The following is a 57,671-nucleotide window of genomic DNA, read 5'->3' on the forward strand; positions in this document are numbered from 1 at the left end:
TGCGCCAACCGGATTCCGGCATCGTCGGTGATCACCACGAACAGTGCGCCCGTGCGCTGCGTCGTATCGATGGCTATCCGCTCCAGCGGTCCCGCGGTGAGCTCCGCCCGCAGCTCGGGTGTCACCGTGCCGGGCGCATACCGTGTGACCTCCTCGCGCACCACTGGTTCGGCCGCGATGCTGCGCGCTATAGCCAGTGCGCGCTGCCCGTACTGGTCGTTGAGTCGTTGGCCGCTGACGTAGCCGAATACCGCGAAGGCGGCGCCGAGGGTCACCGAGACGATCACGATCTGCAGCAGCAGCACCTGGGTACGCAACCGGAAGTGTCCGGTCGCGCGCCGTTGTGCTCTGCCGTCGTTGGCCATTTCCGCAGCATAAACCACGCAGACGGGCGTGAGCAGAATGCGCACAACCTTCGAATCGGTCGTTTGCGCCGGTTGTGCGCACAAGCCTCGAAGTGTGACCGGGCCCACGTAGGTTCGCTCTACCTGATCCGCTAGGAGCAAGAAAAATGACCGAACCACTCATCGAGCTGCGGAGCGCGACGAAGCGCTTCCCCGGCACCGGCGGCGGAATCCACACTGCCGTCCGCAATCTCGACCTCGCGGTGCGACCCGGCGAATTCGTCGCCGTGGTCGGCCCGACGGGCTGCGGAAAGTCGACGACGTTGTCGTTGGTCTCCGGGCTGGAGCCGGCCTCGGCCGGGCGGACGCTGGTGCGCGGCAAGGATGTCCACGGCATCCCCGACGGCATCGGCTACATGTTCCAGCAGGACGCGGTGCTGCCGTGGAAGAGCGTCATCGATAACGTCGCGCTCGGCCCGCGCCTGCGCGGCAAGTCCAAGGCCGAAGCACGCGAACAGGCCCGCGGCTGGGTGCACAAGGTCGGTCTCGCCGGATTCGAGAGCTACTATCCGCATCAGCTCTCCGGCGGTATGCGCAAGCGCGTCGCACTGGCGCAAACTCTGGTCAATGATCCCGAGATTCTGCTGATGGACGAGCCGTTCAGCGCGCTGGACGTGCAGACCAGGCAGCTGATGCAGGACGAGTTGCTGCGCGTGTGGGCGGGCACCGGCGCGGCCGTTATCTTCGTGACCCACGATCTGGAAGAGGCCATCGTGCTCGCCGACCGGGTCGTCGTCATGACCGCCAGCCCGGCCACGGTTTGCGGCAACTTCCCGGTCTCGCTCGAGCGTCCGCGCGATGTCGAGGAGGTCCGGCTCACCAACGAATTCCGGGATATCTACAAGGAAATATGGGAAACGCTGCGCGATCAGGTCGAGGCAGCCCGAGGCAAGGGAGCCTCCCGTGTCGCATAACGTGCTCGAAGATGCGGCGAAGTCCGCGCCCGAGGTCGAAATCGAAACCGAGGAGCAGATTCTCGCACGCGTGCGGACCAACCTGCGCCGCAACCGGCTGCGCACCTGGGGTCTGCGGATAGCGCTGATCGCGGTGTGGCTGGGCGCGTGGGAGCTCACCGCCACGCTGTGGATCGACCCCTTCTTCTACTCCAAGCCCTCGCTGATCTGGGACCGGCTGGTCGAATGGTTCACCGAGGGAACGCAGTTCGGATCAATCTGGCTGCAGATGTACACCACCGTGCAGGAAGCGGTGCTCGGCTTCGTGATCGGCGCGGTGGCCGGTGTCGTTCTCGGCACGCTGCTCGGCCGCAGCCGGTACTGGGCCGAGGTGCTCGCGCCGTTCATCAAGGCGCTCAACGCCGTTCCGCGAATCGTGCTGGCATCGCTGTTCATCATCTGGTTCGGTCTCGGGCTCAGCTCGAAGGTCGCGACGGTCGTGGTGCTGGTGTTCTTCGCCGTATTCTTCAATGCCTTCACCGGTGCGCGTGAGGTCGACGGCAATGTCATCAATAACGCTCGCATCCTCGGTGCGAGCAAGCGTCAGGTGCTGAGCTCGATCGTGCTGCCGAGCGCGACCACCTGGATCCTGTCCAGCCTGCACACCGCCTTCGGTTTCGCGCTGATCGGCGCGGTCGTCGGTGAATATGCCGGTGCCAGTAAGGGCTTGGGTCTGCTGATCAGCAATGCCCAGGGCACCTTCGATTCGGCCGGTATCTACGCGGGCATGATCATCATCACCGTCATCGCTCTGCTTGCCGAATGGGCGATCAGTGTGGCGGAGGGCCGATTGCTGAAATGGCGTCCGTCGCAGGCCACTTCGAGCCACGGGATCTGATCATGCGGTACGTCAAACATCTGACGATCATTCTCGGAGTCATCGCGGCACTGCTGCTGGCGACCGGTTGTCGGGACTCCCGAACCATTCCGATGGCAAACGGGCGGCCCCAGATCACCATTATGGTCGGCGGTTTGGAGAAGGTGATCTACCTGCCCGCCATGCTCACCGAGAAACTCGGCTTCTTCGAGAAGAACGATATCGATGTCAAACTGCTCGGCGAACAGTCCGGCGCGAGTGCCGAAACCGCGTTGCTGACCGGTGATGTGCAGGCCGTGGTCGGCTTCTACGACCACACCATCGATCTGCAGGCCAAGGACCAGTGCCTGACCTCGGTGGTCCAATTCGCCGATGTGCCGGGCGAAGTGGAACTCGTCTCCAAGGCGGATGCGGCCGGTATCAAATCGCTGGCTGATCTGCGCGGCAAAAACCTCGGTGTGACCTCGCTCGGCTCCTCGACCGACTTCCTCACCCAGGCGCTGACCGGGCAGGTCGGGATGACCACCGCCGACTACACGCGCGTGAAAGTCGGTGCGGGACAGACCTTTATCGCGGGTATGAACCACAACGGCATCGATGCGGGCATGACCACCGACCCGACGGTCGCCACCATGGTGAACTCCGGTGAGGCGAAGATTCTGGTGGATATGCGGACCGAGGAGGGCACCCGGGCGGCATTGGGCGGGCTGTATCCGGCATCGTCGCTGTACATGCGCTGCGATACCGTCGACGCGCATCCGGATATCGTGCAGAAGATCACGACCGCCTTCGTGCAGACGCTGCAGTGGATCAAGACGCACACCGCTGAGGAGATCGCCGACAAGATGCCCTCGCAATACGCGAGTGCGGGCCGGGATCTCTATGTCCAGTCCATCCGCGACTCGATCGGCATGTTCAACGGCACCGGCCTGATGAAATCCGAAGGCGCCGAGAATGTGCTGAACGTGCTCGGCAAGTATTCGAAGAATGTGGCGCCCGTCAAGGACCGCATCGATTTGTCGAAGACCTACACGACGCAGTTCGTGCAGGAGGCGCTGCGCGCGAATCAGCAGTAGCGACACCACGAAATCCCATGGCGACCGGCGAACATCCGCTCGCCATGGGATTTCGGCCGTTCACCTGGTCGGCGCATCCTCGGTGTCCTGGGCCTTGAATTCGGCCTTCCACTCGCGGAAGCCCTCCTCGGTGCGGCCGCGCCGCCAATAGCCGGAGATCGAGGCCGCCCAGTCCGCGGAGATGCCACGCTCGCGGCGGACATAGCGGCGTAGATCCTGCATGACGGCGCGCGCCTCGCCGTGGATGAAGACCTGCACCTGGCCATCGCGCCACGTTGCCGCACGCACGGCTTCGGCCAGCACATCGCCCGGCTCGCGTGCACCGCGATGCAGCCAGGTCAGCTCGATGCCGGCCGGCTTGTCCAGCTTCAGTTCGTCATCTTGTCCGGCGACCTCGACGAACGCGTACCCGACCGCATCGGCGGGCATCCCTTCCAGCGCGGTCGCGATCGCGGGCAGTGCCGCCTCGTCACCGGCCAGCAGGTGCCAGTCGGCGTCGGCGCGCGGCGCATAGGCTCCGCCCGGTCCGAAGCAGTCGATGGTGTCGCCTGGCCGGACCGAGGCGGCCCAGGGGCCGGCAATGCCCTCGTCGCCGTGGTAGACGAAGTCCACGGCCAGTTCACCGGCATCCGGATCGACCGAGCGCACGGTGTAGGTGCGCAGCACATCGATCCCGTCGCGCGGGTAAATGAACTTCACGTACGAGTCGGTGAACTCGCTCGGCCGGAACGTGGCGAATCCGGGTCCGCCGAAATGCACCCGGATCAGATGCGGGGTCAGCCGCTCGGTGCGCTGCACCGTCAGAGTGGTGCGGGGTCGTGCCAAGGTAACCTCCACTATTTCTAATTAGGCTTGCCTTACCAACCGTACCCGGTTCGGTTCATGCTGAGGGTTACCGCAGACGGGCGCACCGTACATGTCACAGGATGATCGGCATGACGCAGACCGTGCCGAGCCCCGCCATCGCCGTCCAGCAGCGCTATCGGGATCCGAATCCGACCGAGCCCGCCGAGTGGAATCCGGTGCTGCAGGTGCTGCACGAACACCGCTCGGTGCGCCGCTACCTGGCCGACCCGGTCTCCGACGACACCCTGCGCCTGCTCATCTCCGCGGCCCAGTCCGCGCCGACCTCCTCCAATCTGCAGGTATGGAGCGTCATCGCGGTCCGCGATCCGGCGCGCAAGGCCCGCCTCGCCGCGCTCGCCGGCGGGCAGGCGCATATCGAACAGGCCCCGGTGCTGCTTGTATTCACCGCCGATTTCGCCCGGCTGCGCCAACTCGCCGACGATCGCGAAGCGCCGCTGGTCGGAGCCGACTACCTCGAATCGAGCTATGTCGGTTTCATCGACGCTGCCCTCGCCGCGCAGAATGCCGTCGTCGCCGCGGAATCCCTCGGCCTCGGGACCGTCTATATCGGTGCGATCCGCAACAATCCGGAACAGGTTGCGGCGGAACTGAAACTGCCCGAGCAGGTGTTCGCTGTCTTCGGGCTCGTTGTCGGACACCCGGATCCGAGTGAGGACGCCCGCGTCAAACCGCGCCTCCCACAACCGGCCGTACTCCACCATGAAACCTACGACCTCCCCACTCAACGCACCCACGTCGCGGCCTACGAAGACCGCATCGCCGAGTTCTATGCCGAACAGCAACTCGCGCACTCCTGGACCGAACGCGTCCTGGCCCGCCTGGCCTCCGCCGCCAGCCTCAACGGCCGCCAGCGGCTCCGCGAGTCCCTGGCGAATCACGGCTTCCGCCTGCACTGATCGCGGTGTGGTTCGGGTCGTGCGGCAGTCCGGTGGTGCGGCCGGTAGCGTGACGGGCTGATCGATCTCGAGCTCCAGGCGAAGGACCGCACCATGACAGCCTCTGACCGTCAGCTACAAGCTGAATCGGCGCCCACCGACCCGGCTGTATCCGGTGAAGAGGGCTACTCCCGGGGGCTGAGCCCGCGGACCATTCAGATGATCGCGATCGGTGGTGCGATCGGCACGGGCCTTTTCTATGGTGCGGGCGGCGCGATCGAGCAGGCGGGGCCGGGGCTGATCCTGGCCTATCTCGTGGCGGGTCTGGCGATCTTCGTGATCATGCGAGCGCTGGGGGAGTTGCTGACCTACCGGCCGATCTCGGGCAGTTTCGCCGAGTACGCGCACGAATTCCTCGGGCGCTTCGCGGGATTCGTCACCGGGTGGTCGTACTGGGCGGTGTGGGTGGCGACCTGTATGGCCGAGATCACCGTCGCAGGGAAGTATGTGCAGTACTGGTTCGATATCGCGCCGTGGCTGACCGCGCTGGTGGTGTTGGCGGTCATGTTCTGCGCCAACCTGATCTCGGTGCGGCTGTTCGGTGAGGGCGAATTCTGGTTCTCCGCCATCAAGGTCACCGCGATCGTCGCGATGATCCTCATCGGCATCGGGGTGTTGACGATCGGCTTCGGTCATGCCGCCAACCCGACGGTCACCAACTTGTGGGCCGATGGCGGTGTGTTCCCGAACGGATTCGGACAGTCGCTGTTGGTGCTGCAGATCGTGCTCTTCGCCTACGTCGGCGTCGAACTGGTCGGCGTGACCGCGGGCGAGGCACGGGATCCGCGCCAGACGTTGCGCAAGGCGATCAATACCCTGCCGTTCCGGATCGGCCTGTTCTACGTCGGCGCGCTCGTGGTGATCATGTCGGTGGCCAGCTGGCGCAACTTCCACGCGGGTAAGAGCCCGTTCGTCGAGGTTTTCCAGCAGATCGGTATTCCGGGTGCCGCGGGGATCATCAATTTCGTGCTGCTCACCGCGGCGCTGTCGTCGTGCAATTCCGGCATCTACTCCACCGGTCGCATGCTGCGGACGCTGTCGCTGCACGGGGAGGCGCCTGCGGGGCTGAACAAGCTGAGTTCGCGCGCGGTGCCGTATGTCGGCATCACCGCTTCGGCGGCCGCGATGGTCATCGGTGTGATCGTCAATGTGATCTCGCCGGATAAGGCGTTCAACTACATCACCTCGGTCAGCACCATCGGCATCATCTTCGTCTGGGGCGTAATCCTGGTGTGCCACTTGATCTATCGCGCCAAGGTCGGCCGCGGCGAACTGCCCGCCAGCGATTACCGGCTGCCCGGTGCTCCGATCACTACCTGGTTGGCGCTGGCTTTCCTGGGTTTGGTTGTCGTCCTGTTGTTCTGGACCGAGAGCGGGCGTACCGCGATTATCGTCGGAGTGGTCTGGGGTGTGCTGGTTTGCGGCGGCTATCTGGCGATGACCAAGCTCGGCAAGGGCGGCGCGGTAGCCGAACCGGTGGCCTAGCAGTCCGCACCGGCCTGAGGAGGCACATGGTCACGATCATCGGCGGCGGCATCGCGGACGCGATACTCGCCGGAGCCGTGTGCCGCTTACGCATCCGCGCCCACCCCGAGATGACGTAATCCTTGTGGCGATGCCGATCACGCCATCAGCCCCGCTGCGGGCGTAGGCGCTCGCGATGCTATCGAAGACGCCGTCGCCCTCTACCGTGCCCTCGTCGCGAAGGCCTCGATAGCGGAGACCATGGTGAACCGCCGCCGCCAGATCCTCAGCGAGCGAGCGGAGGTCGCCGAGGCCTTCCGGCGCGGCTGCAGCTGATGTCGGCCGGTTGCCCGACGCCGAGTCGATCGCTATCTGGCGAGAGTTGACCAGGAACGGCAGTTGCTCGTCGTCGAAGTGTGGCAGCGCGTCCGGGTCATCAAGCGGTCGTGAGCGCTCTGGCCCTCGTGCGAGACTGGCTGGATGGCTGTGAATCGAGATGCCGATGCCAGCAGGTTGGCCGCGGAGTCGATTGCGAAGGACGATCCGACCGGGTGGTTCGAGCGGCTGTATGCCGAGGCGGCCGCCGGGGACGCGGTCGTGCCGTGGGATCGCGATCAGCCCAATCCAATGCTGGTCGAGTGGGCCGAGCGGCGCGCTGCGGACGGTGTCGGGCGTCGGGCACTGGTGATCGGATGCGGGTACGGGCAGGACGCGGAGTACATCGCGCGGCTCGGCTTCGTGAGCACCGCCTTCGATATTTCACCGACCGCGATTGCCGAAGTGCGACAACGATTTCCGGAGTCATCCGTGGAGTATGTGGCGGCCGATTTGCTGGATCCTCCCGCCGCGTGGCGGAATGCGTTCGATCTGGTCGTCGAGTCGATTACGGTGCAGTCGATGCCGGTGTCGGTGCGCGACACCGCGATCGCCAATATCCGGCGGTCCGTGGCATTGGGCGGTCAGTTGATCGTGATCGCCGGAATCCGAGCGGAGGGAGAGCAGGTCAGTGGACCGCCGTGGCCGCTGACCTGGTCGGAGGTCAATTCGTTTGCGGCTGAGGGACTTCGGGCAGTGGAGATCGAAGCGAATCACGAGACGCAACGGTGGCGCGCCGAATTCATCCGCTCGACTGCGAGATGAGGTCAGCCCACCGCTGTGGGCTTTCGGTCCCCAGTGACCAACGCGGTGATCTCGGCGGCGGCTCGCTCACCCGAGCGGATCGCTCCATCCATATAGCCCATCCATATGGTCGCGGTTTCGGCTCCAGCCCAATGGATTCGGCCGATCGGTGCGCGCAGGGCCGGCCCGTATTCGGTCCAGGTGTTGGGTGGCATGAAGGCTCCGTAGCATCCGCGGGTCCACTCGTCGGCGGACCAGTCCTTCTCGATGTAGTCGATGGGTGTGGCCGCCGTCGGGCCGAAAAACCTTGTGAGACTGGAGATCACGATGTCGCGGCGTTCTTCGCGCGGGTAGCGGCCCAGTCGTCGGGCATCGCCGCCTTCCAGGAAGGCGAGCAGCACACCGGGATTCCCATCCGGCGGGGAGTTGTCGAAGGTGACCTTCACCGGTCCGGTGGCGGCGGTGACCTGCCCGGACAAGCCATCGGCACGCCAGAAGGGTACGTCGTACACGGCCATGGTCTTGATGACCGAGCCGTTCGGCATGCGCTGGGTCAACTGGTCGCGATCGGCTGGCAGCGCGGGGGAGTACAGCAGCCGGCCAGCCAGCGCTGGACTCATTGCCACGATCACTCGGCGGGCAAGGATTCGAATCTCATCGCCGTGTACGACAACGGCCCCCTCGGACTGCTCGATCTTGCGCACCGGCGTATTCAACAGCACATGCTCGCCCAACTGCTCCGCCAGCGCCAGCGCGATCCGCTGCGAACCGCCCACGATCCGGGTTTGCTGTGCGCCACCGTCGGTTTCGATCATCGAATCCACACCGCCACCGGCATTGAGATAGGCGAGCAGATGCAGCAGTGACACGTCGGCAGGGTCCGCGGCCCACACCGCTTTGCAGACCATCGTGATAGCCCGGCGCGCGATCTCCGAATGTAGATTGCGCCGCATCCACGACTCGACGGTCTCGGCATCCCACTGCCGTGCCCGGGCCGCCGACCATGGTGCCGCCGCTGGCACCGCGCGCGACATTCGATCCAACCGCTGCAGACCGATATAGGCATCCAGCAGTGCGGCGGAGGCGATCAACGGAATCCGACCGCGATAGCGCCGCAGTTTCCCGCGATGTTCGAACAGGTGCCGACCGGCGGTGTAGGTGGGAAACGTCTCCAGTCCCAATTCCTCGATCAGCGCCAGCACCCGATCCTGACCGGGACCGACCCACTGCCCACCCACCTCGACGATCTTGCCGTCCCCGATCGGATGGTTCAGCGTTCGACCACCCACCCGATCCCGCGCCTCGACGACCACCGCATCGAATCCGTCGCGACGCAACTGCCGAGCCGCCGTCAATCCGGCCAGTCCGCCGCCGATCACCGCGATATCCACTGTGTGCTCGATACCCATGGCGACCACCGATCCACCCGTGACCGATCGATCGACGACTCGGTCGTATGCTCCGACGTTAGGGCATACGACCCCGGCAATGCCCCGAACAGCACCGTTTCCTTGCATCGAGCCGTAAATCGCCCCACTGTGATCATGAACCCGATGTGCCCGACGGAGGCAACCATGACAGAGCACACGCTGGCGGAACTGATATCCGAGGATCTACCCCCTGGCATTGCCGCGCTGAGCCCGGAGCACCAAGCCGAACTCGCCCAGGCGGTCGTCGATGCCCGATGGCGGCAGGCCGACGAGCTCAAGGCCGCGGCCCTCGGAATGCTCGACTTTCTGCCGCGTTTCCTGCGTGGCCCGGTCAAGAAGGCGGCCGGACTGTGACGGCGCAATTGCTGAAACTCGCCCGGACACTGGGTGTTCCGGTCGAACAGCTGGCCTATCTGGCCGACGTACCCGATGCGGATCTGCGTGAGTTCCGCCGTCAGGTCACGGATCTGTTCGTGGCCGGACAGGAGGCTGGACTGCATCGGGTTGCCCAGGCGTCCAAGGTGATTCCGACGCCGATCACCGCGAAAATGGTCGCGCGCAGCCGCGGTGCGCTGCTCGCGGCCCGGATGTCGGGCGTGCTCGACCCGTCACACGCGGTAGAGGTTGCCAAGCGTCTGCCGGTCGACTTTCTCGCCGATATCGCCGCCCGACTCGATCCACGCCATTCCGCGGCCATAATCGGTGCTCTGCCCGAGGCGACTATTGTCGCGGTCGGCAAAGAGCTCGCGGCACGCGAAGATTGGATCACCCTCGGCGATCTGGTTGCCTCGATCTCCGATACCGCGGCCCGCGCCACCGAATCCGCACTCGATGGCGTCGCACTCGTCCGCTCGGCCCACCTCGTCGACGATGCCGCACAGCTGGAACGCTTCGTCAACCTGGCTTCTCGAGATAAGATCATCGAAATGCTGTGGGCCACAGCTGAATACGATCTGTGGTCGGAATATCGCGGCGCGCTGGACGTGCTCTCCGAATCCGCGATAGACGCGGTCCGCGCCGCCGCCGAAGAGTTGCCGGTCGAGCAGCGCGATCGCGCGCTGACCGAAATCGCCGATCGGCGTTCTGCTTGGTAACGACGGATCCGACCGGTCACTCGGTGATCGTCGGGCGAGGCAGCCGCGCCTGCGCATCGCGCGGATCGAGTTCCTGATGGCATCGGCACAGACCACGACCGCCTAGGTGTCGTGGTCGCAGGGCTGTGGTGGAGGCGGACACGTTCGCCGAAGGCGGGGCGCTGGATGTCGGCCAGGGCTTCGAGGCGTGTCGGCGGGCATCGCCACCGCGGTCAATGGCAATTGGCGTGCCGCGGAAGCGGATCAGCAGCGATGGGCTGCGCGAATTCGCCGCCAACAGGCTCTGGCAGCTGCGCCGCGGCTTGGTCCGCGACTTCTGGGTGGACGCACAGCCGCCGAAAGCACTAGGCGGCGTTCGTGCCCAGGCGCGGCATCATCGCGGATGCGGTCACCATGACCAAGGCCATCGCGGCGACCGCGAGAAAGACCAGATGCACCGCCGAGGACAGCAGTACCGGAGCCGGGTGGTCGGTGTCGCCGACGCGTGAGTTCACGATCGCGCCGAATATCGCGACACCGACCGAACTGCCCAATGATCGGGCGAACATATTCGCCGAGGTGACCACGCCGCGCTCGGACCATTCCGCCGTCGTCTGCGCCGCGATCAAGGTGGGTGTTGCGACCAGGCCCATGCCGGTGCCGATCACGAAACACGAAGCGGCGACCTGGATCAGCGAGGAATTCTCATCGATCAGCAGCGTGGTTGCGGCACCTATCGTGGCCAGGGTGCTGCCGATCAGCGCGGTCGCGCGAAAACCAATGCGCAGGTACACCTTTCCGGCCTGTGATGCGGCCAGCGGCCAGCCGAGGGTGAGTGCGCCGACGGTGAGACCGGCGATCAGTGCCCCGGTGCCGAGCACACCCTGGGTGAAAGTCGGCACATAGGAGGTCATGCCGAGCAGGATCGCGCCGACCAGCACCGAGACCAGACTGCTGGCGATAATGACCCGTCGCGTGAAAACCCACAGCGGCAGAATCGGATTCGCGGCTCGTCGCTCGACCAGAGCGAACAGCACCAGCACCAATGCGCTGCCGAGGAAGATGCCGATGCCGGTCGGCGACGACCAGGCCCAGGCCTGTCCACCCTCGAGCAAACCGAGAATCAACGCCCCCGCGCCGACGGTGAGCAGTGCCGCACCGAGATAGTCGACGCGCTGCTTGCGGCGAGGGGTGATCTCCTGGAAGTTACGGACCAGCATCCACCCGGCGAGTGCGGACAGCGGGATATTGATCAGGAAGATCCAGCGCCAGCTGACGTATTCGGCGAACAGTCCACCCAGTAGCGGTCCCACGACCGCCGAGATCGCCCACACACTGGCCAGATAACCCTGAACCTTGGCGCGTTCGGTCAGCGTATAGAGGTCGCCCGCGATGGTCATGGTCATCGGCAAGATGGCGCCCGCGCCGATGCCCTGTACCGCGCGGAAAATGATCAGGCCCAGCATGCTCGTCGCCACACCGCACAGCAGCGAGCCGAGCGCGAAAACCGCGATGCCGAACAGGATTACCGGTTTGCGCCCGACCGTATCGGCAACCTTGCCGTACACCGGAACCGTAACTGCTTGTGTCAGTAGGTAAATCGAGAACAACCATGGGAACTGCGAGAATCCGCCGAGGCTGTCGGTGATGGTCAGCACCGCGGTCGCGATAATGGTGGAATCCAGCGCGACCAGCCCTGTCGCGAGCATCAGCGAAGCAAGGATCGCACCTCGATCGGATCGCAGACCGACGGACGACTCCACTGCCTCGACTGCCACCGACCGGCCCCTCTCCTTCGCTCCACTAACCACCCCGGAGCAACGTATCGCGGCCGCAGCTATTCCCGCACGGAATTATTTCGGGGCTTGGTCGCGATCTGCTGTGCCGTCACCTTGTGGTGGCCTTGTGGCTGGGCACGCATACGTGGGAGCGCCAGGGTGCCGGTAAGAGGGTCCGGTTCCTGAGGCGGTCGTGAGCTTGGTGTGCACGTTCTACTGAATAGTTACGTGCTTGCTGTCGCCGATGCCCTGAAATGGCCTGCTAGATAAGGTGCTGAAACTTCTCAGGTTGTTTATCTACTATTCGTCTCAGTAGTTGTAGCGCTGAGGCAAAGGGGCCATGATGCATCGAACAACAACCATGAGCAAGCGCGGTGGAGCACGAGGCAGAGCCCTCGCATTGCTTGTCGGCGTGATCACCCTGGGCACGGTGGTCGGCGCGGGCGAGGCGCTCGCGATTCCGGACGCGCGCTCGGACCACTTGAACAATCGCAGCAGTACCAGCGGTCGCGACACCACCGGCTGGCATCACATCGATCCGTTCGGCTACCACCACGCCCCGCAGAATTCGTTGCGGCGCAACGAACAACAGAACAATCTGCGCGAATACCGCAGCCAGAACGAGTCCGGCACCGATGCCTCCGGCAACCCCACCGGCGGCACGACGACATGGACCCGGGTACCGCGCCCGGACGGTGACGGCTGGACAGTATGCCGCGCCGCGGCAAGGACTTGCTGATGATCACGACTGTGCGAAAGGTCGAGGCATCCACCCTGCTGACGACCGTCGCGGTCACAGTGGGCGCCCTCGAATTCGGTGCCGGGACCGCATCAGCGAGTACCCGGGAACTCGGTGCCGCGACCGCAGCGGCGAGTACCCGAACCGTCGGATCCACTGTCCCCTGTCTCTGGGCGGGCACTACGCACGTTCGAGGCGCGACCGTCGTCGCAGGCGGTCGCGACTTCCGTTGCGAAACCGACAGCCGCGGCGCACCGCACTGGTCGAAGGGCGGGCCGACGAACCGGCCGAGTTCCGTGCCGAACCCAGGTGCGTACGCACATCCGGTCCGGCTGTTCAGCGCGGGCGCACACCAGCCAGGCACCGAATACACCGACTACTGCGTCGGCAACCAGCTCATCGACGGCGCTGACCATGTATACCGGGTGGTCGCGGACAGCAAGGGTGGGCTGCATTGGAAGGCCGCGGGTCCGATTTCGGACTGGACCTTCGATCCCGAGTCGCCGCGCCCGGGACCGTCGTCGCGTACCGCGAGTCTGTGCTACGACGGCGGCCCCACCTGATCGCACCTGCGAGATGCGGTGTGGCGCAACGTAAGCGCCACACCGCATCTTTCTAGGGCTGCCAGGTGATCCGACCGCCCTGGAAGTCCTGCGCTTTTCCGCCCTGGTAGTCGTATTCCTCGCCCGTCGGGAATCCGTACCGCCCGGATTCCGCGCCATTGGACACCCACAGATCGCGGATCGCACCCCAGACGACATGTGCACCGGAACGTGGGGACCAATAAATCGCGCCACCGGGGAACAGGTTGTAGCGGCCGTTGTCCGCGCGCGCGGCCGCCTCGTCGGTGAGCGGGAACCCGAGCGCACCGCTCTCCCAGCCGTAGGACCCCCATTTATCGCGGATCGCGCCGCCGATCTGGTGCGCGGCGGTGCCGAGGGACCAATAGATGGATCCGCCCTGGAAAACGTTGTAGTTGCCGAAGCCCGACGGTGTGGACAGCTGACGGGTGACCGGATAGCGCAGCACACCGGTCTCCCAGCCGAGGTCACGCCATTTGTCGCGGATCGGACCGCCGACCTCATTGGCGCCGCTATCGGAATGCCAGTAGATCGAGGCATTGCGCTCGAACGCCTGATACCGGCCGCCGTTGGCGGCATCGAGTTCGGGACCGGTCGGATCGCCGAGCGCGCCGGGGCCGCCCACCTGGTCGTATTCGACCTCGATGGCTCCGCCGACGTCGAACGGACCGACAGGGCGGGCGGTTGCGGTGCCGAGGCCGACGCTCAGCAGCAACGCCAGTGCAGCGGTGGTCGTGAGTGCTGTCCGCGCGGGGCGTACGGTGCGAAATTGCGGCGCCAAATTAACTCCTGAGCAGGTCGTAGTCGAATACGAACTTCGGTGAAGCCGCGAACTGTCGTCAGGGGAGTTGACAGCCCTCTATCCATGGCAGCGCGATATCTGTTAGCCAACCTAGCTATTCCGTGCTTCGCTGAGTGGCTAGCGATAGGGTAAGCCATATGGTCGAGTCGACGAGGATTGTGCTGGCTTCCCGGCCGGAGGGCGCGCCCAACCCGGCGAATTTCCGCATCGAGACCGCGGCACTTCCCGAGCCCGGTGCGGGCGAGGTGCTGCTGCGCACCCTGTATTTGTCCCTCGATCCGTATATGCGCGGACGGATGAGTGCCGCCAAGTCGTATGCGGCGCCGGTCGAGATCGGCGATGTGATGGTGGGTGGCACCGTCGCCGAGGTGCTCGAATCCCGGGACCCCTCCCTCGCGAAAGGTGATGTGGTGCAGGCCTATTCGGGCTGGCAGACGCATCAGATCGCGCCCGCGTCGGGCCTGCGCAAGCTGGATCCGGACAAAGCGCCGATATCGACCGCGCTCGGCGTGCTCGGTATGCCCGGGTTCACGGCGTACTCCGGGCTATTGAAGATCGGGCAGCCGAAGGCGGGGGAGACCCTGGTCGTCGCCGCGGCCAGCGGCCCGGTCGGTTCCGCCGTCGGCCAGATCGCCCGCATCAAGGGGGTCCGGGCGGTCGGCATTGCGGGTGGCCCAGAGAAATGCGCCTATGTGCGTGAAGAATTGGGCTTCGATGCCGCAATCGACCATCGCGCACCGGATTTCGCCGATCAACTGGGGGCCGCGGTACCCGATGGCATCGATATCTATTTCGAAAATGTCGGTGGTGCGGTGGCGGACGCGGTATATCCACTGCTGAATACCTATGCGCGCGTGCCGGTTTGCGGACTCATCGCGAATTATAACGTGACCGGCGCAGCAGCGGGACCCGATCGCCTGCCCGACTTCTACGGTCGCATTCTGACCAAGAGTCTAACTGTGCGCGGATTCATCCAGAGCGAATTCGTCCGGGAGATGTACAAAGACTTCCTGCGCGAGATGTCCGGCTGGATCACCGAGAACCGGGTCCGCTACCGCGAGGACATTGTCGAAGGCCTCGAGCATGCACCGGAGGCGTTCATCGGCATGCTCGAGGGCCGTAACTTCGGCAAACTCGTGGTGCGAGTCGGGTAGCGGACTCGGATCGGACTACACCGGTTGCGGCGACAGCGCGATCTTGGCCGACCGCCCCGGTGTTTCGCTCGCTGCTGCGGCATCGGCGGCGGACTCCAGCGGATAGACGGCCTCCACATCGAGGCGCAGCGCACCGGTCGCCGCCATCCCCACGAGTTCACCGATCAGGCGCCGCATATCCTCGCCGCTGGTCTGCTCGGCCCGCTTGGAGCCCCAAAAGCCCTTGACCACAGCCTGTTTGAAGATCAGCGGACCCGGATTGATGGACAGCGGCTGGCCGGACAGTGCGCCGAACGAAATCAGCTCACCGTCCTGGCCCAGCAGCGAAAGCAGCGCATCAGCTGCCCGCCCACCGACCTGGTCCACGGCGCGCACGATCGGCGCACCCGCCGTCGCCGCGACAGCGTGGTCGAGCCAGCCCTCCGATTCGGTATCGAAGACCGGTTCGAAACCCAACTCCTGCAACGACTTAACGGAAGCTGGGCCGCGAACCAGATTGAGCACATTGAGACCGCGTTGCCGCGCAAGCACATTCACCAGGCGGCCGACCGCACCATTGGCGGCATTGATCGCAATCCAGTCACCGGGCGAAACCCGCAGATCCTCGAGCAGCATCAGCGAACTGAGCGGCATCGCGAGCAACTGTGCTGCCGTCTCATTGGAAATGCTGTCCGGCAGCGGAACCACCTGCGTCGCCTTGGCCAGGAAATACTCGGCCCACACATTGTGGATGCCGGAAACGCTCACGCGCTGACCGACTTCCAGTCCGTTCACATCCGATCCCAATGCATCGATCCGGCCAACGGCCTCGGTACCAGGAACCGCGGGCAGCGCGGGCTTGTAGCCGTAGACCCCGCGAATGGTCGCCAGATCGTGGTTGTGAATGGGCGCGAGGATCAGCTCGATCCGCACCTGTCCGGGCCCGGGTTCGGGCGTCGGCTGCTGTGCGGTGGTGAGCACATCCTTCGGCTCGCCGAAACTTTCAATGACTACGGCACGCATGTGGATTCCTTTCGTCAGTCGTCGGCGAGGGTGACCTGGACGTCGATATTGCCGCGGGTCGCATTGGAGTACGGGCACACCTGGTGCGCCTTGTCGGCGATGGTCTGCGCCTCGGCGGGAGACAGGTGCGGCAGCGAGATCTCCAGGGTGACGGTCAGCTCGAAGCCACCGTCGTCGTTCGGCCCGATGCCGACCTTCGCGCCGACCGCGGAATCGTCGACATTCGCGCCTTCGCGCTTGCCGACCAGGCGCAGCGCACTGTGGAAGCAGGCCGCGTAGCCCGCCGCGAAGAGCTGCTCCGGGTTGGTGCCCACGCCGCTGCCACCCATTTCCTTCGGGGTGTTGAGCGCGACGTCGATCTTGCCGTCCGAGGTGCGGGCGTGGCCGTTGCGTCCGTCACCGGTCGCGAGGGCTTCTGCGGTGTAGAGGGCGGTCATGGCTGACTCTCTTTCGATCGAGGGTGGGACATCAGCGAATCGGCAAGTCGCCGAAGGGTTTCGCGTAGAGCGGTGAATTCATCGGGGGACAGGCCGCTGGCCTCGCCCATTTCCGTTGGCAGGCAACGGGCTTCGGACCGCAATTCGCGGCCGCGCTCGGTCAGTTGGATATCGACGCGCCGTTCGTCGGCCGCTGCCCGGCGCCGTTCGACCAGGCCTGCCGCCTCCAACCGCTTGAGTAGCGGCGACAGCGTTCCGGAGTCGAGTAGCAGTACTTCGCAGAGGTCGCCGACGCTGCGGCCGTCGCGTTCCCACAGTGTCAACATCACCAGGTACTGCGGGTAGGTGAGCCCGAGGCGTTCGAGCTTCGGGCGATAGACCGCTGTCATCGCCCGCGACGCGGCATAGAGCCGGAAGCACAACTGCTCGTCGAGAGTGAGGTGATCGGTCATGTCCACTATGGTAGTGGGCAATTAAATTGTGCACAACCCAATTGCGTATGCTCCACGTCACACCCCCTATCGATCCGCTCAGCTGGCGACGCTGCCGCCGCCGATGCCCAGGTAGACGATCATCATTGTGAACAGGAACCAGCCGGCGCCCTGCCAGATCGGCCAACTCCGGCCACGCCGCCACACGCGATAGGTTTGCACGAAGGCGCAGATGCCGCCGAGCATCAGCACCACGGTCGGGCCGGTCAGGATCGCGGTTTTAGCGGCGGTGTCACACAGCATCGTCTCCGCGGCCGCGCACGCCCTGCGTTGCGCCGCCCATATCGCGGTGGTCACGAAGACGAGCGCGGCCACCACGAGCACCGCCGCCACGTAGATCGCCACCCGGCGAAAAGTCCGCTCGTCCGCCGTCCACCGCTTCTCCAGATCGTTGACCATGATCGATCACCTCAGGGGTGGAGTTGCCGAGGGGCGCCGAGCCAAACGTCGGTCGGTGTCACGCCTTGCGGCCCACGCCCGCCCAGTACCACGCGGATTCCGGATCGGCCTGGATCGCTCGCACTCGATCCGATATGCCACCGATCAGCTCCGGATGCCAGGTGACGACAGGAACGACGCCCGGTTCGACGATTTCGGTTCCGGCGAATAAGGCTTCGGTTTCGGCACGGCTGCGAGGATTGAATGTGATACCGGCGGATTCGGCCGAGGCCACCACCCTGGCCATGGCGCGGGCGTCGAAATCAGCGGTGGGATGGGTGATCACGAGGTAGCTGCCGGAGGGTACCGATTCCAGCAGGTTCTCGATAATGGCGTGCGGATCGTCGTTATCGCGGAAATACATCATGATCGCGACCAGCATGATGGCGACCGGACGGTTGAGATCCAGAGTCGCGGTCAAGGAGGGATCGCGCATTATCGACGCCGGATCATGCAGATCCGCATGTATGAAGGCTGTTTTGCCCTCATGGGTGCTGGACATGAGCGCCCGCGCGTGCGCGAGGACGATGGGGTCGTTGTCCACATAGGCCACGCGCGCGTCCGATGCGATGGCCTGGGCGATTTCGTGGGTATTACCCGCGGTGGGTATGCCGGTGCCGATATCGAGGAACTGGGTGATGCCAGCGTCGACGATGTAGCGCACGGCGCGGCCGAGGAAAGCCCGGTTGGCTCGGGCCATACGGCGGATCGCCGGAATATGGGTGGCTATGGCATCGCCGAGCGCACGGTCAGCCGGGTAATTATCCTTTCCGCCGAGCCAATAATCGTAAACACGAGCTTCATGAGCCACACTCGTGTCGATTTTGGTCGGCAACCCAGTGGCGGTTTCAGCCCAGCTATCCGGCATGACGATTCCCTCCTGTGGGCGGGGCGGGGTGTCGGGTCCCGCAACCGCCGAGCCGCCCTCGGTCGGCGGCCCTATCCGGCGAATTTTCCTCGCTCAGGATAGGGGTGGCGAACGTCCGGCAGGCTGGGATTCGGGCTGCATTAGGGGATCGATTTCGGTGTGTCGGCTGCGTCACATGATCTTGATGAGGTTGAATCTATGAGGTCAACGCGCTGCAGCGGTTCATTGCGAAGTCTCTTCTTCTCCCGGCACCCCGCATGCGACAAGGAGCATGAAAGTGAGCATGATTCTCGCCGCGTTACACGACACCGTACTAGCCGAGATCAGTAATCCGACACCGGAGGCGCCGCCGATGGCGGACAAACTGATGCAAATGGGCCAGTATTTCACCTGGCTGATTCAGTTGTCCGGAGTCACCGCCATTACCTACGGCGGTGGTCGGTTCGCCTGGGAAAAATGGTCCGGGGGCGGGCTGCAGTCGCCGAAGATGATTGCCAGTGCGATGGCCGGTGGCGCGGTCGCCGCTAGTGCGGGCACGATCATGAATTCCGTGCTTTAGCGACCGCACAGCATCCGTTCGAATCGAGCGCCCGCACGAATAGTCGTGCGGGCCTTCATCGACCCTGAGCGAGGGGATTCGATATGTCGCCGGCCTCGGAACTGGAGCATCGGCTCGCGCTCACCGAAAATCCTTATGGCCCGTTACCATCCGTGCGTGCCGCGCTGCGTGGCGCACGGGTGGCGGCGAACCGTTATCCGGAGTACCTGCCGCGCAGGCTGCCCGGGATGATCGCCGAAAGGCTCGGTATGCCGCCCGAGCAGGTGGTGGTCGGCGCGGGTGCCACCGGGGTCATCACGTATATCCTGCGCGAGTTCGTCGCGCCCGGCGACGGTGTCGTGATGGCCACGCCGACCTTCGACGGATATCCGCTGCTGACCGAGGCCATTGGCGGTCGGGCCGTCGAGATTCCACTGACTGCGGACGGTCATCAGGATCTCGACGCCATGGGCGATGCCATCGATATGCGCACGCGGGTAGTTGTGCTGTGCAGTCCGCACAATCCGACCGGTACCCGCATCGGACAGGCCGAACTCGAGGGTTTCCTCGATCGAATCGATCCGTCCGTCACGGTCGTGCTCGACGAGGCGTACATCGACTTCGTCGCGGTGGCGGATCGGATGGCTACGACTGACCTGACGGCTCGGTATCCGAATCTGGTTGTGACGCGGACCTTCTCGAAGGCGTACGGAATGGCGGCGTTGCGGGTCGGGTATGCGATCGGCGCGGTGCCGGTGATCGCGCGAATTCGACGGTGGCAGTTGCCGTTCCGGGTGACGGCGCTGGCCGAGGCCGGTGTGCGAGCGTGCTATGACGCTGAGGCGGAATTGGCGGTGCGCACCGCGGCGATCACCCACGAATGCGGTCGGCTCACCGAGGGGTTGCGCGGGCTCGGCTTCGCGGTGCCGACGAGTGCGGCGAATTTCGTGTACCTGGATTCCTGCGGCAATGCCGAAATCGACCGGCTTTGCTCGGCTTTCGAGCGCGACGGAATCCAGGTCAAGCATTGCGGCACGGGTATCAGGATCACCGTCGGCAATGCCGTGGCGACGGATGCGGTGCTTGCCGCGTCGCGCTGAACTCCGGTGGGGGTCCGAGGTCACCCGAGCTGGGGACTTCGCCCAATGACGGACATTCGTTCGCGGACCATAGTGGCACTCGTAAAATCCGAAACTACTGATGCTCGTCACCTACCTAGTCGGTGACTATGAGTGGCGTCAACTCGGTGAGGGGGAGTCGCTGCTGTGGGTTTGTCTGCCGCACTCGCCATTGTTGTTCTACTGTGCCAGGGCTCGGCTGGTCGGTGGTTCAAAAGGCCGTGCGCAGCCCAGCGTTAACGGTACGAATAGCGCGGGCGCACGTTCGGCGGGACATGACTGGCCTGTCAGAGCCCCAGGGAGAGGGATGGCAGCTCGGATGGTGACAAGTCCGATTCCACACCACCAATCGCCGGTCGATCCCGATGATCGACGGGTGGCATTGTTCAGTCCGGAATTCGCCGCGAATCCGCACCATTTCTACCGAGAGATGCGTCGACGCTATGGCGCGCTGGTACCGGTTTATCTTGCCCCAGGTGTACCCGCCACCCTGGTGATCGGTTATCGCGCCGCGATACGAATCCTGCACGACCCCGAGCACTTTCCGGCCGATCCGCGGGCTTGGCAGCAAACTGTCCCGGCCGATTGCCCGGTGCTTCCGGTCCTGGAATGGCGTCCGAATGCGTTGCGTAGCAGCGGGATCGAGCATGCACGCTACCGACAGGCGAATACCGCGAGCATCGGCGAGGTCGATCTACACGCGCTGCACGCCACGGTAGAGAGTCTCGCCGCCCCACTGATCGATGGTATGCCCGAGGCTGGCACGGTCGATCTGGTAGACGAGTACGCCTTCCCGCTCGCTTTCGCGGTCGTCAATGCCATGATCGGCTGTCCCCCTCAGATCGGGGAGGAGGTCGCGGCCGGAATCGCGGCGCTGTTCGACGGTATCGACGCCGACAAGGGCAACGTCCTGCTCGCCGAGGCGCTGGCGCGGTTGATCGCGCTCAAACGAGCCGAACCCGGTGACGACATCGCCACCCGACTGATCCATCACCCGAGCAAGCTCGACGATATGGAATTGATCCACCAACTCGTCGTTCTCTACGGCGCGGGGATCGAGCCGCAGCAGAACTTGATCGTCAACACCTTGCTGCTGATGCTCACCGATGACCGATTCGGCGGCGACATACTCAGCGGGAGCCTATCGACCCGCGATGCGCTCGACGAGGTCTTGTTCACCGATCCCCCGATGGCGAACTTCTGCGTCACCTACCCGCGTCAACCGGTTCTGATCGACGATGTCTGGCTTCCGGCACATCAACCCGTCGTGATCAGCATGGCCGGCTGCAATAACGATCCGGCTATCAGCGTCGGTGAACACACCGGCAACCGTTCGCATTTGGCGTGGAGCGCCGGACCGCACGCCTGCCCGGCCCGCACCGCGGCATACCTGATCGCGCAAGACGCCATAGACCAACTCCTGGACGCCCTGCCAGGTATGCGGCTGGCGATTCCCGCCGAGAACCTGACCTGGCGACCCGGTCCCTTCCACCGGGCCTTGTCGGCCCTCCCGGTCATCCTTTCCTAGATAGGGCCGTGCGGCACCGGCCGCACCGCGATGGTGCTCGAGGTCTCGAGTTCGACCGCTATCCGGGCGCTGCCGGTCGCGTCGGCGGTCACTTCTCGTTCCACCGCACCGTGGATCAGATACTGGCCTCGGGGGGTGAGTTGATCCAGTACTAGCGCGAATCGGCCCGGTCCGAGGCCGGGGCAGACGACAGCGTCCAGGCCGTAACCATCGGAAACTGCTTTCGCCACAAGGACATTCGGATGTGGCAAGTCGAAGATCCGAGGCCCTGCGTTCCATTGCGGTGGCCGGGGGCGCGACATCATGTCGGTGAGGGCGTAGGTGCGACCGAGCCCGCCGAGACCCAGCATGCCGTTGGCATGTAAGGAGGCCGCATCGAAACTCCAGACCCCCGGTTGTCGAGCATCTCCGCTGAACCCCAGCTGCTCGGTCGCCGCTGTCCAGAGTTCGGTGCACCACTCGGATTCTCCGCATTCCTGTGCGAGCAGCATTGCCGCTGCGAATGATTCGGCGTTGGTTGCCGCCTGCGAGCCCCAGTCCGCGACGATCGGAGATTCGGATCCGCCGGTGCCGAGGTGCCGGAACCGGTCGGTGGTCAGCCATTCGCGCAGCAGTATTTCCCATGCGCGCCAGGCGAGGTCGGGCAGTAGCGGCGCGACGAAAGCCGCGACCGACGCGGTGGTTGCCGGTCCTCGGAATGCTCGTGCGGTGAAGCCGAGTCCAGAGGCGATGAAGGAGACGATATCGCCATCGGCGGCGGTGAACTCGCTATCGAGGCCGCGTTGGAAGCGGCGGCTGATGTCGGCGGCGTGGCTGGTCCCGACCAGTGCGTCGAGTATCGCGACGCCCGCCGCGCTCACCGCATTGCAATACGGAAAGACCAGGCCGTGCCTGCGGCGGCGGCCGACCGGCAGCGGTTCGCACGGCCACAGGCCGAGGTCACCGCCGAAGTTCCGGATCACGATGTCGTTGATCGCAGGGTGGTCGTAGGCGAATTCCTCGGTGGGGGACCAGGAGAAGGTCAGCGAGCCGGGTGTGTCGAAGCGGCGGTCACCGGTCGCCTGCCCGAACATGGCGAGTTGCAGGTTGAGGTAGCCGGTGAACATGATGTTCTGTGGCACGTCGATCGGATCCGCGCGTCGCGCGCGAAAGTCCCAATTGCCCAATAGATTCTGGTGGTGCCAGTATCCCCAGACCGCTTGGTCCTGCATGCGTGTGAGGACGGCGAGTTGTGCGCGGTGCAGTGGTCCGCGCAAAGCGGGGGTATGCGAGTATCCGTACATCGCCAGTGCCCAGCCGATGGCATTGAGCTGATACCGGTACTGCTGCAACGGGCCCGCACCCTCGGCGTCGAAACCGTCCCAGTTCTCCAGTGGCTGCGCGGCGATGCTCATCAGATATCGCAGCAATCGCAGCTGATCGACATCGGCCTCGGTCACCTCGGGCGTACCCAGCCGGTGGTCGAGCGGCACCGGATTCGTCCGCGCCGAACCTCGCCGCCCGGCCAAATAGTTTTCCCGTTCGATCCCGAGCCGACGAGCGGCACCATGCCGGACGCGCTCACGAATCAACCCGAATGCCGAAAGCCCCACCGCGACAACAGGAGCACCCCACCACACCCATGTCATCGGTCCCGGCATGTCGCCGTGCACCTGCGTCAGCGCCGCGGAGACCGCGGCGGCGAAGAGCACGATCGCCGGCAGGGTCACATAATCCGACCGCGCCACCGAACGGAAGGCAAATGCCCAACTCGCGGCGGCCAGTACGCCGATGAAGGCGGCAATATGACCGGCCACCACGACAAACGTCGGCACGGCCACGACCGCTATTGCGACCAGCGGTGCGACCGCTCCAGCGACCAGCAGACCGCGGCCTCGGCGCACCGCCGCACTAGCGACAGCGACCTCGGCCCAGAGGACCACGGCGTGGCCGACGACAACCTCGGTAGCGAAGGTGTGGTCGAGCGGCGGCATCGCGTACAACAGACCGGCGCCCGGAATGATGAGTCCGGTGCCGAAGGCCCGCCACGCATCCGACAGCCCGAGAGCTTGGGGAAGGACCGCCGCGGCGGTCCAGACCAGCGAGGTGAGCACTAGAGTGCGCCGCAACCATCGGGAGGTCGCGGGTCCGCGCAGGCGAATATTCGACGTGGACTCCTGAACCGGTGCAGCTGTGCTCATGTCGACTCCTGTGGTGTGCGCGCCGCCGCTGGCCGGGTGGGCACGAGAAGGGCTGTCGTATGCGAGGGTTCGACGAGATGCCCGGAGACGGCGATTTCGAGTGGATGACGATTCGGCCGCCGGCCCTGGCGACGGGCTCGAAAGGCGCGGTGGATACGCACACCACGCGGCCCGAACACCAGGAGCCCGGCGAGCAGCACACAGCACACCATGCTCTTCACACCTCTCCATTCCGGTCTGTCGAACTCCAGAATGGGACCATAAGTAGGTCTACGGCATCGGTGATCGCTGTACGAACTTGCGCCACCTGTTTTGTCGCGACGAAATGGGATTGTGTAGGTAGCGACTGTTGATAGGTAATTGCCGAGAATTGTCTATCTATGTGTATTCCCTATTGAACCGGTCGGGTGCGTGCCGAGTAGCTTGTTGCCCATCGAGATCAGCTCGTCCCTAGCAGGCACTTTGTACTGTGCTGAGCCGAGTCCAACGAGGTTGGGTAATGAAAATTTGTGGTGTCCTCAATTCGGCAATCTGTCGGTTGTGGTGAAAGCGCCGCCGGGCCGGTTGGTGCGCGAGGTTGCGATAATCGGCACCGGAATGATCGGAACATCTATCGCACTCGCCCTGCGTAAGCAGGGAATTCTGACGTATTTGTACGATCGGGATCCGTATACGGTCGCCATGGCGGCGGCGCGGCGAGCGGGAGTCGTCGGTCTGCCCGCGGCGCCGGTCGATATCGCGGTGTTGGCCGTGCCGTCGAGTGATATCGCGACAGTGCTCGCCGAATGTCAGGTCAAATCGATGGCACATTTCTATACCGATGTCGGCAGCGTCAAAGTGGCTCCTACGGTTGATGCCGAGCTGATCGGCTGCGATGTGAAGAACTATGTCGGTGGTCATCCATTGGCCGGTCGTACGCGTTCGGGTCCGCTCGCCGCGTCAGCTGATGTGTTTCGAGATCGACCGTGGGCCCTCACGCCGGGTGCGGATACGGATCCGGCCGCGATCGACGCCGTTGTCGAGTTGGTCGGTCTGACCGGTGCACACCCGGTCATGCTGGCCGAAATCGCCACCGAATTGAACACTGTGGCCGGTTCGATGCGGGAGTTGAGCGCGCGGCCGAGTCGTGGACACACTGATTCGGCTACCGATGTCTTCGCTGCTGGGGGCGGCGGGCGGCTGCCTGCGCGACCTTCTCCCGGGTATCGCTGGGAATGAGGGTGATGATATCGGCTCGCGAGTTGATCATCAGTTTGCTGAAGATCGAGGCGATCTGTGCGTCAACCGTCTTGAACGAGATGCCACGACTTGCCGCGATCGCCGTGTTGGTCCAGCCTGCTGCGGCGAATACCGCCACTTCGCGTTCGGCGGCCGATAACTCGCTCCATTTGGATGGTCGGTGTCGACGGATCGGGTGGTCGAGTGCCAGCTTGTTCAACGACAGAGTGCCGAGCGCCAGTCGAGCCACTTCGTCGAATTCGGTTCGAAGTATCGCTCCTTCGTGTGTGGCGGCTGCGAAGGCCTTGTGTCCGAGCACATCTCGGGCTACCGCAATCGCCTTATCGGTTTCGGTGGCGAACGGTCCGAGGTTGGCGATGTTCACGCCGAGTTGCTGCCGTACCGTGCCGGCACCGCCGACGAGATTCGCGATCTCCGTCGCCAAGCAGAGCACTGAATCGGGCTGTGCGCCATGGTCGACGCGTGCGTCGGCGACCAATCGTGCCAGTGTCCACGTCCGGATATGGACCGCCCAGATCGCTCCCCACTGGTCCCGCATAGACAGTTGACTCCTCAGCGCGGTACGCCCGACGGCCAACGCCTCATGTGGATCACCGTGCTTGGTCAGTGCTATCGCCCAGGCCAATTCGGCCCAGGACTGTGCCCATCCGGCACCCGACCGCGTGGCACGGTCGAGGTAGCGCTGTGCGATCTCCAATGCCTGTGCCGCGGTGCCGAGCAGTCCGGCCGCCAGGGCCTGGAACAATTCGCTCATGGCGGCACCGCCCTCATCGCCATCCGCGCGTAACCGCTCGCGCGCACGTGCCAGGACCACAATCGAGCGCGGATCATCCGCGAAGAGCAGTTCGGTACCCAAGGCGAAGTCGACAGGAGCCGGCAGACCGAGATCGGCCATCGGATCGTCTCGCCAATTCGATCTCGCTGCCGCATCCGTGACGCAGGCGGCGACGCATTCATCGAGCATCTGGGCGGCCTCGTCGTGCACGCCCTGACACGAGGTCAACCATGCGGTCAGCGCCATCGAGGCGGTCTGCAGTTCAATGGGCTGGGGATCGAGACCGCGGGTCGCTTCCAGGGTGCGCATCGCCCACCGGCGGGACTCGCGCAGGGAACCCAGGAAGAACGGAAGACGCAGGGCGATCAACCCGGTCGCGATCTCCAATCCGATCGCGGACTCTCCGGGTGTGATGAGGCTGCTGTCCATCGCGGTGAGCAGGTTGTCCCACGCCGCACGAGCCCAGTCCAGCAACTCTTGCTCGGCCGGGCCGAACCAATCGGCCCCAGCGCGGACGGCCTTGTCCCGGTAGTACCGTCGGTGCCTGCCGGCCAACCGTTGCCACTCCGCCCCCGCCGATCGCTCGTTCAGCCGCTGCTGCGCGAAGACTCGCAAGCTTTCCAACAGTGAATACCGGACCGAATTAGGTGTCAGGTGCACCGTGACGAGCGATTGGTCCACGAGACGTTCGAGCAAACCCTCGATCTCGTCGCGAGCGATGCCAGCGCCGTCGTCGTCGGCGCATACCGCCTCGATCGCTTCGAGTTCGGCCCCCACATCGCGCCTCGACGTGCCGTGATCGTCGTCCGTATTGCTGTCGTAACCGGCGGCGAAGACCGACATGCGCTCGAAAAGCAGGCGCTCGTCGTCCTGGCAGAGGTCGTAGGACCAGGCGATGACATCGTGGATGCGCCAATGTCTTTCGTCTGCGCCGACCCGTGGGCCATGCGACCAGCGCAGCCGTCGGTCGTCGTCCTCCCCGCTGAGATCACGCAGGATCATCGGCAACGGTTGCCGCGTCAGCCGGGCGGCGGCCAGCCTGATGTAGAGGGGATGGTTGTGTACATGCCAGCAGATCGAACCGGCGACCGCGGCGTCGTCATCACCCGCGATAGGGTGACCGGTCAACTCCGCTCGGGCGCGGAACAAAGCGAGCGCCTGTTCGCGTGACAGTGCCGGGACCGGCACCAATTGCTCGTCGACCCAGCCGATGGCCTCGCGGCTGGTGGCCAGTACGGTCAGTCCGGGCACCGCATCCAGCAACGCCGCAATCGCCTGTCCGGCACCGTCGAGTACGTGCTCGCAGTTGTCCATCACCAGAATGGCCTGCGGATTGCGGCTGGTGCCCTCGGTCTTGGTCAACTTATCGATCAAGGCATCCCAGGTCGACCGGTTCGAGAAGTCCATGTCGATGATCGAGTGAGCGAGCTCGTCCTCGACCGCCGTCGCATCCGAGCCCGCGGGGAGTCGGGCCAGCCGGACCCAGTGAATCGGCACCCGCCGCGCCTTGTGATAGCGGTGGACGGCTTCAGTCGCGAGCCGGGTCTTACCGATGCCGCCCGTGCCGATCAAGGTAATCAGTCGCGTCGAAGACAGAAATAAGGTTGCGATTTTTTCCAGCTCTCGTTCTCGTCCGACGAAATCACTGGCCGCTGTTGGAAGAGAACCGCTACCGAAGGGGCGTTGCGCTGACACATCGAGCAGAGTAGCCGGTCGGTCCGACACACTGCCAACGAAATCTCGTGAATCCACCGCTCTGCGGATGTGTGAAATCTACCTATCAGTTGATGATTGTGACACCGCAGGGTGAGTCGACGTTGCGGGATTCGGCATGCGCCTAGCAAATATTGCGGGTGGGCGGATATACACGAGAGTTGACGGCGTTCGAAAAATGCGTGCTGACCATAGTCTTCGCTATGTTCGCATCGGCGGTCCATCGTGACCATGTGGGCCGACCCCACGGCCGGATCGTCGGCTAATCAGAGATTGGGCTGGACTAACTGAAAGATTCTTCCGCTGTCGAACTGTCCGAGTAATTTTATGTCATCGATCCGGTCGATATTCTGCACCCGGCGAAAGATCTTATCTGGGGCTGCTCGATATGGAGTTCAGCGACTATATGGCCATCGTGACCACGTCATCCGGTTGATCGGCTATGCTTTTGGTATCCGTTTACTCGATTTATTCATGGCCTCATTGCGGATCCTGGTCGAGACATGGACCGGTACGCTCGTGCCGCCCATCGTGTGGCAACAATCGACGCGTCTTCGTAGCCTGGTTCGTCGTGCGAGTCTCTTCGCCAATGCTCTGTGCAAATGCTGACCATGCTGGCGGTGGCAGTTCAACGGTAATAGCGATCCGAAGTGCCAGCACTGCTGAATCGGCTCATTACGCCGCACCTCGGCCAGCAATCGTGATTCACCCCGGCGGGTACTGATGTCGGACCACTACCTAACTGCGGAGACTCATGTGGAGATATTTCGTTCGTGCGCATCGTCGAACTTTATGAGCGGAGCGGCAGAAAGGTTGGATGGCATGGCGGATCGACCGCTGACTTCTATCGCGGCGCCTATCGGTATCGCCCATATCGCGGCTGTCCCAGGGGGTACTGATGCGCTGCACAGGCGAGTTCATGAGTTGCGGTCCATGGGTCTGGTTTTCGCGGCGAAGGCCATCGAGAAGGAGATGGCGGATTTGGGGATAGCGCAGTCTGTGCCCCGGTGACTCGGAAATTAAGTATCAGCAAGATGGGCTCCGGCCCGGCAATCCGCCCCGAAGCGTCCGGGCGTGGGCTTGGCGCACCCGTTACCGATGATTCGAAGCTACCTATCCGGTCATGCTTATCGCGATCTGTCTGCCCGAACGCGACCTGGAGTGTGGCTGTGAGTCGATCGCTATGGATCGATCCGCGACTGCTGCGTACCCGGGGGGCCGCGTTCGAGGAGATCGGCGATGAGGTCCTGCAGGTAGTGCAGCGGTTGGACGCAGTGCTGTCCGCGGAGGGCCGGTGGTGGGGCGATGACGATGCCGGTGCGGAGTTCGGGAAGTCCTATGGGCCGGATGCACAGCAGGCTGTTGTCGCCCTTCGCGATATGGCCAAGGTGTTGCGCGGTTTCGGCAGACAGGTGACGGAGGCGGCTGACACTGTCGAGTCCGCGGATCAGGCCGGTGGCAGTTCAGTGGGAGACACCGCTGCGGCCGCCGACAATGTGGTGCGTCCTGCCGAGGAGGCTGGGGTGCCCGAGTCCGATCATGCGTCGGCCGCCGGATCGCCTCCGCTGCGCTCTCCGGATTCGCATTCTTCGTCCGCAACGCGAACTGTCAGGGCGCAAAACGAGCCGGAGCTCCGGATGGACACGCGTGGTGAAGTGCGTATGCCAGCGTCAGGCGCCGATCCGTCCGTTGGCACGGCGGCGCGCCCGCGGGCGGATCTACCTGATGTCTCCGACGGTGCTGACAGCCACGTTGCCGACAGTGCTGTTGGCCGTGCCGAGGGGCTGCAGAGGCAGCGGTGGTCGGAACCTGCTCGTGCTTCCGCGCCGGGTGTCGGTAATCCCGATCGACCTGTTCACCCGGACGTGCCGACGGTCGTACAGCCTGGGCGTGAGCCGTTGGGACGCGGTGTTGTCCCGACGGGCCGGACCGGCGCGCGCGCACCCGTGGTGAGTGCACGCGGGGATCGGAAGCCTTCGGCCACGCCTTGGTCCGGGGCCGAAAACCCGGCAGGCCGGCCGTCTCCACTCGCCGGGCCCGCCCGCGAGGGAAAGCCCACACCGGAGAAGAAGCCCGCGAGCGCCCGACCGCGGAGTCGAGGTGAGGGGTCCTCGGTTGCGGCAGGTCCGACGACTCGACCGCGGACCGGGAACGCGATCATGCAACTGGCACAGCAGTTGTCCGAGCGGCACGGTGTCGAGGTGTCGGGCTTCGAGGCCTCTGACCTCGATGCGGCCGTGGTGGGAGAGTTTCTCGCGGCGATCGATGACGTGCTGACGAGGCATCGACTGATCGATATCCGCGGCATTGCGATCGGGACTGTCGCCGAGGGGTGCGTCGTGTGCGTGGGCCGGGCGCGGACTACCGATGCGGATGCGTCGGCGTACTCGTGGTCGGTAACCCTCGATGGTGGACTGGCGGCCGATCCGGAACGGCTCGACGAGATCCTGCGGAACCAGCGTCGGCCGGGTGCCGCCGTCGCGCAGGCGGATACGCGAACCGTGTATGCGGCCACGGTTCGGGAATTCGGTCGCGCCTTCGACCTCGCCGGTGCGGGGCAGGCACGGAATCGGGCGCAGCGGATCTTGATCGGCGAGTATTTGCGCGGCGACAGCGGCTACCACAATGCCGGACTCGCTCGGGTGGTGGCCGGATACAAGCGTTGGCGTGACCAGTTGAGCGGTGCGAGCTTCGACAACGGGCAGTTCGACGCCGGTGCGGCGCTGGCCGACGCCTTCACCGACGTGATGCTCAACGGGGACAAAGCCACCGAACCAGCGAAGACGCTGTGTGGTCTGCTCACCGACACCGCGGCACAGGTGTCGGTGGCGCGCGGTGGCGTGCAGGAGCGGTGATCGGCTGCAGCAGTGGGGAATTCGAATTGAGGTTGGTCGTATGAAGCAGTCTGACGCCGACGGCGCGCACACCGACCGGGAGTCGCTGTCCACTGTGCAGACCGTCGACGACGAGATGACGTGTTCGGCGAAAGAGGTCGCGGCGGAGGTCGCGGAGTCGGGCCCGCCCGGGTGGCGGTCGATGACGGCGGTCTTCGCACTGACGGTTGCCGAGGAGACGGTCGAGATCGTTTTCACCGTGGATGACCGGTCCGTGCAGGTGGATCCGCCGGAGGCGCTGCTCGCCTCGGTGCGGCGGCTGCGGGAGCTGTCGGCGCGGCTCGAGTATGGGCCGTGGTGGCGGCTGCTGGTCTGGTCGTCCGATGGTGGCGAACCCGAATTCGGTTACGACTACGGTGACGAGCCGTTTCCGGACGGTCAGATGTTCGCGCCGGAGGTGTATCGAGCCGATCTTGCGGAGTATCCGCGGGATCGGCTTCCGGTGTGGCTGGCGGCCTATGTCGGTCACGGCGACCGGCAGACGCGCAGCCCGCGGTGGGCGGTTGCCGCGGTGCGCGCCGATCGGGCCGCCGGGGTACGGCCGGTGCCGATGGAGAATCAACTGCCCAATCTCCCGGCGCTGTGGGCGAGATGGGCGGTTTTGTCGGCGGCGTTCGTCGCGGTCGGATCGCGGTTGGGGCCGCGCATACTGCCGTCGCTGGGCTGGTTCGAGAGTTCCCGGCGGGCTGGTTCGACTCTCTATGTGCTGCCCGGGGGGCGTGCGGTGCTGTCGGGCGGGGTCTGGGATCCGCCGGAGCTGGATGCGGTGTACAACGGGGACGCGCCGATGCCGAGTTTCTATGCTGGAGCGCCGGATTGGGTGGCGGACTCGGTGCTGAATCCGCGGGCCGCGGCTGGACTGCTGTCGTTCTGCTACTGGTGGGAGCAAGGGCAGTGGTTTCGGGGGGAATCTCCATCGCCCGAGCAGTGCGGTTCGGCGGTTCCGGGAGTATGGACCGCAGGCACCGTGGTCGACATCGTGACGCGCCTGGTGCCCGATGCGCCCGAGCCACGGGTGCGTGCCGCGGCCGATGTGCTGGTGCCGGTCGCGCAGGCGGGGCTCGTTACTCGGACGACGGTGACAGATGTTTTCGGCGATGCGGACGGTTTCGACATCGACGCTGCGCTGTATCAGTTTTCGATCGCGGGCGTCACGGCCAGAGAAGGGCAGCGCGAGATGTCGGCCCAGGATGCTATCGACCGTATCCGTACCTACATCCTGGATCAGGGACTTGATACCACCGGCTATCCGCTCGCTGAGTTGACCGCGGAGCGCGTCGAGGTCGGCTGGATGGTGTACGTGCCGGTGCCGCGTGGTGAGATCGCGATCGGCCGGGCGATCTTCTATATCGCCGACGACGGGGTGGTGGAACATTCGACGTCCTCGATCGCACCTTCGGTGTATGTGACCGGTTTCGAACAGCGCTACCGGCGCCGTCTGGGGTCACTCGCCTGACCTCGACCAACGAGATGGTTCCTGGACAGATAAGCGGAGGGGGTGGGGCGTGACGACCGCGTTGCAGCTGTTGTCGGAGTTGCCTGCCCCGATTCAGGCCGTTGTTTTCGGTGCGGAGATCCCCCGGATGGACACCGATGCCGGTCGGCGGGTGAGTGCTGCGTGGCAGCGGGCGAGCGAGGAGCTCGAACAGATCAGGCAGCGGCTCGACGCGGAAATCGCACTGCTGCCGGAGGCGGTGCGCGACAGCCTCGGTGGTCAGATCCACGACGCTGTGCAGCCGCTTCCCACGGCGGTCGCCGGGTCCGGTGAGTTTTGCAAGTCAATGGCGCACTACACCGATCGCAGCACCGCCGATACCGACAAACAGGGCTACACCATGTACGCCTTCGGTGCGATGACGGTTTACCAGCTCCTGCTGGCTGGGGGCTGGCATCCGTTGCGGGCGTTGCAGGTGCTGTCGGAGGCGAGAGCGGAACATTTGGCCCGGTTCGCGGCTTTCGTCGCAGAGCGTGCTGGAGCCGGCGCGGCTGCGGTGGCCGAGCGTGCCGGTCTGCTGCTCATGCAGGCAGGCGGGTTCGCCGCGTTGACCGCCGGTGTCGATGCCGGTGTGCAGCTGGGGCAGATCCTCGGGATTCTGAACGGGCATCGCGACAGTGTGGATTGGGACTCGGTCGCGACTGCTGGGGTCGCTGGTGCTGGTGCTGGTCTCGGTGGGGCACTCGGCGGCCATCTGGCTCAGGCCGTCGTTCCGCATGCCGCCCCGGCACTGCTTGGGCGAGCCGTGGTCGCGGCGACCGCGGGCATCTCGGGTGTGATCGGCGGTGCCGCCGCGGCCGCCGCGATGACCGGTCAGTTCCAGCTGACGCTGGCAGCGCTGGCCAGTGGCGCCGCCGTGGGGATGGCATCGGCGCACGCGCAGGCCAGGGCGCATCCGGACATGGCAGCACCTACCCCGCCCGCGGCCGAAAACGTGGGCGCGGGGCTGCATGCGGACGAAGTTGTCCGATCGGATGCTCCGGCAAAGAAACCGGTTTCCGCAGTGGGAATTTCGGAGAACAGCGTAGTTGCCGAAACACCGGTCCACGGTGCTGGGGGCGAGGATTCGGCTGCCTCGGCTACGAATTCCGGTGCCGGGGGCGAGCCGGATGCCGCGCTGTATCGGCGGTTGAACGAGCTGCGGGAACAGGAGTTGGCGGAAGCCCGGACGGCTTCCGGCGATGCGGCCGTATCCGGATCCCAGCATGGTGCGGAGTGGCCTGAGGAGAGCGGTAGCTCGAATGGTATGGCGCACCCCTCCGGCGATCCGACCGCCCCTGGTGTCGATGCGGCCGAATTGGCCCGCCGTGTGGCGGTGCGCGATGAGGCGCGCGCCGAGCTGGCGGCATCACTTGGGGTGTCGCCGCAAGAGGTGCGGCTGTGGGGGCGGCGGGTACTGGAAGAGGCGATCGGCAAATGCGATGCGTTACTCGGAGCGCTGGGGGACGAAGGCTGGGCCCTGCTGGATCCGGCGGTCCGGGCGAGAGCGCTGGACGATGTCGTGCCCGGAACCGTGGACTGGGCTCGGAAACTTACTGAGGACTACGGCAATACGGCTTCGGTGCAACAGTGGCTGGCGGACTCTGGGATGACGGGACAGCGGGCAGATGCCGCGGATGGTTCCGAATTGCCAGCGGTCCGCCGGGCTGCCGAGACAGAGGGCGCTGCACCGGTCGTCCAGTTGCTGGACCAGTTGGACCGGTACGTGGCGGCGGAGACGCACGTGAGTTCGGCGGATGGGCGTGCGGCGGACGGTACGTGGGATCCCGCTCATCCTCAGTACGCGGTGGCACGATCCGAGCAGGGATCGGGTGTGGACCGGAGCGCGCACCAGTCTGCGGAAGCCGCACCAATCGCTGGCGAGAGCGCAGGGGTGGTTGCCGAACCTTCCGGCGAGGCGGGGGCGCAGCGAGTACCCATCGACACCGACGGGGCGGCCCCCGATGCTGCGACGGCTGGTGCTGACGGAGCACCTTCGTTGGAGCAGTCGATTCGTGAGTACGGTGCGCGGGCGGGTGCGGACGCGGTGGCAGGGGCGCGGGCGTCGGATTTCAAGGCACTGCAACGTGAGTCGGCCCGGGCGGACACCGAGCTGGCCAAATGGTTGGGATTGTCGGACACCGAGTTCCATTCGATGTCGCCGTCGCGATTGCGTTCGGCGATCGAGTGCTGGGTCGAGCGCGCGGAGCAGTCGCCGCACGTGGCTGAACAGGCGCGGGAACACGCGGGTGGATTGATCGGCGATGAAGTGCGCCGGACACTGGCCGCTGATCAGAGCAGCGGCCGGTTCCTCGCTGGTGCTGGGGAGTTGCGTGAGGGACAGGCGGTGTCCGGGGATCTGCGGGATAGGTTGCGGCAGTGGGTCGGTGCTGATGCGGCGACTGTGGACCGATGGACGGATGCGCATCAGGCATTCGACCGGCTACTGAAATCTCCGCAATTGGTGTTGCGACTCGGTGCCGAGGAGGGTACCGCCGATCCGGAGATCGCCCTGGATCGTGCCCGCGCCCTGCGCGAACGGGAATTGGCGGAGACGACGGGCGGCGAGCAGTCCGGGTTGACGCCCGCAGCCGCCGACGCACTCGCGGCCGCCGGGTTGCGGCCTGCGGTATCGCCCGAACCGGTGGCTGTCGGCGGATCCGATAGTGGTACGTCATCGACTCCGTCGCCTGGCTCCACAACGCCCGACGGTCTGAAAAGTAATGCTGCGCAGTCATATTCATCTCCGCCATCACAGTCTGCCCAGCCGTCGGGTTCGTCGAACAGGGTTCCGTCGGAGGCGGTGCGCGAACGAGACGGTGCGAGCGTCCCGCAAACGCCGCCCGATCCGGTGCGGGCGGCGGCGCTGGAACGCTTCCGGCAGTTGCGTGAGCAGGATCTCGCCGACAACGAGACCACACTGACACCCGAGGCCAGAGATGCTTTGGCAGCGGCAGGTCTGTGGTCTTCGGAATCGGTGCCTGCCGGTGGGCCCGAGGAGTCCTCGGTATCGGCTCGCTCGACGACACCCGGTGGCTCGGAAAGTGATGGCACGGGTCCATATTCGGCTCCGGAGCGGCCGCACGCCGGTGTGTCCGAGTCCTCGGATCGCGGTTCGGCGAGCGTGGCGGTGGTTGAACGAGATGCCGTAGTCGAGTCTGTGCCGGTTGATCCGGTGCGAGAGGCGGCCTTGGAGCGCTTCCGGCAGTTGCGTGAGCAGGATCTCGCCGAGACCGAGCAGACTCGCCGAGCAGATACGACCGAATCGTTGTCGGATCCCGCGCAAGCCCTCGACACCGGTTCGGCCGCAGCTGGTTCGGCGCATACCGGGGCGGGTGCGCCGGAGGAGTCCGCCGCGCGCGCGGCGGTGCCACCTCCCGGGGATAATGGAGGCCATCCGGGTGCGGCGGCCGGCAACCGCCCGGTCGAATCGTCACCTGAGACGCCGTCGCTGACGACTGCCTCGGAAGCGAGGATGTCCTCCGTGGTACCGGGTGCTGCGATGCTGGGGCTCGCGGCAGCGGCATCGAATGACACCGATGCTGCCGATGCGATTGGGGCACAGGGAGTTCCGGACGTGCGCTCGACCGTGGCGCCAGGCTCCACTGCGGCATCGCAAGAGCCCGTTGACGCGCCATCCGGTGGAACACCGGAAGGGGATGGCCCGGATCTGCGCCGGCAGCACGCGGAGGCGACGGCGGATGCGGCGGAATTGTTCGGGGTGGCACCGCAGGAACTGAAGTTGTGGGGCCGGCGGTTGGTGGAGCAAGTGATCGACCGGTTCGAAGCCAGGTTGGCAGAGCTGGCCGATCGCGGGTGGGGCCGACTCGATGCTGCTGTGCGTTCGGGGCTGCTGGCGGATCTCGGGGAGATGTTCGGGCGCGAGCTACGTGATCAGGCAGCGATCCGCCGTGAGGCGGCGTCCGTGCTGGATTGGTTGTGCGTTGCCGGGCTGGAACCGGACGGTACGGCTTCCTCGACCGGGCACCGGCTGTCCGTGCTGCGGCGGCTGGCCGAAGAGTTCCCGTCATCGCCCGTTGATCGGCTCGTCGAGGCATTGGATCGTTTCATGACGACCGACGCTCAGCTCGAGGCGATGCCACCGATCCCCGAGGGCACCGATCGTCGCTCCACATCGGACGCCCACCACACGGAGGCGGCACCTGTCGTCGCACCGGCGGTCAGCAGACCCAGGCAGACATTCGGCGAATCATGGTGGTTCAGTTCGCCGTTGCGCCCGGAATGGATCCGCTTGGGGCTGCGGCGCGGCGAGCTCGCTCGGGAACTGGCCCGCGAACACGGTGTCGAGATCGACCATTGGGGTTTAGGGCCGGACTCCCCGGAACTCGCGCGGTTGAACGCCGAACTGGCCACGGCAAGAGCGGAACTGGCTCGGCTGCTCGGAGTGGAACCGGACGAACTGAACACCCCGCGCATCGAACAGGTCCTCGAGGATGCATCGCTTGCTTCCTCCGGGGAGCGGCCATCCGCTGGGACCGGTGTGGAATCAGGTGATGGCGAGTACCTCATCGATATCGCGCGCCTCTGCCTGCTCCTGGCGGCACTGCGCGAGACCGCTGTCGGCTTCAACCGCGTGTCGGCCGAAGCGACAGCCGTCGCCGCGTCCCGCGGCGACTCGGGCCAGAAGTGGCTGAGCCGATTGGTTCAGATGGGGCCGGGGGAGCTGCGCCGACACTGGCAGATGCTGCAAGCCATCCCGAGAGGTCGTGCCCGGGTGCCGGGCATATCGAGCGGTCACGCCCTCGAACGGCCGCCACGAATCGCCTTCGAGCCCGAATTTCCTGAGTTCCCTATGAGGCCAAGTGGATCCGATCGAGCTACGCACAGTACTCAGGTGCCGCTGCACTCCCTGCCGGTGGGGTTGTGGCGGCGCCCCGACACCGCGCGGGCCGTGGCGACCCGACAGGACTCGGACCGGCCGCTGCTGCCGATCGCTGGAGCCGATGCGCTCCCGGAGGGCAACGGCGACTCCCGTCCACCCGACCCACCGCGCGCGCCGACGCCGATCAACTGCGCGCCACTGGTCGTGGGGTATCTCATCGAAGAGAACGGCAGCGCCGCGATCGCCAGGAACCTCGCCGCCGCTCCTTTGACCCCCGATCCCCGGCTCGGCGGCACGTCCCTCGAACAGCTGCATTCGGTGCTGGGTAGCAAGCGGTGGGAACCGGTCGCGACTTGGGAGGAACTGGCGGACCGGCTACGTGGAATGCAACCTGGCGCCGCCGCATTCGTTGTCACCGAGAGCGATCACGCCCGCGCGGTGTCGGGGCAGGGCCATGCCCGCCTGCTGTTCCACGCCAAGGACCAGCCGGGCACGATCAAATGGCGCGACCCACTGGTCGACGACGGTGCCAGGCAGCTGTTCGAAGCGGGCAAACTGCCATCCGACCTGCACATCTTCGCGCTTGTGTACGAGGCGGACGCCGAACTGCGGCCGAGTCTCGGCGAACCGCGACCGCATGTCACGCTCCGTTCGCAGCATGCGCCAAGGCTGGCGGTCGCGGGCGCCGACGCATCCGATGCGATTGGTGACCCGTCGCCTTCCGGTGATGTCGTCGCTGGCGCGGGTAATGTGATCGGCGCCCCTTCCCACACGCGACCGGCCGACATCAGCAAGCTGGAACGGGAAATGGTCGAGGGCAACCTCCTCTCGACAATCCTGTACGAAAATCAGCTGGACGAGATCCGGACGCTGGCCGGAGATATTGTGCCGCAGCGAGTTCTGCACCAGGCGCGCCGTGCCGCTGTTGCCCGCGAGAAAAAGTTGTCCGCCGAGCTGGAACGTCTGGCAGTCGTATACAGAGCGGACCTCAGCGAACTCCGGCCCGGCTCGGCGTACCTGAAGCAACGGTTGGAAGCGTTCGAGGCGAAGGCCAGAGAATTGGCCGACCAGTTGGTGCACCTGCGGGACCGGGAAGTGGGGGTCGAAGACCCGGATCACGCGCGGCTACTCGAAATACTGCGCCAGCTGGATCTGGGGCCTCGTGATGGGCCACAACGGGTTCTGCGTGTCATCGAGCACTTCCAACAGGCACTTCGTGTCGTGGACCGCCCCTATTGGCAGCGGTTCACCCGGGACGTGGCCGGAGGCGGGCTCTCCAACCTGCCCGAGTGGCTGATACGTGGAATTCTCGACGTCGATAGTCCGCTCAACCTTTCCGGAATCCTCTGGGTGCCGGACCTGGGTTTCGCGCAACGAGCCGAACGCATCGAGATTTCGGACCCTGCTGCGGAATGGCGGATTCTGGGAGAGGCGGTCGGACCGTCCTCCGATATCGGGCGTTTGATCGAGACAATGATCGAGTATCTCGAACTCGGGCGTCTCGTAGAAAATGTAAGGGAGCTGCGCGAGGAAAAGCGGTTGATCGCGCGGCTCCGGTCCATTCAGGACAAGCTGGGAGCTGTCAGGGCATCCACCATCGAAAGTCCAGGAGTAGGCGAAGAGATAGAGGTGATGTCGCGACGGCTCGAGTCATTGGTCCGGTTACGCGACGTGCGCGACAAATGGCTGGAACTATGTGGTGCTGATCCGTCGGATCCGAATTTCTCGATCGCCCGCCTGCGTCGCGAATTCGAGGAACTGACAGCGAGCCTCAGCGCAGATCTGCGCGCGGCCGGCGTCCTGCCGCCAGAGGGCGAACTCACGGTCGGTGTGGTACGGCGTGCCGAAACCGAGCGTGAAATCCAGCAGCGACAGGCGCCGATCGGTACGGGGGCCGGCGGGAAGCTTTCCGAAATTCCACGGTTTGGAAGCCGCGCAGCCCGGCACCGAAGGCTCAGCCAGCTGCTGGGATATATCGCCGAATGTGATCCGTTAGAGGAGGTGCTCGACAGCGAGTTCGAGCGCCTTCGCAAGGTTGGCAAGTATCTGGCCGCGCAACTCGGGCTGGATCAACGGCAAGGCTCACACACTTCAGCTGGCTGGTTGCAGGTAGGTGATCCTCGGGCGTTCGAACCGACCGGAGCGGTCGATGCGTCGTTGCGCGGGTGGGGCGAATGGATCGCGGAGGCCGCAGACGTACGACGCGGTGTCTTCGAAGCGGTTGTGCGGCGAGCCCGTCAACTCGGTGTGCAAAATGCGGACCAACGCGCCCCGCAGGAGTTGGCCCGCACCGTGGAAGCGCTCATCGATTGGGCCCTCGACTTCCGCGACGCTGTGCCACACCCGCCAGGGATCGAAGCCGATCGGGCCGAGGCCGCTCATACCGCGACCTTCGGTGGGATCGTCCAGGACTACCTCGCATTGTTCGATTACGCGCTGATCCGGGAGCGCAGTGCCCGTGCCGAGGCGGCCACAGCCGTCGCGCGAGATGTGCTTGCGCAGAACGTGGTCGACGCCAGGGGAGGGCGGTCGCTGGCACCGCAGGTAGCGGTGGTCGAGTCCGGCGACGGCGCACCTGAGGTATTCGTTGCCGGGTCGGTGGCGACGTTGGGTCGGGCGCTGGACGCGGTGGCACCCGAGGTGCTTGCCGATCTGTCGGAACGGGGGGCCCGATTCCACTACTGCGAGGTGACGGTCGATGAGAACGGCCGAGCTTACCTCCGCGACGTTCGCCCCGCTCCCGTCACAGCCCCTGATGCGGCCGCAGCTCAGACTGAATCCGAAGTTCTCGCCGCGGCACCCCCCGACCCTGAACCGGTTCGCGACGGGAACAACGACGCGAGTCGCGAAGCGGAATGGGATGCCGCTCGCGCGGCGGTCGAGCGGCAGCTCGATTCCTGGCGGCTGGAGGGGCAGAAGGGCGAACGGCTCACCGACTACGTCGCCTTTCTCCCGTCGGAAAGCGGCGGAAGACTGGTCGTGGCCGCGCCGGGTGGTATGCATCGACGGGCGCTGCTCGACGTGGTAACGACCGACTCGAGGTTCGTCGCGGCTCGCTGGCACCCCCGATTCGACCGGCATTACCTGCGGGTGAGCTCGGGCCCGGACGGTCCGGTCGTGACACCGATTTCCGCTGCCACCGCGGAGGGTGAATACCGTGAGGCGACGGTCGCCGAAGTGGAGGGCATTCTGCTCGACGAGTACCTGCGTTTTCGTCGGCTCGGTCTGGTCGACACGACATTCGGCGACTGGATCGGCGGATTGGGCACGCAGGTCTGCTATCGCAAGAAAGACATCCGACAGGCGGCTGCCGCCGGGATAGAGGCCACCGCGGGCCACCTCAAACGAGACGGTACTGTGCTGGTGTTCGCCTATGCGGCCGCCGAGGCTCAGTCCTCGGTGGATATGGATCTGCCGCATCCCGCGGCGGTGCTGGTCAGAATAGCGACCCGGCAGATTGCGCTGCCGGTCCGAACGGATGAGGCCTCCGACGGGCCTTGGCGCGTCGTCATTCGTGGCGATGTCGATCTCGGCGTCCTGAACCCGGTGGTCGAGATCTGTGTCGACGGACTGGCTTGGCGGGTTGCGCCGCCGCGCGGCCGCGGCGACGCGGGCGACATCCTGAACCGATGGTTCCAGGGCATGTCGGCCACCACGCCGGACCTGTTGCTGGAGCGGCTGGCGGAGGCGGTGTCCGCAGGCCGACCACCCTCGACCGCACGATCCGCCACTCCAGTGCGGCGCGAGCGGGGCAAGCAGCATCGGTTCTCGGATTCGTGGCAACTGTCCGCGACGAACGGGCGTGCGGAAATCATTGTCGACCTGGGCCGCGGCCCGGATGGCTGGTTGGCATGGCCGGCCCCTGATACCGAAGCCGGATTGCTGGAACCTCTCGATGACCTCAACCTGCGGTCATTGGTGCGGCGGGTGGCGGATTCGCTTCGCGAGACGAGCGTGAAATCGGTTGACCGCACACGGCGGAAACTCGAGGTCACCCTGGTGCCGGAAGAGAATCGGCGGTACGAGGATCTGGTTCGAGAGGCCGACGCGGCAGCCGAGCGGTTCCGGCTGTGGACCGAGGCGTGTGCGGCCCTGGCCAGCCGACTCGGGTTGCCCGAGCACGATGGGCAAGCGCTCGGGCCGCTGCGGGAACAGGTGAGTGCCGATCGGGCCGCGTTGGCCGATGAATTGCGTATCGATCCGCTGGAGCTGGCGTCGATTCCGCTTCCGGATACCCGGCTTGCCGCTCGCCGTCAGGAGATCCTGCGCCGCGAATCCGATATCCGCGAGTACATCGACCTACTCGAGCAGCGCGGTGGATTGACCGACACCCTCTCCAGCACTCAGCGCCGCCGTGACGATTTCTTGACCAGCCGGGTCATCGCGGCAGAACTGCGAGGCCGCAGCGATGGCCAATCGCTCAACAACCGCATCGGGCACCTGCCGGACGTGGCGGGCGGCGTGCTGGTGGTCGCCGCGCCGCCCGGCAGACATATGGCGAGCCTGGTGGAGCTGGCGGCGGAGCGTCCGAAGTTCGCCGATGCTTTGTGGCGCGATGAGCTGGAGAAGCGATACCTGGCGGTGACGCTGGGACCAGACGGTCGAATCGAGGTACGGACGGTTCCCGACGCCGAGGCGGAGGGGCCGCGCCGTCGGCAGTCCGAGGACGAGATCCTGGCCCAATTGCTCGACCGTTACCTGACCTATCGTGAAGCGGGCGTGACAACTCGAGGATTGCGCGAATGGCTCGTGGGACTGGATTCGTCAATATTCGGCGCAAAGTCACAAGTCGCCTCGAGCCCTGTTTCGCCTATGTCAACCGCCGAGGTGTACGGACCGCTGCGCGATACCGATTATCTGCTTTGGCTGGGCTATCACAAGGTGATTGCCCAGCCTGCGATCGAACGGTCCGATCCCGCGTACGTTCTCTACCGGCTGCGTACCCGACAGATACCACCGTTGGCCGAAACACGTCCGGACCCGTCGGTGCACCGTGACCCGGTGCTGTGGGCGACCAATCTCGGTAACACCACGGCGCTGTTGCTGCCACTCGAGCAACATGAAGGGCGATGGCGTCTGTCCCTGGGCAGCGGGTCCGTAATCTGTGACGTGCTCTCGCGGCACTTCCCCGACCTGACCGCGGGCACCCCGGCCGAACTGGTCGAACGGCTCGAGGCGTCCTTGCGTGACGACAATCCGCGACGAGTGGTCCCTTGGCACCATCGCTCTTCGGTTCCGAAGACATGTTTGCTGGTGGCCGCCGATGCCGCGGGGCAGGGGACCGGTATGCGGCCTCGGTTCGATATTCCGCACGATCGTCGGGTCCAGATCCCGCTGGCGGGGGTCGACGGTAAGGACGTATCCCGGTGGGCCCGTGCGAATTGGCATCCGAACGGTTTTTCTGATGCGGCGCAGATCGTCGCGCACGTGCGAGAGTCCGAAGGAACCGTGGTGGGCGCGGTGGACTTCGGGGCGGCCGGTGGGCACGCGTTCACCGTGAAGATGGACGATGCGGTGATCGTGGTCGTCGAACAGGTCGCCTACCTGGATGACGACAACATGATCGTTACCGAAGTTCGGACGGTACGCGGGGACAAGGCGGTGGACGCGTGGGCGGCTCATCTGACTATGACAGCGGGCGAGGGGGCCACATTTCACGGCGTGGCATTCAAATCCGATGGGACACCGGAACTTCCGCTGTCACCTGATGAAGAGCCCGTCGGTCGCCGGGGCAGAGAAATCCCGATCCGTCGCCTGGGAGATCGTCCGCCCGGTCGCGCACCGCCGGAGGACGATTCATTCGAGCCACACGCGATTGCGGAACCCGCGCAGTCGCATATGGCGGTCGCCGGTACGGGCGCAGAGGATCTCGGGCCATCCGCGCCCGGCGCTGCCGATCCGAATGTCCGGCTGGCGGTAGCACGCCGTGCCGACGAACGTCGCAAGCAGCTGCGGCGGGAATTGTCGGAACTGCTCGCCCCGCACGGCATCGATCCCGACGAACTGCTGCGTACGGGCTCGCTCGTCTGGGCGGACTGGTCCGCGAGGTATCGGGACGCGCGCGGCGCGCTGGTCGACATGCTCGGCATCGAGCGCGGCCGGGCGGTGGACGACGGATGGATTCACCATATGCTGGCGGTGCGCGACGAAAACAGTTCCGCCGCACCTGAACTGGCTTCAGCCCGAGCGGCGTTTGCCGAAACGACGCCAGTCGCAAGGCTCGTCGACGACATCCAGTACCAGACCAGATGGGCTCGCACGATCCAGGCCGTAGAAGCGGAGTTGGCGCGTCGCGCCGACGAGGTCGCCCGGCTGATCGCGCAGGCATACGCACTGCTGCGTGCGTTCGCGAACTTCGGCCCGCGCGCAGCGCTACTGCCGGCGATCGGTTCGGTCCTCGCGGCGGCGGACCGGCGGCTCGCGGCAAGGCAACGCCTGGAAGGACAAGCACGCGACCTCTTCGCGCTGGGCACGGCCATCGAGGACTACGAGCGCGAGTCGTTCGAACCGATTCAGCAGCAGATCTTTCGGGCGGCTCGGCGCTACCGCTCCTCATCCTGGGATTCGCGGCAGGGAATGTTGCTGCTGCATGCTCGGCTACAACACCTACTGGCGACAGCCCAGGACGAGGAGCGCGAGCGGTCCGCCGAACTGCACTGGTTGGAACAGCGAGCGGCCGCGACCGTCGAACATTACGACACTATCGAGCTGCTGAATACCGATCTGGGTGTCGCGCTCGAGTACATGGATCGGGCGCTGGCTGGTGTCCCGGCAGCATCGGTCGCGCCCGCGTGGCGTCTGCCCGAACTCACCGATGACGCGCCGTTCAGCGAATGCCTGGCCGCGGTGCGCGACAATATCGCGCACCAGCGTCGGCTCGCCTTCGTCGCCCTCCTCGATGGACTGAGCAGTGAATTCGGACTCGATATACCGGCGCTCGATGAACGGGGCGCGGGCGTATACGACCTGAGTCGGTTGACCAGCGTGCCGCCCGGGGAGTCCGAGCGGCTCGACACGACCATCGGCCTGATTCACGAACTCGGTCGCGCACGCCGGCGACTCACGCGTATCGACACGATCACCGCGGCGATGGACGAAGCCGACCACCGTGCGAAGCTCGGGCGCGAGCGGCTCGCGCGCCTGATGTCGGACCATCTGCGAAAGTATCCGCTGGATCGCCGGATGAGCCGGGGAGAGCTCGAGCCGGATCTGAGCGAAATGCGCGCAGCGGCCGACGCGTGTGCGGTCGGACTGCCCGGCGATGGGTGGGCGCAGGCGCCCCTCGAAGAGGTCCGGCGACGAGTCGCTGTCTTGCGGCAGGGTTCCGAATCCGCGGGCACAACGTATCTCGCCGACCGCTACCTCGCACTACGACAGCTGACAGATGCCTTCGACGAGCAAACCCCATGGAGCAATTGGTATTACAACCTCTACCTGCACCAGCTCCGACTCGTCGCGCTGGTGCGGCGCAAACGTAAGGATCACCTGAACCGTGCGGAAGCCGAGAATCGGCTGGGGCAACTCGCCGAGAAGGCCGGGGTGGACCTGAATCGGTGGGATTCGCTGCCCGAGGCACGAGAAGCGCTGCGCCGCATGGTGAAACGGGATCTGCGCTGGCTTTCGCTGGTATTGGGATCGGATACTGCGCCGACACTGCGCAGTCCGGATCGGAGCCGGACGCACACACGGCACCTGGCTTCCGCGCCCACCACGCTCGAGGACATGTTCATGCGGCGCGCGGACCTGCATCCGCGAAGCGCCGTGGTGCGCGAGCGCGTCGAACGTTGGATTTCCCGCACCACGATGGTCGATGTCGTCGACGAAATCGATGACCTGACAACATCTATCGACCGATTCGCCCCGGATCTGGATCAATGGCTGGACGCCACGATGATCACCGCGGGCGAGGTTGGTGGACTGGAGGTCGCTCCCGACGACGGCACCGCAGAATATGTTCCACCCGACTCCCATTCGGTCAGTCAGTGCGTGCCGTTGACGGCGGCGTTGCATCGGGCCCGGACCGGCAACGAAAACGTCAACGTGCCAGATGATGTCGGCCTCGCTGGTGTGTCGTTCGACAGCTATGTGCAGTTCCTGCACGGACTTCCGCAGTGGTTTCCCGTCGACCCGGACCATCCGCATCGATCGGTCGTGAAGGCGCTGCTCGACACGGTGGCGAGTCTTCCTGTCGACCAGCGTGCCGGAGTGTCGACTATCGTGGTCGACGTCGCGCATGCCGTGAATGAGCACGGTGTCGGCGCACATACGTACCGTGTGGAATATCGCTGTGACGAGCACGGAAACCACGGTTGGCTCGAGGTACAGGATCCGGGCAGGGGGCTGCGGCGGGCCTGGGACGACACGACGAAATCGGCCGACCTGGCCGGTATCTGGGCGATGGGTTTCGACCGGATGGGCAACGCCTTGCGGTTGCCGGGAGCCGATATCGGCGAACCGCCGATAGATCTCCAGATCGGGCAAGGAACCCGGACGACACCCATACCGGATCCCCATGATCGCGACTACCAGAAACTCGGTGACTGGCTCGCGGCGGTTCGTCGACACTACGGAGTGACGCAACAGCAACTCGCCGACCGAATACATCGCGGCAGCAGGACTGTGTGGCGTGCGGAAAGGCGGGGCACTATCTCCGCTGATTATCTGCGGGCGTTCGGTCGGGCTTTCGGCATCTCCGACGAGGTTTTGCATATTGCTGTGAGCCGGTTGGAGCCGCGTCTCGCACATTATTTCAGTGGCGCTTTACCCGATCCTGCCAGTAATATCTATCGGACGATGGGGGGTTGGCTAAAAGCCATTCGTGAGCATTACGGACTGACTCAAATGGAAGTCGCCAACCGCATGAACCTCCACATGGAAACGGTGTCCAGAGCGGAGAAAGATTTTCGGGTCACCGGAAATTATCTGCAGGTGTTCGGTCGTGCTCTAAGTATCTCCGACGAGGTTTTGCATGCTGCTGCGAGGCAGTTGGAGCCGCACGTCGCGCACTATTTCAGTGGTGCTCTACCCGATCCCGCGAGTAATGTCTATCGGACGATCGGGGGTTGGCTCGAAGCTGTTCGTGAATATTACGGACTGACCCAACTGCAGGTCGCTGAACGTGTGAATCGTGCTCATAAGACCGTGTGGAATGCGGAGAATGGCGCGGTCACTGCTGACTATCTGCAAGCGTTCGGTAATGCATTCGATATCCCGAATGATGTCTTGTATCGCGCCACGAGTCTTTTGGAACCGGGTCTCGCGCATTATTTCAGCAGTAACATTCCCCAACCCGCAACCTCGCTTCACCAGAATATCGGCGACTGGCTCACGGCGGTTCGGCAACAACGCGGACTGTCTCAACAGGAAGTCGCCACTCTGATGCGGCGGCACATCAAGACCATCTCGGCGGTGGAGAACAGCGATTCCGCCACTCTCGATTTTCTACGGACGTGGCGAGATGCTCTGGATGTCCCCGACCAGGCCATTCGCGCGGCCGTGCAGCAGTTCCTCGCGCCCGCCTCGCCCGTCGACCGGCCCGAAGACGAGGATTTCTGGCGACTGATCGCAACCAAACCAGGCTCGATGGAAGAAACATCTATCCGAAACCGGATATACCAAGAATACGATTGGGTAGCAAAAGCGGCCGCGCAACGCTGGCCCATGATATTCGAATCCAGGGAAGACCTCACGCAACGTTATGCGATAGCGATCCTGCGTGCCATTGTGAATCACATCCCGGCAGGGCCGCCATTCGTGGCGCACGCTTGGGCTGCGAGTCGCGGTGCCATGCGAAGTACGTACTTCGAGTGGCGGTTCCCCGGTCTGGAGGCGAGCGAACGAACTCGAGCGGTCAAGGTTTACACCTACCGCAACAAACGGTATGCCGAAACTGGGGAAATGCCGGACATCCGTGAAATCGCCGACGCGCTCGACCTCACATCGGACCAGGTCACCGCAGCACGACAAATCATCGAGACCACGACCGGGTCGCTCGACGATACGCGCCACGGAGAAATACGCGCACGACAAGTAGCGGACCCCAACCCACAAGGCGCATATACCGGCGGGACCGATTCGGACTCCGATCTCGATGGTTTCGACGACGATAGTCCGTTTGTTGGAAAAGTTCGTGCCGCGCTGGCAGATCTGCCCGACCCGGAAGCCGCCATTCGCCTCGTCGAACTGCACTTCGTGCACGGCGTTCCGCTCGATGAGGCGGCAGGTCGGCTCGACATCGACCACATTGCCGCGACGGAAATTCTGGCCCGAGCCGTCGACAACCTCCGCGCTGAATTCACCGAAGCACCGGATGCTGGCTCGATCACCGAGCCCGATGCCGGACCGGAGACGGGTCCACGCGTGAATCGACCCTCAGGTGCCATTACCGAGGAGGTCGACCGTGACGCTGATGCTGCTGATCAACCGCCGACCGGTGAGGCGTTCAGCGAACCGCCGCAGCATTCGGATGTCGGTCGGGACCACGCCGCGGATGGGGTGCTCCCCGAATTCGAGGACGCGTCCGGTCGGACTGCCTACGATCCGGCCGCCACGACTGTCGAACCGGAGACCAGTGATTCGGAAGCCACGTCGAACACCGCGGCCCCGACACCGATGCTGTCGGCGCACGCCGAGCCGGACGATCTGGCTGTCGCGCGTGCAGCGGATGCCGACAGCGTTGTCGGTCTTTCGGACGAGGTGCTCAGTGCTGCGGCTGCGCGTGATTTGGGACATCTTTTCGACGACGGGGCCCCGGCTCCGGGACCTCTGGGTAGTCCACGGGTGGTAACGGCCGGCAACGTTGTTATCGATGTCATTGTCGACTTCGATGAACTTCCAGGAGTGGAGGAGTACCGAGACGCACGATCCATTCGTGATACGCCGGGGGGCAAGGCCCTGAACCAGGGGATTGCCGCGGCGCGACTCGGCGCGATAGTGGATGTTGTGTCCGTTACCGGGGCCGATGGGAGTGGCACCGAAATTCGAGAGACATTACGGCGCGAGGGGATCCGCTTTGACGGAATGCGGATCGAGGATGATATTGCGACCGGGAAAGTTGCGTGTTTCGTCGGACCCGACGGAGAAACGTCGTTCATCTACCATATTTCCCGCGAACTGGACCTGACCAGCGACGACATTCGACGTAGCATCGGGGCGATCGAGAACGCCGATATAGTGCTGCTGACATTCACAGCGCCCGACGCGACCGTCGCGCAGATCGCCGCCGTCGCCCGGGAAAATGGTGCGATGGTCGTTCTGCAACCGGCTCCGCCGCGTGACCAAGTTTCTTTCGACACGGTGCGTATGGCAGACGTCCTCGTGCCGAACGAAACCGAGGCGCGGGCGCTCCTTGCCGCCGCGTCGAGCGATGCCGCGTCGGCCGACGCCGAGTCGCTCCGAGCGGACCTGCTGCCCGAGCGCCTGTTCGAGTTGCTGGGGGTTCCGACGATTGTGGTGACGCTCGGTGCGGCGGGATGTGCCGTGCATCATCAGGGCCGCACGGAGCTGTTCGAGGCACATAGCGCGTCGGTCGTCGACACGACTGGCGCGAGCGATGCTTTCACCGCCGCACTGGCGATGGGCGTGGTGGCAGGGCTGCCCGTCAGTCGCGCGGTGCAGATCGGTTTGTCGGCTGCCGCACATGCGGTCGCGCATTCGGGCGGTCACGAGTCGATGCCGCACGCCCATGATCTGGATCTCTCACTAATGGGTGCATCATCTGAGGAAGGCGTCCCGACGAATCCGACATCGGGCTCAGCATCTGAGGCGGTAGCACGCCCGGCTGACCCGTCCGAGCCGACATCGGAGCCTGCCGATTCGTGGCCCGAGCAGGGGCGGTCCGATGCGGAGCAGCGCGATGACGCGCGACCCGCCGACGGTGGAGCGCCATCGCGCGAGACAGCCATTGCGGATGGATTCCGGCGCTGGCACGAGACCCGGGTGCGCAACCAGGAGGCTGGTTTCGGCACGCAGAGTCTTGGACAGTATGCGCGGATGCACAACGTCGATGGCCGCCAGATCAGGCGCTGGCTCGCCGAAATCGGCGCCGAACCCGACAATGCCCCTGATGCACCCGTTCCGCATCCGCACACCTTCGATCTCTCGCGCGACTGGGCTAGTCATGTTCGCAGGTACCTCGCCTTGACACCCGACGATATGGATGTGCTGACCGACGCGGCCCCCGGGTCCTGGCAGGGCATCGAGGACGGCGCCCGGCGACCCCCTGCCGACCAGGTGCGGGCGCTGTTGCGCCGGGTTCCCGACGCCCGCCACCTCTACGCTCCGCTCGCCCAAGTCTTCTGTTCCGATTTGGCGGCAGGTCCGCCGGCCGATGTCGGCAGCAGCCTCCGGCGACTCCGTGAATACAGCGGCTTGACGCGAGAACAACTGGCGCACGAGCTCGGTGTAATTCCCATGACGATCGATAATCGTGAGGCCGCGGATCATCTGGTGCCCAAGGGATGGGAGGCGCATGTGCGCGCCCTGGCCGCCCGGCTGTCAGATGGCATCGATGGCGATGCCGATATCGGCGTTTGCCTGAGGGTATTACGGTTGCGAACTGGTCTCCCGCGCCGGTCTCTCGCCGCGAAGATGGATATGGCGGAGGATATTATTGCCGATATCGAGGCGGGCCGTTCTCAGCCGTCGAAAGATATCGTTGAGGCCTGTCTTTGCTCGATGATTCCCGGCACGCCGATTTTCCCGGAAGGGTATCCCCACGCGGGTCGCTATCTTCGATATCGCCGCGAGCAGGCGGGTATTAGTTTGTCGCAGGTGGCGACCGCGACCGGCATGACGGTAGCCATGGTCAGACAACGCGAGGCGGGAGCGGTTCCGCTGTCGACGGAGATGGTGGAGGCTTATCTCGGCGACGATGATTTCGATCTTTCCATCCGACGCAATATAATCGAAGTATTTCCCTCTCTCGATCCCGCCCACGACCAAAACTTCGGAAGACGAAATGTTCCCGACTACTCGTCTGAAGTGCTCCTCTTTCCGGACCCGCGCAATACGCGAAATCTAGTCGATTACAAGGATCAATTTCAGCGAGTGAACGGGCTCACTGATATCGGCGTGCGACGTATGTTCGGCTTGTATCAAGGTCGCCCGCCGGCCGGCGGTGTGGATGCTGCGTTACGGGTGTATGACCGATTCTTGTGGCAGGCCGGTCACTGGAATGATTTTGCTGCGGCCTGGGGACATCGCTATCGCATGGATCCGTTGGGAGAATCGGCTCCGGACCCCGGCGACTTCCAATCGATACTCGACTGGCAGGAGGCTACCCGTCTCTATCACCGGACGACCGCAGCGGTTTTCCGCGAGGGGCGACCCGATTTCCGCGGCGCATCCGCCGCGGAAAAGCAGGCAGGTCTCGCGCAATTGCACCGGATGGGTGAGGCCGGCTACATCTCGGCAGAAATGACGCGACGCGCGGCCGAGCAGTTCCATATTACGGATCCGGCGGCCCGGCCAACCCCATGGTCGTCGCGCGGATCCGCGCCCAGCACAGAACCCGGTACTCGGTCCGCGACGCCGTGGTCTGCTCGGGCGGAGACCTCCACGAGGTCGGCCGAAGATCATCCCGACGACCCAGCACCGCAGGCGTAGCGGTGGCCGACGCGCTTCGATCGGTTCCGTGATCAGGTCTGGGCAGCGTCGAAGCCGCAGAGCCGGGACCGGGAAGTCGGGTGCTGGCAGAAGCGACCGAAGCGGAATTGCCGCGTGCCGTCGAGCCTTTCATACCTATGCATTACCTATCAGCTACCGATAGATCATCGCCCGTTCCTATGGCATGCTGGCCCGGCCCGGCTGACAGGTGGGACGTGTCAATTCTTGGTTGCGAGACGTTTGTGGGTGGGTATTTCATCGAATCCCGTACGGATCATCGGTCGAATTCCCGCGGAACTGAGAGCGCCGGTTGATCGTGGCAGGTTGATCGAAGTAACAGAATTTCTGGGAAGGAAACCACATGTCAACGAGTTCGGCTTTCATATCGGGCGCTGCCCGAATACTTGTCGGCGCGGCAACCGTGGGTACTGTGCTCGGCGCCCCGAACGCCGTAGCCAATGCGTCGTCGGGCGGCGGATGTGGTGAAACGAAGAACGGGATAACCGTGTGTATCGCGGACAACGGAGATAATCGGATCCACGCTTGGACACTTATCTGGCCGGAACGAGCTGACAAGGCGATTACGCGGATCGAGATCTGCCGCGTCGAGGATCCGAATTGCGTGGATATAGCCGCAGGCCCAGTACAGGGCACGGAGCGGGGGGCCGAGATTTTTGCGGTACCGGTATCGGGAGCCGGCGAATTTTTCGCGGTCTACTACCACGGCGACGAAGGGCCGGTCACCAGTCCTTCACTCACCTGGAGGTGATATCGGCATGAGGAGATTGCTATTTATCGCCTTGTCCGGGTTGATCGGCGGCGGCGTGCTGGTTTGCGCGCCGACGGCGGGTGCCGCCCCCGTACCACAGCCGTGCGGTCGGTACTACTGCTCCTGCGACGACGTTTTCCGAACTCCGACCGAGCTCGATGCGTGGACAACCGCCAGCCCGGTGGTGATAGGCCCCTACGGTCGGCAACACATCTACTGCCATGTCGAGCCACTGGTGTTCGACGCCTGGCAGGTCGCGCCGGATGGGCAGGAGCATCAACTGTATTCCGTACAGTCGCTCAGCACCCTGAGCATGAGCAAGCTGTATGTATGGAACCCCAACGTCGTCCCCGGACGACACAACTGATATGTAGGCGTCTTCTGTCAAGTGGCAGGTGAAAGCGGTCCCGGTAGCGTCGGTTGCCGGGACCGCTTCAGATATGGCACGTCGGTGCCGAGATCGGCGGGCGCCCCGGCGGGGTGCGCAAGCCGCAAGCCATCTGACCACAGCGAGGACAGAAATCGCCGCCCGCGCCTGGGGCGTTCGCGCCCGAGCCACCGCTCGCGTCGACCTCACCGCCTACGAAACTGGTTCCCGCGCAAAATGATCGACGTCGGACCGCCTTAGTCGTCGCTCGGCGAGGGGAACCAGCGGGTCATCGGGAGACGGTCTCCTTCGTGGCTGGGGAGTACACACCAGCGGGCTGTGGGTCGGCGTAGAGCAGATCGATGTCGGTGGCATACATCTCGCTGATCGGCTTGCGCCGCAGTTTCATGGTGAGGGTGAGTTCGCCGCCGCCGGGTTCCCAGAAGGTCGGTAGCAGTCGGAAGCGTTTGATCTGCTCTACGCGAGATAGGACCTGATTTGCGGAATCGATGGCGGTGCGGACTCGTTCGATGATGTCGGGATGCTCGACGAGTGTGGTGACCGGTAATCCGTGCTCGGCGGCAAAACTCGCAGCGGTGTCCGGATCCAGCGTCACCAGAGCGGTGACATAGGGGCGGGCGTCGCCGACGGCGACGATGGTGCCGATCAGACCGGAGGCCGCGCGTACCGCGTTCTCGATATTGGCGGGCGACATATTCTTTCCCGACGCATTGATGATGAGTTCTTTCTTGCGGTCGACGACGCGCAAACAGCCGTTGTCCTCGCGGGTCATCACATCGCCGGTCGCGAGCCAGCCGTCGGCGTCGATGGCTTCGGCTGTCTTCCCCGGTTCGCCGCGGTAGCCCTTCATGACCAGCGGGCCGCGCACGAACAGCTCACCATCTTGCGCGAGCCGCATCTGCATTCCGGGCACCAGCCGACCGACTGTGCCGAGCTCGGTTGGTGCGTAAGGGGATACGGTTGCGATGCAGGTGAGTTCGGACATGCCCCAGATTTCGGAGATGGGTAGTCCGAGTGCGGCGAAGAAGGCGAGGGTGTCGGCTGGGATCGGTGCGGCGCCGGAGATGGTCCATTTCAGTTCGCCGAAGCCGAGTTTCGCGCGCAGTGCCGACAGTACGGCGGCATCGGCATTCTCGAATTCGGCGGCCAAGTCGGCTGGAACCGGCGCTCCAGCACGCAGTAGGTCCATGCGCTTGCGTGCGGTGTCGAGAGCCCAGCGCAGGGCAGCGGCGCGCGCCGCATCGGGCTCGTTGGCGACGCCGAGTTCTATTGCGGCCTTCAGCTTTTCCCACACCCGCGGGACCGCACCCCAGATGGTCGGGCGGCAGTCCGGCAGCGCCGCCGCGATGAGCGCGGGTTCGGTCACCACCGTCACCTGGGTGCCGAACACTATCTGCAGGTAGAGCGCGGTCAACCGGTCGGCGATATGGGCCGAGGGCATGAACGAGGTGATTCGGTCGCCGAATTCGATCGGCAGCACCTGGGCCAGCGCATAGGCCTCGAACAGCAGGTTGGCGTGCGTGGTTTCGACGCCCTTGGGATTGCCGGTGGTGCCGGAAGTGTAGATGAGGGTGGCGACATCGTCGGGCTTCGTATTTTTCCAGGACTTCTCGAAATCGAAGTCGCTGGTGCCGAGCGTCTGCAGCTGCTGCAGGGTCAGCGTGCCCTCAATTGTGTCGCTGTCCAGTACGACGATGTGTGCTGGGGCCGCGCCGGAGCTTCGGATGCGGTCGAGGTATTGCGCCTCGCACACCACCACCGAAGCGCCCGCATTGTTCAGCACATGGGCGATCCCCTCGGGCCGCAGGGTGTTGTAGACGGAGAAGGACGTGGCTCCCGCGTGCAGTGCGCCGACATCGATCGGGTAGAACTCCACCCGGTTGCCCATCATCAGGGCCACGGTGTCGCCACGCCCGATGCCGAGCGCGGCGAAGCCGGCGGCGATGCGGCGCACCTGGGCTGCGTATTCGCCCCAAGTGAGCTCCTGGGTGCCGCCCACGGTGCGCACCGCGACCGCGTCGGGATCGATGGCAGCGGTGTGTTGGAAGGCGGCGCAGAGGGTATCAAAGCTCATGACGGTACTTCTTTCAGATTGCCTGTGCGGCAGGGGATTCGACGGCCGCAATGACAAATCGGCCGGATTCGCGGTATGCCGTCCGGGGATTCGGGCACCAGCGCCGCGAGGGTGTGGAAGGCGTGCATTCGGCGGGGCCACAAGCGCAGGTCGCAGCGTGCCCCTGCGGCGCTGAGGCGGTCGGCGAGTACGATCGTCGTCGGCGAAGGGTTCGTCCCTGCTGGCATGAATCAGGCTGGGCGGCAATGGTGTTCCCGCACGCAGACGCGGTGTCGTTCAGAGGTCGAGCACGAGTTCGTCGCCAGCCGCACGTGACACGCACGCCAACATGTGGTCGGCTTGTTCGGATTCGGTCAGCAGGCGGTCGCGGTGATCGACGATTCCGGCGATGACGCCGACCTTGCACGTGCCGCAGAAGCCCTGTTGGCAGGAGTAGGCGATATCCGGGAGCCGACGACGCAGCGCGGTCAGCGCGGTCTCGTCCGCGGCGACTCGAACGGTGCCGCCGGTACGTGCGAGGGAGATATCGAATGCGCGGCCGTCGGTGACCGGTAGCGCCGAGAACCGCTCTGTGTGCAGCGAACCGGTCGGATTCAGCTCGAACATGCAGCGTTGCGCGGCCGCCAGCATGGGCGGCGGTCCGCAGACGTACACGGCCGCGCCGGGTTCGGCACGACCAATGAGTTCGGCGATATCGGTGACACCGAATTCGTCGTCGGGACGGATATCCGCGCCGGGCAGCTCATGCAGGAAAGGCATGGTGTCGCGCGAGCGGCCGACGTACACGAGGCGACCACGTGAGCCCGCCGCTCGCACCATCGGCAGGATCGGTGTGATGCCGATGCCGCCGGCCAGGAACAGATACGAGGGGGCGTCTATATATGTGAATGCATTGCGGGGCCCGCGGATTCGCAGCCGATCATCGACCCGTAGCGTCTCGTGCACCTCCCGCGAGCCCCCGCCGCCGTCCGGAATGAGACGCACTGCGATCCGGTAGCGGAAGCGGTCCGACGGATCCCCGCACAGTGAATACTGCCGCTGTCGGCCAGAGGGCAGAAATACATCCACATGAGAACCCGGCCGCCACGTCGGCAACGGGCCGCCACCCGCCGCGCGCAGTGTCAGACTCACCACATCATCGGTCTGGTGTTCGACACTCTCGATGCGTACATCGAGCTCGAATCCCGTGCGCCGCACCGGCTTCGGCCGCGACAGCAGTGGTGCGGCGCCACCTTTCACGAAGACGCTCTTGTATACGTCCATGATCCCGCCGAGCACCCGCAGACTCACCGGTGTGGCATCGGTATGCTCGCCGCCCATCAGTGACCCGCCGTCCGTGCGGCGGGCGAGTACCCGAGATACCGCAGCGCTTTGTCCATCGGACCCAGCTGCGAGGGATGGAAGCCCGGCCGCAGATAGCGTGGGATCTCGGTGAGGAAGACCGTCCAACTGGGGATTACGCCGCGGCGGGTGGCACTTGCGAACTGCCGCAACCAGAATCGGCCTTTGTCGGCATCCGGGTCCTTCCGGTACATGTACGCCGTCGACACGATGAACAGCGGCAGCAGCGTCAGGCTCGCCACGATCGCGGTCCGTGCCTTGCGTGTGTAGCTGCCGTCGACATACATGTAGGCGTCGTAGACCACGCTGCGATGTTCGACTTCCTCCGCACCGTGCCAGCGCACCAGATCCAGCATGGCCGGATGCATGCCCTTCTCCTCGAGAATGTCCGCATTGAGCAGCCATTCGCCGAGCACAGCGGTGTAGTGCTCCATGCCGGCGAACAGTCCGAGGCGTTCCTTGAGCCACTGATCCTCGGCCCGTCCGGTCAGGCCGTGAGCGATGAGAACGCGGTCGACCAGCCACGCCACCTTGCGGACATAGGAGTCCACGTCCAGGCCGATGGACTGCAGATGCCTGCGCGCCGCCTCATGGCTGTTGGCGTGCATGGTCTCCTGCCCGACGAACCCGATCACCTCCTCCCGCAGGCGTTCGTCGTGGATATGCGGCAATGCCTCGGATAGCGCCTGTGCCATGGCCCGCTCACCCTCGGGCAGCACCAGGTGCATGACATTGACGATGTGGGTGGCCAGCACTTCGCCGGGGATGTAGTGCATCGGCACGGAATCGAACTCGAAATGGACATCGCGCGCATTGATCGCATGCGCGTCGTCGCCGTAGGTGCGCTTCGTCGCACCAGCCGTGTCAGCCATACGGCGACCGTACAGTGCAACAAATTGCATTGCAGTGTTGCGCGCAACATTTTTTCTGAAATTGTTGCACAACGAGCGCTTTCTGCTAGCGTCGAACCGGTGAAGACGGCGTCGAAAGCAGCCCTGAGCCGCGATGATGCGGACGATCTCGAGACGCGGATACTCGATGCCGCCCTCGTGCAGTTCTCGAAGGTCGGCGTCAAGAAGTCGACGATCGAGGACGTCGCCCGGCAGGCCGGGGTCGATCGTGTCACCGTCTACCGGCGGGTGGGCTCACGCGATGATCTCGTGCAGGCTGTGATCAGCCGCGAGGTCGCGACCCTACTGGCGGAACTCGCCGCGATGCCCGAACGTCACAACGGCATCGACGACCTCGTCGCCGACGTATTCGTCACGGTCGTGACACGCTGGCGCACTCATCCCATGGTCGAACGAATGCTGGCGATCGAACCCGAGCGAGTGATCATGAAACTCACGGTCGACGGCGCCACCACCTTCACCATGTGCGTTGCCGCAACCGCCGCCACACTTGAACGCGCGGTACAGCGCGGACTACTCGCCGACTCCGACGACCTGATGATCCGCGCCGAAATCGTCTGCCGCATAGTCCATTCGCTCATCCTCGCCCCGCACGGGACAGCCCCGCTGAACTCCGACGACGAGCTCGCCGCATTCGCGCACAGGTACCTGGTGCCGGTTGTGACCGGTGTCCGCGGTTAGTGCACTCGTTCGAGTCGACTTTCCGACTTCCGTTGCGGCAAACTCCGGTCTGATTGTGCGTGCAGCCATGCGATACGGCTGCGGATCATCGCTCCGTAATCGTCGTGGGCAAGGCATCCGCACACGGATGGGTGTCGCGATGGTTAGCTGCGGCCGTGTCTGCGGGCTGTGTGGGTGGTTACCTGGACGCTGATGGTGGTGTTCACCGGGCTGACGGCGCTGCCGCACCGCGTCTGGGATGCCTCGCCGGCGGACTTGGCGCTGTAGCGCCGTCGATGTTGGATATCGGTTCGGTAACTTCAGTGGGCCGCGCGTCCTCCGGGCCGGGCCCCGAATTCCACCCTCCGGACAGCTATTTTCCAAGTTCAGGACCATACCTGCGTGCAAGGTCACGATTCGGTCTCGCGCCAACGCGCCGGGGCGTGTGAGCAGCGGTGCTTTTTCGAAGTTCAATTACCGCCCCGCTAACGCCAGAGAATAGTTAGCCTTCATAAACGTCGGGGAGCGGCCATCGTGCCGCATGACAGGACGGATCGGTCGCCGATCACGGCGATCACCCGTCTCGCGCCATATTCCATATCGAATCGCTACCTTGGTCGATCGCAGTTCGGCCTGGAGAACGCTATGGCTAACTCAGCGTCCGTACCCAACCCCTTCGAGACCGGCGGTACCGGAATTCCCGCCGCCGCCCAGCCGAACTCGCGCTCCGCCGCAGATACGGGGCGGCCCGCCCGTGCTCTGCTCGATGAACAGCTCGCGCCACTGAGGATTCCGGCACTGGTGCTGGGTGCGTTGCTGATCTGCCTCGGTGTGGCGGCACTGCTGCCATTACGGGGATGGCTGCACGACTACGGCGGCGAGCTCGTCATAGCCGCCTACCTGCAATACATGGCGATGGCGACAACCCTCGAGGTATGGGGTCTACGTATGACCAGGAAAGGCCCACGCCGCAGGTGATGATGAGGTAGCCGCTGCGTGCGGCTGTTCTTGGGGCAAGGGCCGACAGCAGCCCGTCGCCCGCTGGCCATCCGGGGTTACTCCCAAGGCGGTGGAGCCGCGCCGCGGCTGCGGAGCCGCAGCCCGGCTATGCGTCCGAGCTCAACACGCGAGTGGTGGGGGCCGCCGTGAGCAGGGTGCTGATCTCGGCGGCGAGGGTTTCGGTGAGCGCGGGG

General features: G+C 64.8%; 37 protein-coding genes and 1 pseudogene (2 of these 38 cut by a window edge). 22 read left to right on the plus strand and 16 right to left on the minus strand.

What is annotated here, in order from left to right:
- Window positions 1-365, minus strand: partial view of a sensor histidine kinase gene (locus ACIBI6_RS05110; RefSeq protein ID WP_364343795.1) — the 5' portion only. It extends 1,336 nt beyond the left edge of the window; the window shows 365 of its 1,701 coding nt (coding positions 1-365); its start codon is at window positions 363-365; its stop codon lies beyond the left edge, outside the window.
- Window positions 366-511: 146 nt separating this feature from the next.
- Here ACIBI6_RS05110 and ACIBI6_RS05115 point away from each other — a divergent pair, with 146 nt between their 5' ends.
- The 3 genes from ACIBI6_RS05115 to ACIBI6_RS05125 are packed head-to-tail and all read left to right on the plus strand — an operon-like array spanning window position 512 to window position 3,250.
- Entirely contained in the window at window positions 512-1,318 is an 807-nt protein-coding gene (locus ACIBI6_RS05115) for an ABC transporter ATP-binding protein (RefSeq protein WP_364343792.1), read from the plus strand.
- Window positions 1,308-2,195 (plus strand): ABC transporter permease, encoded by an 888-nt coding sequence (locus ACIBI6_RS05120; protein WP_396955364.1) that lies wholly within the window; start codon window positions 1,308-1,310, stop codon window positions 2,193-2,195. The genes ACIBI6_RS05115 and ACIBI6_RS05120 overlap by 11 nt, the downstream gene beginning before the upstream one ends.
- Window positions 2,156-3,250, plus strand: coding sequence for an ABC transporter substrate-binding protein (locus ACIBI6_RS05125; protein WP_396955365.1), 1,095 nt, complete (start codon window positions 2,156-2,158; stop codon window positions 3,248-3,250). The genes ACIBI6_RS05120 and ACIBI6_RS05125 overlap by 40 nt, the downstream gene beginning before the upstream one ends.
- Before the next feature lie 60 nt (window positions 3,251-3,310).
- On the opposite strand, the gene ACIBI6_RS05130 is transcribed toward ACIBI6_RS05125, so the two are convergent.
- A complete protein-coding gene (locus ACIBI6_RS05130) occupies window positions 3,311-4,075 on the minus strand; it encodes a siderophore-interacting protein (RefSeq protein WP_364343783.1) in 765 nt (254 codons plus the stop codon).
- A 110-nt stretch (window positions 4,076-4,185) separates the two neighbouring features.
- Between ACIBI6_RS05130 and ACIBI6_RS05135 the strand changes: the two genes are divergently transcribed.
- The 4 genes and pseudogenes from ACIBI6_RS05135 (at window position 4,186) to ACIBI6_RS05150 (ending at window position 7,656) form a co-directional block, all read left to right on the plus strand.
- Window positions 4,186-5,013, plus strand: a complete 828-nt coding sequence (locus tag ACIBI6_RS05135) for an NADPH-dependent oxidoreductase (RefSeq protein ID WP_396955366.1) — start codon at window positions 4,186-4,188, stop codon at window positions 5,011-5,013.
- Between the two features lie 93 nt (window positions 5,014-5,106).
- A complete protein-coding gene (locus ACIBI6_RS05140; protein WP_364343777.1) occupies window positions 5,107-6,537 on the plus strand; it encodes an amino acid permease in 1,431 nt (476 codons plus the stop codon).
- A 138-nt stretch (window positions 6,538-6,675) separates the two neighbouring features.
- Window positions 6,676-6,852, plus strand: a pseudogene (locus tag ACIBI6_RS05145) (hypothetical protein); the annotation flags it as partial.
- Between the two features lie 144 nt (window positions 6,853-6,996).
- On the plus strand, window positions 6,997-7,656 hold the full coding sequence (locus ACIBI6_RS05150) for a class I SAM-dependent methyltransferase (RefSeq protein WP_396955367.1): 660 nt from the start codon (window positions 6,997-6,999) through the stop codon (window positions 7,654-7,656).
- Between the two features lie 2 nt (window positions 7,657-7,658).
- Here the strand turns inward: ACIBI6_RS05150 and ACIBI6_RS05155 are convergent, their stop codons facing one another.
- The gene (locus tag ACIBI6_RS05155) at window positions 7,659-9,044 is read right to left on the minus strand and encodes a flavin monoamine oxidase family protein (protein WP_396955368.1); all 1,386 of its coding nucleotides are present in this window, start codon (window positions 9,042-9,044) and stop codon (window positions 7,659-7,661) included.
- Between the two features lie 165 nt (window positions 9,045-9,209).
- Here ACIBI6_RS05155 and ACIBI6_RS05160 point away from each other — a divergent pair, with 165 nt between their 5' ends.
- Complete coding sequence (locus ACIBI6_RS05160; protein ID WP_364343768.1) at window positions 9,210-9,419, plus strand: hypothetical protein; 210 nt, start codon at window positions 9,210-9,212, stop codon at window positions 9,417-9,419.
- Window positions 9,416-10,159, plus strand: a complete 744-nt coding sequence (locus ACIBI6_RS05165; RefSeq protein WP_364343765.1) for a hypothetical protein — start codon at window positions 9,416-9,418, stop codon at window positions 10,157-10,159. Before ACIBI6_RS05160 ends, ACIBI6_RS05165 begins: the two co-directional genes overlap by 4 nt.
- Window positions 10,160-10,503: 344 nt before the next feature.
- Here the strand turns inward: ACIBI6_RS05165 and ACIBI6_RS05170 are convergent, their stop codons facing one another.
- The gene (locus ACIBI6_RS05170; protein ID WP_396955369.1) at window positions 10,504-11,916 is read right to left on the minus strand and encodes an MDR family MFS transporter; all 1,413 of its coding nucleotides are present in this window, start codon (window positions 11,914-11,916) and stop codon (window positions 10,504-10,506) included.
- A 343-nt stretch (window positions 11,917-12,259) separates the two neighbouring features.
- Between ACIBI6_RS05170 and ACIBI6_RS05175 the strand changes: the two genes are divergently transcribed.
- Together ACIBI6_RS05175 and ACIBI6_RS05180 are read left to right on the plus strand one after the other, a co-directional pair.
- Complete coding sequence (locus tag ACIBI6_RS05175; protein WP_364343759.1) at window positions 12,260-12,655, plus strand: hypothetical protein; 396 nt, start codon at window positions 12,260-12,262, stop codon at window positions 12,653-12,655.
- On the plus strand, window positions 12,655-13,218 hold the full coding sequence (locus ACIBI6_RS05180) for a hypothetical protein (protein WP_396955370.1): 564 nt from the start codon (window positions 12,655-12,657) through the stop codon (window positions 13,216-13,218). The genes ACIBI6_RS05175 and ACIBI6_RS05180 overlap by 1 nt, the downstream gene beginning before the upstream one ends.
- Before the next feature lie 52 nt (window positions 13,219-13,270).
- On the opposite strand, the gene ACIBI6_RS05185 is transcribed toward ACIBI6_RS05180, so the two are convergent.
- Window positions 13,271-14,017 carry a hypothetical protein gene (locus tag ACIBI6_RS05185; protein WP_364343753.1) on the minus strand — a complete coding sequence of 249 codons (747 nt, stop codon included), beginning with the start codon at window positions 14,015-14,017 and terminating at the stop codon, window positions 13,271-13,273.
- A gap of 158 nt (window positions 14,018-14,175) precedes the next feature.
- On the opposite strand from ACIBI6_RS05185, the gene ACIBI6_RS05190 reads away from it, so the two are divergent.
- Entirely contained in the window at window positions 14,176-15,192 is a 1,017-nt protein-coding gene (locus ACIBI6_RS05190; RefSeq protein ID WP_364343750.1) for an NADP-dependent oxidoreductase, read from the plus strand.
- Window positions 15,193-15,207: 15 nt separating this feature from the next.
- Here the strand turns inward: ACIBI6_RS05190 and ACIBI6_RS05195 are convergent, their stop codons facing one another.
- The 5 genes from ACIBI6_RS05195 to ACIBI6_RS05215 all read right to left on the minus strand — a co-directional run bounded on the left by ACIBI6_RS05195 (window position 15,208) and on the right by ACIBI6_RS05215 (window position 18,428).
- The gene (locus ACIBI6_RS05195; RefSeq protein WP_396955371.1) at window positions 15,208-16,194 is read right to left on the minus strand and encodes a zinc-binding dehydrogenase; all 987 of its coding nucleotides are present in this window, start codon (window positions 16,192-16,194) and stop codon (window positions 15,208-15,210) included.
- 14 nt (window positions 16,195-16,208) lie between these two features.
- On the minus strand, window positions 16,209-16,631 hold the full coding sequence (locus tag ACIBI6_RS05200; protein ID WP_040695933.1) for an organic hydroperoxide resistance protein: 423 nt from the start codon (window positions 16,629-16,631) through the stop codon (window positions 16,209-16,211).
- Window positions 16,628-17,083: a MarR family winged helix-turn-helix transcriptional regulator gene (locus ACIBI6_RS05205; RefSeq protein ID WP_396955372.1), complete on the minus strand. Its 456-nt coding sequence runs from the start codon at window positions 17,081-17,083 to the stop codon at window positions 16,628-16,630. Before ACIBI6_RS05205 ends, ACIBI6_RS05200 begins: the two co-directional genes overlap by 4 nt.
- 78 nt (window positions 17,084-17,161) lie before the next feature.
- Entirely contained in the window at window positions 17,162-17,521 is a 360-nt protein-coding gene (locus ACIBI6_RS05210; protein ID WP_396955373.1) for a hypothetical protein, read from the minus strand.
- Between the two features lie 58 nt (window positions 17,522-17,579).
- Complete coding sequence (locus tag ACIBI6_RS05215; RefSeq protein ID WP_364343737.1) at window positions 17,580-18,428, minus strand: SAM-dependent methyltransferase; 849 nt, start codon at window positions 18,426-18,428, stop codon at window positions 17,580-17,582.
- 283 nt (window positions 18,429-18,711) lie between these two features.
- On the opposite strand from ACIBI6_RS05215, the gene ACIBI6_RS05220 reads away from it, so the two are divergent.
- The 3 genes from ACIBI6_RS05220 to ACIBI6_RS05230 all read left to right on the plus strand — a co-directional run bounded on the left by ACIBI6_RS05220 (window position 18,712) and on the right by ACIBI6_RS05230 (window position 21,612).
- Window positions 18,712-18,987 (plus strand): hypothetical protein, encoded by a 276-nt coding sequence (locus ACIBI6_RS05220; RefSeq protein ID WP_364343858.1) that lies wholly within the window; start codon window positions 18,712-18,714, stop codon window positions 18,985-18,987.
- Window positions 18,988-19,070: 83 nt separating this feature from the next.
- Complete coding sequence (locus ACIBI6_RS05225) at window positions 19,071-20,066, plus strand: aminotransferase class I/II-fold pyridoxal phosphate-dependent enzyme (RefSeq protein WP_364343734.1); 996 nt, start codon at window positions 19,071-19,073, stop codon at window positions 20,064-20,066.
- A gap of 325 nt (window positions 20,067-20,391) precedes the next feature.
- Window positions 20,392-21,612 carry a cytochrome P450 gene (locus ACIBI6_RS05230; RefSeq protein WP_396955374.1) on the plus strand — a complete coding sequence of 407 codons (1,221 nt, stop codon included), beginning with the start codon at window positions 20,392-20,394 and terminating at the stop codon, window positions 21,610-21,612.
- Here ACIBI6_RS05230 and ACIBI6_RS05235 read toward each other — a convergent pair.
- Window positions 21,609-23,792 (minus strand): hypothetical protein, encoded by a 2,184-nt coding sequence (locus ACIBI6_RS05235; RefSeq protein WP_364343728.1) that lies wholly within the window; start codon window positions 23,790-23,792, stop codon window positions 21,609-21,611. The two genes, ACIBI6_RS05230 and ACIBI6_RS05235, sit on opposite strands and share 4 nt — an antisense overlap.
- A gap of 540 nt (window positions 23,793-24,332) precedes the next feature.
- Between ACIBI6_RS05235 and ACIBI6_RS05240 the strand changes: the two genes are divergently transcribed.
- Window positions 24,333-25,010, plus strand: coding sequence for a prephenate dehydrogenase/arogenate dehydrogenase family protein (locus tag ACIBI6_RS05240; RefSeq protein ID WP_396955375.1), 678 nt, complete (start codon window positions 24,333-24,335; stop codon window positions 25,008-25,010).
- Here the strand turns inward: ACIBI6_RS05240 and ACIBI6_RS05245 are convergent.
- A complete protein-coding gene (locus tag ACIBI6_RS05245) occupies window positions 24,937-27,558 on the minus strand; it encodes an AAA family ATPase (protein ID WP_396955376.1) in 2,622 nt (873 codons plus the stop codon). The genes ACIBI6_RS05240 and ACIBI6_RS05245 overlap by 74 nt on opposite strands.
- 2,120 nt (window positions 27,559-29,678) lie before the next feature.
- Here ACIBI6_RS05245 and ACIBI6_RS05250 point away from each other — a divergent pair.
- The 4 genes from ACIBI6_RS05250 (at window position 29,679) to ACIBI6_RS05265 (ending at window position 51,471) form a co-directional block, all read left to right on the plus strand.
- On the plus strand, window positions 29,679-30,374 hold the full coding sequence (locus ACIBI6_RS05250; RefSeq protein WP_396955377.1) for a hypothetical protein: 696 nt from the start codon (window positions 29,679-29,681) through the stop codon (window positions 30,372-30,374).
- 40 nt (window positions 30,375-30,414) lie between these two features.
- Complete coding sequence (locus tag ACIBI6_RS05255) at window positions 30,415-31,869, plus strand: hypothetical protein (protein WP_396955378.1); 1,455 nt, start codon at window positions 30,415-30,417, stop codon at window positions 31,867-31,869.
- 49 nt (window positions 31,870-31,918) lie between these two features.
- The gene (locus tag ACIBI6_RS05260) at window positions 31,919-50,335 is read left to right on the plus strand and encodes a PfkB family carbohydrate kinase (RefSeq protein ID WP_396955379.1); all 18,417 of its coding nucleotides are present in this window, start codon (window positions 31,919-31,921) and stop codon (window positions 50,333-50,335) included.
- A gap of 776 nt (window positions 50,336-51,111) precedes the next feature.
- Entirely contained in the window at window positions 51,112-51,471 is a 360-nt protein-coding gene (locus tag ACIBI6_RS05265; RefSeq protein WP_396955380.1) for a hypothetical protein, read from the plus strand.
- A gap of 289 nt (window positions 51,472-51,760) precedes the next feature.
- On the opposite strand, the gene fadD11 is transcribed toward ACIBI6_RS05265, so the two are convergent.
- The 3 genes from fadD11 to ACIBI6_RS05280 form a co-directional block, all read right to left on the minus strand.
- Window positions 51,761-53,566: a fatty acid--CoA ligase FadD11 gene (gene fadD11 / locus ACIBI6_RS05270; RefSeq protein ID WP_396955381.1), complete on the minus strand. Its 1,806-nt coding sequence runs from the start codon at window positions 53,564-53,566 to the stop codon at window positions 51,761-51,763.
- A 276-nt stretch (window positions 53,567-53,842) separates the two neighbouring features.
- Window positions 53,843-54,886 carry a PDR/VanB family oxidoreductase gene (locus ACIBI6_RS05275; protein WP_396955382.1) on the minus strand — a complete coding sequence of 348 codons (1,044 nt, stop codon included), beginning with the start codon at window positions 54,884-54,886 and terminating at the stop codon, window positions 53,843-53,845.
- Window positions 54,886-55,779, minus strand: coding sequence for a metal-dependent hydrolase (locus ACIBI6_RS05280; protein ID WP_396955383.1), 894 nt, complete (start codon window positions 55,777-55,779; stop codon window positions 54,886-54,888). Before ACIBI6_RS05280 ends, ACIBI6_RS05275 begins: the two co-directional genes overlap by 1 nt.
- A 99-nt stretch (window positions 55,780-55,878) precedes the next feature.
- Between ACIBI6_RS05280 and ACIBI6_RS05285 the strand changes: the two genes are divergently transcribed.
- Window positions 55,879-56,499, plus strand: a complete 621-nt coding sequence (locus tag ACIBI6_RS05285; protein WP_364343698.1) for a helix-turn-helix domain-containing protein — start codon at window positions 55,879-55,881, stop codon at window positions 56,497-56,499.
- Between the two features lie 624 nt (window positions 56,500-57,123).
- Complete coding sequence (locus ACIBI6_RS05290; protein WP_364343695.1) at window positions 57,124-57,456, plus strand: hypothetical protein; 333 nt, start codon at window positions 57,124-57,126, stop codon at window positions 57,454-57,456.
- A 127-nt stretch (window positions 57,457-57,583) separates the two neighbouring features.
- On the opposite strand, the gene ACIBI6_RS05295 is transcribed toward ACIBI6_RS05290, so the two are convergent.
- Window positions 57,584-57,671 carry the end of a helix-turn-helix domain-containing protein gene (locus ACIBI6_RS05295; RefSeq protein ID WP_364343692.1) on the minus strand. 488 nt of this gene lie beyond the right edge of the window, so only the last 88 of its 576 coding nucleotides appear in the window; the start codon falls outside the window, past its right edge; its stop codon occupies window positions 57,584-57,586.

The organism is Nocardia sp. NPDC050412, from assembly GCF_044458825.1.
Lineage (GTDB): Bacteria > Actinomycetota > Actinomycetes > Mycobacteriales > Mycobacteriaceae > Nocardia.

Excerpts from the sequence above, each read along its gene's own strand:
- ACIBI6_RS05115 (WP_364343792.1), top strand. The coding sequence starts at position 512 with ATGACCGAACCACTCATCGAGCTGCGGAGCGCGACGAAGCGCTTCCCC.
- ACIBI6_RS05125 (WP_396955365.1), top strand. The coding sequence starts at position 2,156 with ATGGCGTCCGTCGCAGGCCACTTCGAGCCACGGGATCTGATCATGCGG.
- ACIBI6_RS05135 (WP_396955366.1), top strand. The coding sequence starts at position 4,186 with ATGACGCAGACCGTGCCGAGCCCCGCCATCGCCGTCCAGCAGCGCTAT.
- ACIBI6_RS05140 (WP_364343777.1), top strand. The coding sequence starts at position 5,107 with ATGACAGCCTCTGACCGTCAGCTACAAGCTGAATCGGCGCCCACCGAC.
- ACIBI6_RS05150 (WP_396955367.1), top strand. The coding sequence starts at position 6,997 with ATGGCTGTGAATCGAGATGCCGATGCCAGCAGGTTGGCCGCGGAGTCG.
- ACIBI6_RS05155 (WP_396955368.1), bottom strand. The coding sequence starts at position 9,044 with ATGGGTATCGAGCACACAGTGGATATCGCGGTGATCGGCGGCGGACTG.
- ACIBI6_RS05160 (WP_364343768.1), top strand. The coding sequence starts at position 9,210 with ATGACAGAGCACACGCTGGCGGAACTGATATCCGAGGATCTACCCCCT.
- ACIBI6_RS05175 (WP_364343759.1), top strand. The coding sequence starts at position 12,260 with ATGCATCGAACAACAACCATGAGCAAGCGCGGTGGAGCACGAGGCAGA.
- ACIBI6_RS05180 (WP_396955370.1), top strand. The coding sequence starts at position 12,655 with ATGATCACGACTGTGCGAAAGGTCGAGGCATCCACCCTGCTGACGACC.
- ACIBI6_RS05190 (WP_364343750.1), top strand. The coding sequence starts at position 14,176 with ATGGTCGAGTCGACGAGGATTGTGCTGGCTTCCCGGCCGGAGGGCGCG.
- ACIBI6_RS05195 (WP_396955371.1), bottom strand. The coding sequence starts at position 16,194 with ATGCGTGCCGTAGTCATTGAAAGTTTCGGCGAGCCGAAGGATGTGCTC.
- ACIBI6_RS05200 (WP_040695933.1), bottom strand. The coding sequence starts at position 16,631 with ATGACCGCCCTCTACACCGCAGAAGCCCTCGCGACCGGTGACGGACGC.
- ACIBI6_RS05205 (WP_396955372.1), bottom strand. The coding sequence starts at position 17,083 with ATGACCGATCACCTCACTCTCGACGAGCAGTTGTGCTTCCGGCTCTAT.
- ACIBI6_RS05210 (WP_396955373.1), bottom strand. The coding sequence starts at position 17,521 with ATGGTCAACGATCTGGAGAAGCGGTGGACGGCGGACGAGCGGACTTTT.
- ACIBI6_RS05215 (WP_364343737.1), bottom strand. The coding sequence starts at position 18,428 with ATGCCGGATAGCTGGGCTGAAACCGCCACTGGGTTGCCGACCAAAATC.
- ACIBI6_RS05220 (WP_364343858.1), top strand. The coding sequence starts at position 18,712 with ATGATTCTCGCCGCGTTACACGACACCGTACTAGCCGAGATCAGTAAT.
- ACIBI6_RS05225 (WP_364343734.1), top strand. The coding sequence starts at position 19,071 with ATGTCGCCGGCCTCGGAACTGGAGCATCGGCTCGCGCTCACCGAAAAT.
- ACIBI6_RS05230 (WP_396955374.1), top strand. The coding sequence starts at position 20,392 with ATGGCAGCTCGGATGGTGACAAGTCCGATTCCACACCACCAATCGCCG.
- ACIBI6_RS05235 (WP_364343728.1), bottom strand. The coding sequence starts at position 23,792 with ATGAGCACAGCTGCACCGGTTCAGGAGTCCACGTCGAATATTCGCCTG.
- ACIBI6_RS05250 (WP_396955377.1), top strand. The coding sequence starts at position 29,679 with ATGCAACTGGCACAGCAGTTGTCCGAGCGGCACGGTGTCGAGGTGTCG.
- ACIBI6_RS05255 (WP_396955378.1), top strand. The coding sequence starts at position 30,415 with ATGAAGCAGTCTGACGCCGACGGCGCGCACACCGACCGGGAGTCGCTG.
- ACIBI6_RS05265 (WP_396955380.1), top strand. The coding sequence starts at position 51,112 with ATGAGGAGATTGCTATTTATCGCCTTGTCCGGGTTGATCGGCGGCGGC.
- fadD11 (WP_396955381.1), bottom strand. The coding sequence starts at position 53,566 with ATGAGCTTTGATACCCTCTGCGCCGCCTTCCAACACACCGCTGCCATC.
- ACIBI6_RS05275 (WP_396955382.1), bottom strand. The coding sequence starts at position 54,886 with ATGGGCGGCGAGCATACCGATGCCACACCGGTGAGTCTGCGGGTGCTC.
- ACIBI6_RS05280 (WP_396955383.1), bottom strand. The coding sequence starts at position 55,779 with ATGGCTGACACGGCTGGTGCGACGAAGCGCACCTACGGCGACGACGCG.
- ACIBI6_RS05290 (WP_364343695.1), top strand. The coding sequence starts at position 57,124 with ATGGCTAACTCAGCGTCCGTACCCAACCCCTTCGAGACCGGCGGTACC.